The organism is Terribacillus aidingensis, assembly GCF_900215625.1.
Classification (GTDB): Bacteria; Bacillota; Bacilli; order Bacillales; family Amphibacillaceae; genus Terribacillus; species Terribacillus aidingensis.
Genome location: NZ_OBEK01000006.1, coordinates 1 through 57,370, shown reverse-complemented (window position 1 = coordinate 57,370; position 57,370 = coordinate 1). Strand labels below are relative to the sequence as shown.

Below are 57,370 nucleotides of genomic sequence, written 5' to 3'. Positions count from 1 at the left end.
GGCAGCTACGTACATTATGTTCATGATCATTCTTGTCTTTACGTTTATAAACTTAAAAGTATCGAAGATGAAGCTATGATAGAAGGGGGGAGAAACCATGTCCTATAAAAAGGCAGAAAAAATAGGGATGTACCTTAAATTCTTCATTCTGCTCGTCTTTGGAATACTGCTCATGGCGCCGTTTGTGTGGATGGTAAGTGTAGGATTTGATCGAAGTGCGAATATAGCCATGCCATTTCCGCCGCGTTTATTCCCTGACGATGCATCAGGATTTAACTTTACGATTGTTTTTGAGAATGGACGACTCATACAATCTTATCTTAACTCGGCTTTTGTCACTGTTACCTCGGTAATGTTAGCTGTTTCGTCTGCTCTTTTAGCAGGCTACGCATTTTCGAAAGGAAAATTCAAAGGGAAAAGATTATTGTTTGTCATTGTCCTTTGCACATTGATGATTCCAATGGAGCCTCGCTTAATTCCGTTATACAAACTATTTAACAGTGTAGATTTACTAAATACTTTCTGGCCATTAATTTTGCCTTCTATCATTAATGGGATGCTGATTTTCCTTTGTAAACAGTTTTTCGATCAGCTGCCTGACACGATAAGAGAAGCAGCACAAATTGATGGAGCCGGTGAATTTAAGATATTCTTTCAAGTTTATGCTCCGCTAGCTGGTCCTATTGCTGCAACGATGGTTATTTTATCTTTTATCGGAAGTTGGAATGACTTCTTATGGCCATTAGTCGTTTTGAGTAACCAAGAATTACACACAGTACCGCTGTATCTAGCTAGCTTCTCCTTAGAGAATGGTACCAGTTTAGGAGGCTTAACAATGGCGCTGGCAACAGTGAGCGTGCTTCCGATTATTGTCCTGTACTTGTTTCTGCAAAGATATATTATCCAAAGTATCGCGCTCAGCGGGGTGAAGGGAGAGTAAGCTATCTAGGCTCGGTTATGTTGAATCAATTTGAAGGAGGAACGAAACATGTTAAAAAGAATATCTAAAAAAGGCTTATTGTTAACTGCTTCATTTGTGCTGCTTTTCTTTGCTGTTCTCGCTGGCTGCAGTCCTGGCGGCAGTAAAAAAGACGGTGAATGGGCAGGGCAAACGGTTAATGTGCAGTTGATTGGCGACTTTTCTATGGAGGATTCTACAAATCCGATTACAGGCGAAAAGATTCGAGGATTAGATGTGTTAAAAGAAGAATTTGAGAAACAGCATCCAGGCGCAACGGTCAAATTTATAATCATGCCATGGGACGGATATACGGAAAAAACGCAGGCGATGTTAACCTCTGGTGAAGCTGATGTTTATCAGCTGCCCGGTATAGCTGACTTTGCGGCACAAGGGGTGTTAGAACCGCTGCAGCCTTATATAGAAAAAGATAGCGAATTTAGTACGGATATTTTTATTGATCAGCAAGTGGAGAGCTGGAAAGCATTAGGACCTGACAGCAAGGAGCTAGAGATGTATGGATTGCCGTTTTTAGGTGATGCTCGCTTCATTACGTATGACAAAAAGTTGTTTGATGATTGGGGAGTAGAATACCTCTCCGAGCATCCAACGATGGAAGAGATTAAAGAGAAATCAGCAAAAATGACCGGCAAGAACCCTGTAACTGGTGAGCAGAACTATGGCGTCTGGTTTCGTGGAGATTGGTCATCCGCATTTACACTGCTTAACGCAGCCGAAGGTATCGGCGGCAGATGGGGAGAAGGCTTTGCCTGGGAAGATGTGAAGTTTGAATTTAACTCACCTGAAATGGTAGAAGGCTTAAACTGGATGCTTGATATACAACAATACGCGCCCGAAGGTATTGTAAGTAACCAAGGTAATGAGAAGTGGATGACCAAGGACAATAATATTGCCATTATGCTGAACTCCGGTCCGGGCAATTTAGTGCAGCAGACACATACACAAGGATTAGAAGATCGGATTGCGATAGCGCAAGAATTTAAGAATGAAGATGGCATGGGCGGCCTATTTGCGGGAAGTCCAATTGCAATTGGGAAATCTAGTGAAAATAAAGAACTGGCGTGGGAATGGCTGAAATTTGCTACGAGTGATTTTGCTCAGAAATATTTTTACGAAACAGGTGTATTTCCATCGATAAAGTCCGCATTAGAGTGGGAAGAAGTAAAGCAATATGATGACTTGCTAGGCCCTGTCTTTGAAGCAATGAGCACACCGTACACGCCTCGCTATCATTGGGCAGCTGGGCAGCCAAGGTTTATTTTAACTTCCGAGATTGAGGCAGCTTTAACAGGAAAACGAGATGCACAAGAGGCTTTGGATAAGGCGCAGAAGGAAAGTACAGAATGGCTGGAGAGCAGATAAACAGGTAATTCTGAGGAGGGGGGTAACCTCCTTCTCAATCCAATTTTATTTATCCGCAGGTTATTAACATAACCAGTACAGCATCTCATTGAGATGATCCAGCAACGGGAGGGAAGGGCTTTGGAACCATTGGTTAGTGGGTTTTATACCATATGTGTGTGGGTTTTTCGCTTTGCCTATCTAAATATACTTTGGCTGCTTTTTACGTTATTAGGTGCCGTTGTGCTAGGCTTTTTTCCAGCTACTATCGCAATGTTTGCCGTCGAAAGAAAGTGGATTCTAGGAGACAGCGATTTTTCTATATTCCAACATTTCTGGTCCACTTATAAACAAGAATTCATAAAGATTAATTTGCTTGGCTATGCGGTAACGTTTATTGGTGCTTTACTAGTGATTAACTATTTTATATCCACTTCTTTAAATAACGCTATTGGAGATATGCTGGGCTGGCTGTTATTAGGGCTTCTGCTTCTCTGCACAGTTGCTGTTATCTACATCTTCCCTGTGTATGTCCACTATGATGTGAAATATCTGGATTATATCAAGCATGCATTTGTTATCGGTATCTCTTCCCCTTTGATGTCGCTGCTTATATTGCTAAGTTTTATGACTTACTTTTATATCGTTACAATATTTCCGGGAATTCTGCCGTTATATACCGGAAGTATGCTGAGCTTTGCTGTCATGTGGTTCGCCCATTGCGCTTTTATTAGAATCGAAAGCAAACAGATAAAAAGAACACAGCCTGATCTGCATTAAAGTAGAAGGAGTGAAAACATGGAATTCTCTCTGTATTCAGTAATGGCACCAGATATGACGCCGGAAGCTATTATTGGCTATTTAAAAGAAACCGGCTACTCCGCTGTAGAATGGCGGCTTAAAGACACACCAGCAGAGTTAAAACAGGAAGCACCTAGCTTTTGGAGGAATAACTTGTGCACCATATCACCAGACATAACGAATCAAGAGATTGAGAATTTAAAAAGTGCAGCGAAGCATAATGGCATTAACATATTAAGCGTTCTTCCGTATTTAACTGCCGGAGATTTAAAAGCTACCGAACATGCATTGCAGATCGCACAAAAGCTTGGTGCTGTAACGATACGATTAGGAGTACCGTCTTACGATCGGTCTCAACATTATAATGACCTGTTTCGCGCTGCAGCTGCTTACTTATATGAGGCGGAACAAATGTGCAAGCAATACAAAGTAAAAGGCTTAATTGAAACACATCACGGCACGATTGCACCTAGTGCGAGTTTGGCTCATCGGCTTGTATGTCCATTTGATTCAGCGAACATTGGTGTTTTATATGACCCTGGCAACATGGTGCATGAAGGATATGAGAATCATCGTATGGGACTGGAATTGTTAGGAGACTATCTTGCACATGTGCATGTAAAAAATGCACGCTGGCAAAAGGAACAGCAGTATGCGGATGGGACAGTGGATTGGTCTGTGGAGTGGACGTCTATTGAAAAAGGGGTTGTGAATTGGAAGCAAGTTCTCTCAGACCTGAAAGCTGTTGGTTATAACGGATATATTGGCATGGAGGACTTCAGTGCGTCTATGCCTGTAAAGGAATCTGTCAAACACAATATCGAGACAGTCAACCAGTTTCTTGCCGAGAATGAAGCACCAAGAGATTTCAGCTGAAAATGCTTGTCGTATTTCTGTGTTCATCTCCCTTCTGAGAGACTAAAAAGAGAGAGTGGTAGCGATGGTAAAAGGGTTATATATTATGAATCAAGCATCATTTGAGCTTGTTTATCCAAAAACGGTGAGGAAAGAAATAGAAACGCTGTCGGATATATATAAGCAGCCGCTGACCAATCATCAGCTCCAGCAAGACCTATCCGTTTTACATGAGGCAGAGGTGATTTTTTCAGGCTGGGGAGGACCAAAACTTGATCAAACATTGCTTGCTGCAGCACCGAATTTAAAAGCATTTTTTTATGCGGCAGGATCATTAAAGCATATTGTTACGAAAGCGGCTTGGGATCGTGACATCCTGCTGACGAACGCTGTGAAGGCAAATGCTGTTCCGGTAGCGGAATATACGTTATCGCAAATCTTATTTTGTCTGAAAAAAGGCTGGACCTTTACTAGAAGTATTAGAAGAAATAAGCAGTATCCCGTGAAAACGAATGATGTTTTAGGTGCTTTCGGAAGTACAATCGGAATCGTTTCATTAAGTACGGTAGGAAGAATGGTTTGTGAATTGCTCAAGTCCTTTGATGTTCATGTCATTGCATACGACCCGTATATAAAGGCAGAAGAAGCTGCAAAGTTAGGAGCCAAGCTATGTTCGTTGGAGGAAATTTTCAGCCAGTCAGATATAGTGTCTCTGCATACCCCTTTGCTTGAAGAAACGAAAGGTATGATTGGGAAGGAACTTATGTCACAAATGCGGCCATCCGCCAGTATGATCAATACCTCCCGGGGCGCTATCGTGAAGGAAGCAGAGATGTTGGAAGTGTTGCAAGAAAGGCCGGATATTACTGCTGTATTAGATGTTACATCCCCCGAGCCGCCACACACAGATTCGCCATTATATATTCTGGATAATGTCATTTTAACACCGCACTTAGCAGGAAGCGCGGGGAAAGAATGTGGAAGAATGGGATATTGCATGCTGGAAGAGTTTAAGCGGTATGTAAAGAAAGAGCCGTTGCAATGGCAGGTGAAAGAGACATACTTTGATATTTTGGCTTAGATGAAGATAGGTCACTTAGCCGATGGAGCTACATAACCTATCTAGTCTATTGATTCATAATCAGCTAGGGTGCATGTTCGTTTTAAGGTGTTAAAGGATAAACAAACCGAATCATATCCCGACATTGAATTCCATTTTCATAGATAGGCATCTCATAGTGCCGCAGGAAAAAATCAGGCTCAATGGCTGTCATTCGGAAGCCGCATTTCTGATAGAAAGCCAGTTGATCAATGCTGGAGTTTCCCGTTCCAACTTCCAGTGAGCTATAGCCGTCTTTGTTGGCTTGATGAATGGCATGGCGGATAAGTTGTTTTCCGATTCCTTTTCCTTGGCTTGAGGCCCGAACGGAAATGTTCATTATTTCTGCAGTACCTGGTTTAATCGGCAGCATGACATAGACGCCGAGAATAGCTTCCTCTTCTTCTGCAATGAAGCAACTTCCTTCATTTAGATAAGTCGCGACCTTCGTTTCAGATGGATCTGCTTCCAGCAGGAGCTCCATGGGAGGCGTTTCGGAAGGAAGTAGTTTTCTTATAATCATTGTATCTCTCCTTTTGCAGGTAAATAAAAAGGCTGCCGGTGTTTGCCGGCAGCCTTTGTTGCTGCTAGTTATTTTACGATCATAATGGGGCATTTTGCGCGTTTAGCCACACGGCCGCTGACGCTGCCCATAACGATTTCCTGAAGTGGGTTCAATCCGCGGCTGCCGATGATTATAAGATCTGCACTAGTATCGCGTGCATGCTCTAGAATCATTGGAGCAGGCTCACCGTGTTTCATGATTAGTTTGTATGGAACAGCAGCTTTCTCAAAAGCATCACGAAAACGCTTGAACTTCTCTTCGCGCTGCATTTGCAGCTGAATCGGATCACTGCTGTGAAGGACGTCTGATTTCGTCTTCTCATAATTAAGGACATGAATGCCTTCCACATGTGTTCCAGTCTGCAGCTTTGCTAACTCGATGGCATGCTCTGCGGCAAGGAAGCTATGATCGGAACCATCAATTGCCACTACGATTTTCTTATACATAGGTGCACCGCCTTTTAATGGTTTGATACATTCACATATGCTGAATCGATCGCTGTCAATCTGTTCATAAGGGCTTCGCTGTCTTTGTTTAAGCCCACTAAGGTAATGGAAGCGCCCTTCTCCTTAAATTTTAGCACGACTTTGTCAATCGCTGCCACTGCGGAGTCATCCCAAATATGTGTGTTTGAGAAATCAAGTATCACATGCTGTTGGGTAGCTTCATAAGTGAAACTATTGGTGAAGTCGGTAACGGAAGCGAAAAATAGCTGACCGGTAATAACATAACGCACGTTCTCTGCTTCTGCGTCAGTGTGTGCCTCCACTTTTACTTTAGATATCTTCGCAACGAAGAAAATAGAACTTAACAAGATACCGATAAATACGCCAATAGATAGGTTATGTGTCGCTACTACAGCAATAACCGTTACAATCATGACGGCGGAATCTGATATTGGAACACGCGTCAGTGTACGAAGGGAGTGCCAATCAAAGGTGCCGATGGAAACCATGACCATTACACCAACTAGCGCTGGCATTGGAATCATCACTACCCAGTCTCCCAGAACGAGAATTAGAAACATTAAGAAAATACCGGCAACAAACGTAGACAGCCGTCCGCGCCCGCCAGATTTCACATTAATAACAGACTGACCAATCATTGCACAGCCTGCCATACCGCCGAAAAAGCCTGTAACGATATTGGCGATACCCTGTCCGCGTGCTTCTTTGTTTTTGCTGCTGTCTGTGTCAGTCATATCATCAACGATGGATGCTGTCAGTAAGGATTCCAGCAATCCCACAATAGATAATGCCAAGGCAGTAGGGAAGATAATCTGCAATGTTTCCATGTTTAATGGAATGTTAGGAATTAAAAAGCTAGGAAGTGCTTGTTTTATTTGCCCCAGGTCTCCGACAGAACGGACATCAAGATGCAGGAACAAAGACAAGATTGTTACTGCAAGAATGGCCACTAGTGGAGCAGGTACCGCTTTTGTTATGAGTGGGAATAAATAAATGATACCGAGTGTAACTCCTACCACGATATACGTTGTCGTATTGATCCCAATGAAATGTGGAACTTGCGCCATGAAAATTAAGATTGCGAGCGAGTTTACGAAACCAATCATTACCGAACGCGGAATGAATTTCATAAATCGGGCAATACCTAAAACGCCGAATAAAAGCTGTAATATTCCCGTCAGGATGGTAGTGGCAAATAAATACTCGAGGCCGTGGTCCTTCACCAGCGTCACCATCAGCAATGCCATTGCACCAGTGGCGGCGGAAATCATGGCAGGTCTGCCTCCAACAATAGCAATGACAACAGCCATCGAGAAGGATGCGTATAAGCCAACCATTGGATCGACTCCTGCGATAATCGAAAAAGCGATGGCTTCTGGGATTAGGGCAAGTGCCACAACAATACCAGAGAGCAGGTCTCCGCGAATGTTGCCAAACCATTGTTTATTTAATTTTGTTTCAGTCAATCTGTATACACCCCTTTGTTTTAAATTTGTTGACTTCTAAGTCTCATAGAAGTCGTGTCCGATTTTTGATAAGCTTACTCTAACATGTTATAGATAATTTGTGAACCAAAACTACCCTTTTTGGTACTTGTGTTTGGAGTGAATAGAGAATGGAAATCGGTTATATTCGTGAATTTGTAAACAAAAAATGGGAGCAGCAGCCGGATAGAATAATGAGCTGTACTCGCATCATAGAAGAGAAAGAAGATGTGCAAGGGCAGCCTTTGCTGGAGGATCTTCTTGAACAGATACAGCCTGGGGATATGCTCGTTGTACGCAAGTTATACAGCTTAGCCAATTCGACAAAGGAACTAATCAACATTTGTCGAAACCTCCAGGAAAGACAGGCGGGCCTTCTGTCGTTAGAAGATGGAATCGACACTCGGGAAGATAACTTCTTTCAGCACTTGGAGCAGATTGCTGTCTTTCGAAGGGATGTAGTAGGAGAGCGAACAAAGGCTGGTCTTTCAGAAGCTAAAGGGCGCAACAAAGGCGGCGGCAGACCGCGTAAACCAGACCGAAATGTACAGAAAGCAATGGATATGTATCGCAGCAAGAAGTATACGATTGCAGATATAACAATTGAAACAGGCATTAGTAAGACAACATTGTATCGCTATCTTCAGGATTAGATTGTGTCGGATAATGGCTTGTGATCAAGCGTTTGTTTAAATAAAAATACAGAAGTGCGAAAGGAATCGGATTGGTCTGCTGGACGCAGAGAATTCGATTCCTCTTTGTGCTGAATTCACATTCTTGCGGAGCGAAGCCAAACGCCTAAGCTTAAAAATAGGCTCCCTGTCAGAAGCAGAATACCCAGTATGACTGGCAGTTGAACAGTTGATTCAAATAAGGTGATATGCACGCCGAAAGTATCTTTGAAAGTGTCTAATGCGGCAGCGGGTGCGTCGGCAAAAGTGTCAGTCATAGAAGGCGTCATTAAAACATCGCGAAGTGCAGCAACGCCATATGTTGGCGGGAAGAATTTCGTGATCTCCTGGACAAAACTAGGGAGCTGTCCGATAGGGATGTAAATTCCTAATAGAAATCCGGATAGTGTCCCGACGATGGTCCCCAACGAGGAGAAAGACTTTCTTGATTTTATTGGGGCAAGAAGGACAAATAGAAACGCTGCTGAACTAAAGGTAATGAGCATAATTAAACCAATAGCTATCAGCAAGCCATCCCAGGCTACGGTAGGTTTATCCGTGAGCCAAAAATAGCCTTGTGCAAGGAATAGGGAACCGACCGAGAAGAGCACCGCAATAAACCAAGCGGATAACAGATAGCCGACGACAAGCTGTGTACGGGTAATCGGAGTAATAAGCAAAGCATGCAGCTGGTTGCCGGCAGCGTCCTCGATCATCGTTCCTAGTACTGATAAGGTAACCGTTAGGGAAATAACGACAATGATTCCAGCTAAAAGCCAGCTTTGTATCAAGGCTTTCATACCGCTGGAGCCTGTTGCTGCTTCCTGTGCTGCCTCCGTTGTCACATCAGCTAAGAACAGCAAGTAAAGCACAATGATGATACCAATAGTAAATAAAGACATGAAAACAGCAGTTTTGTCGCGGAAAAAAAGTCGATTAGAGCGTTTTGTCAGCTGCCAGATTGTTTGCATCGTTATTCTCCTTTACTAATTGAATAAATACATCGTCGAGACTGCCTTTTATTAGTTCAAAGTCTTGTACATGTTCCTCTAGATTTTTGAGTATGTTGTACGCTTGCTGGCTATTTGTGACGGAAATATGAAAGTAATCGTGCTTTTTGTTATAGCTGTAAGATCGCTCTGTTAAATAGGAAGCCGTGGTTTCTGGTTTGTCTACGAGCAGGCGCAGTGTATCAGCAGCGTACTTATTTTTAAGGGCGGCCGGTGTTCCTTGTGCTTTAATCCTGCCTTTATCAATAACGACAATTTGATCGGCTTGAGCTGCTTCTTCCATATAATGCGTTGTCAGAAAGACTGTCATTTGCAGCTGCTGCTGCAAATGTGCGACTGTTTTCCATACATCCACTCTTGTTTGAGGGTCCAGTCCAGTCGTTGGTTCATCTAGGAAAAGAATAGAAGGGCGGTGAAGAAGTGCACGAGCAATTTCTGCACGCCGTTTTTGGCCGCCAGACAGGTGACGAAATTGCTTTTTTAGGATTGGTTCTAACTGTAAGGTATCGGTTACCCAAGTGATACTGGCTTTTGTTTCCGCCTTAGACAACCTGTAAAAACGCCCCCACATGTCCAGATTTTCTTCTACAGTCAGCGCATCATCTAACACATTATCCTGAAACACCAGTCCAATCTGCCGGCGTATTTTGGCATCATCTTTTCCTGCTGTATAACCGGCAACACAGATAGTGCCTGCTGTTTGCTGCAAGCGTGTTGCAATCATATGAATGGTTGTGGATTTGCCGGCACCGTTCACTCCGAGAAAAGCGAAGAGGTGTCCCTTTTCTACATTAAATGATAAATCATCAACAGCTTTGGATTTTCCGTAGGTTTTTGACAGATGTTTTATCTCAATGATTTTCACTTGGATCACGCTTCTTCCTTTTATAATTTGTCAGCTCTTCATTCAGATGTTTTGCTTCAAACGTATAGATAAGGTGATAGATGGACCATAGGATAATGTAAATAAATGAAACAAGTGCGAACAATAACCCGAGCAGTTTCCAATTGCCAGTATCAAACCAGCCAAACAAAACAGCTGCAGAAGTGAAGGCGACTAGAACAATGACAAGGAACAAAAAAGAGCGAACGAAAATGCTGGATATGCGGCTGCGGTTAAAAACAAAGTCCATCAGCAACGTTAGGATTAAGGTAATAAGTGCGTTTTGCGGAACAAGCGCAATTTCCATTTCCGTCAATCCGATGAAATAATAAATATATATACTGGTTGCAAAAAGCGAGAACATAAACATGATGCCCCATGCCTGGATGAAATTCACGAAAGTTTTCATGTCTTAATCCTTTCCGATGCCTAGTTTCTGCTTGAGAGCAGGTACATACTGCCGGGAAATCATCACTTTCTCCGCATTGTCGAGTGTGGCAACCAGCTTTCGGCCAAGTGCGGGTTTGAGTTTTTCTACTTTGGACAAGTTAACAATGACGGATTTAGATACACGGATAAAGTCACGACTAAAATTGGCTTCTTCGATTTGATAAAGCTTGAGGGTGCTGCGGTAGACAGCTTTTACATCATAAAAAAATACCGTGTTATCGACTGATTCGAAGTAATAAATATTCTCTGGATGAAGGAGATGCAGCTCGCCATTTTGCTCTCCTGTTAGTCTTTCCTGATTCGTAGCACTTAAAAGCTTAACGAGCTTTACTACATCATCATTTGCCCGACGGCAGGTTATTCGAACTTCTGTTTCCTGGCAATTGTCGTCCTCTTGAATTGTAATTTTCATAGCTCACCTCAGTTCTCATTTTACTGCCTGTAATTTACAGTGTAGCCTTTAGAACTAGAAAAACAAGACCATATGCGTTATCCTGCCAACAGATGCAGGTAAGCTGCCATTTAGCCTTTTAAAACAAACGTTTAATTAAGAGAGCGGGAAGGGAAAAATATCGATAAAGGAGGAGACGGTGATGAAAATAGTTACACTACCAGATGGAACTGAGTTGCCAGCAATTGGACAAGGCACCTGGTATATGGGTGATGAAGATGCCAAGCGGCATGACGAAATACAAGCATTGCGAACAGGCATTGACCAGGACCTCCAAGTAATAGATACAGCCGAAATGTACGGAGACGGGCGATCAGAGCGACTTGTACAAGAGGCGATAGCCAACCGCAGAGAAAAAGTGTTTCTCATCTCGAAAGTATTGCCAACGAATGCAGGTTTTGATGATGTGTTGGCTGCTTGCGATCGCTCTTTAGATAGACTAGGCACGGATTATTTAGACTTATATTTGCTGCATTGGCGCGGCAGAATACCGCTCCAAGAAACAGTAGATGCTTTCGAAAAGTTGAAGCAGCAAGGGAAGATAAAGCGCTGGGGTGTATCAAATTTTGATACAGATGATATGAAAGAGTTATGGGAAGCAGAGAACGGACGTAATTGTGCTGTGAATCAAGTACTTTACAATCTTACCGCCCGCGGTATTGAGTATGATTTGATTCCATGGCTGCGAGATAAAGGTGTTCCCGTTATGGCGTATTGTCCGTTAGCTCAAGGGGACAGGGAAGAGATTTTGCAGAACGAGGCGGTCCGTGAACTAGCTGGAACATATGATGTGTCTGTTTCCCAGATTGCGCTCGCTTGGACGATTCAGTCTGGTCAAGTACTGAGCATTCCGAAAGCCGGACAAGCAGCTCATGTGATGGAAAATGCGAAAGCAGCAGAGATAACCTTAACAAAGGACGATATGCAGAAATTAAACAAGGAATTCCCGCCGCCAACGTCGAAAGTACCGTTGGAGGTAGTGTGAGTGCAGAAGCATTTCACATGACAGTCCATTATGAGAACGATATACTAAAAGAAGAAAACGACTAAAGGAGTGCTTTAGATGAACCACGTAACTTTAAATAATGACTTGAAAATGCCACAGCTTGGTTTTGGAGTATGGCAAGTAGGAAATGAAGAAGCAACTGCCGCAGTAGAAAAAGCACTTGAAGTCGGTTATACAAGCATCGATACTGCTATGATTTACAAAAATGAAGAAGGCGTCGGCAAAGCAATTAAGGAAGCAAACGTGAATAGAGAAGACCTCTTTATCACTACAAAAGTATGGAACTCCGATCAAGGGTATGACAACACGATTGCTGCTTTTGAAGCAAGCCTTGAGCGCCTTGGCTTGGATTATGTTGACCTTTACCTTATCCACTGGCCAACACCAGAATATGATGAGTATGTGGATACGTTCAAAGCGATGGAGAAGCTGTATAAAGATGGCCGCGTGAAAGCAATTGGCGTATGTAACTTCGAAATTGAGCATCTTGAACGTCTAATGAAAGAAACGGAAATCAAACCAGTACTGAACCAAGTAGAATGCCATCCATACTTGGCGCAAAACGCACTAAAAGATTTCTGTAAAAAGCATGACATCTTTGTAGAGGCTTGGAGCCCGCTTGATCAAGGCGGCGACGTACTAAAAGATGAAGTTGTAACAAGCATTGCAGATAAGCTTGGCAAAACAGCAGCACAAGTTGTCTTGCGCTGGCACCTTCAAAATGACACAATTGTTATTCCGAAATCTGTTACACCATCCCGCATCAAAGAAAACTTCGAAGTATTCGACTTTGAACTTTCTGCTGAAGATATGGATGCCATTAACAAATTGGATGCAGGACGCCGTAAAGGTCCAAATCCAAATGAAATGAATGTAAGATAATATGTGAAGAGAAGAGCACCGATTCGGTGCTCTTTTTTTGTGTTGACAGCTATTTCTGGAAATGATTGTATAAGTTTAAGAAGAGGCATAGAATTTTGAGGAAGGAAGGGCGGTTGTGATCTTAAATATTATCTGTTTTTTTATTATCGTTATTATACTTATTGTCCTGCTAAAACTTAAAATGATTAATCTGGTCAAGAAAGACAACTATATCTTTACACGTTCTCGATATAAGTTGAAGTTTTCCTATAAGCTATTTAATGGAGTTGAATACCATTATTTTAAGTTTAGGAAGAATCAAATCCTTACGTTCACTTATGATGTAAAAGTGGACAGCGGAGAATTGATACTGGAATGGCGTGACCGAAAAAAGTTAATCTGGCGGAAGAATTTCTGTGAAAGCGCACAAGGTAACGCAACCTTCCATACAGACCGCCGATTTTACTCCATCGTGATAGAAGGTAACAACACAAAAGGTGGGTGCCAACTACATTTCACAGAATAAACGAAGCCGTGTCTCATGCCGACAGTAATCTACAGACTCTTAAACCGAGTATATTCATAATTTTAAAAGATAGCGCGGTGATATGCTAATGGAGAAGAAAGGTCACATCCTTAATTTCATTTCGATTTTCATGATGGCCATCGGGCCTTTATTGGCTAAGTTTGGCGTGCTGGAGATCAGTCCGGCTAAAGCTGCCATCATTAATGTGCTGGTTATCATTGCGGCGTGCTATCTGTTTGGGATAATACAGAGGAAAAAAGTGGCGTTTTACAAAGATAGAGAGATGATTTTTTTAGGTGTACTCAACTCGCTCGGTGTCATTCTTATGTATGTTAGTACGAGTTTGTTATCACCGGTAGAGATTGGTTTTATCGGCCGTTTTTATACGGTGTTTGCTATCCTGCTGTCTTTACTACTCCTGAGAGAGCGGATATTAAAGAATGAGACAATCTTTATTCTATTTGCGATGTTAGGCATTTTTCTTTTTAGATACGGCCAATGTATACGGTGCTAGTTTGATAGGAAGCGTGTGTGCTTTGGTTCAGACATTCTGTTTTGCTCTTTCAAATGTGTACATAAAAAAGGCGATAGGTACAGATAAAGATTCTAATTCCATTTTATTTACGAATAACTGCATGGCGCTCTATGCGATTAGCACAGGTCAGCTGTTCGAAGGGGGATACCCTGTCTCGGGTATTGGATTAATTGCTCTGTCGTCCTTATTGACGGGATTTATAGGAACGTTGTTTTTATATGAAGCCCTAAAATATTTGCGGTTCTCGATTGCGAATACAATTCGGGCTTTTAGTCCGATCCTGCTTGCAGCTATTTCCTACCCATTTTTCCCGATTGAGCTTACATGGCAAAAGATTACCGGAGCTCTCATTATGCTGGTTTCGATCTTACTTTTAACACGAAAGAAGCCATTACTATCAAAAAAATAGAAAAGTATTATGCACAGGGTACTAAGATTAACTTACGAGAACTTGTACGTTAATGGACCTGTTTCCTCACCCTTCCCATGTTTTAAATTCGAGCTGATCGAGACTTTATTATAGAACGTACTGCCAGAAGAGTATGATTTGCCAACTTATTAGGAACTTAAAAAGCAACCTATGCCTAATAAGGTTAAGGTTGCCATAGCAGCTTGCACCTAATTCGGACAGGAACAATACATTGTTCGATTACTCGTACACGATTTCAACTAATTACCCATATCGTGATCAATAGGCTCATTTTGCTTTAGATATTTATATTAACTTTTTTACATTAATATCCTTTACCGTCTCGCCTTCCATTAATACAGGCTGATAGAAGATTTCGTTTGGCATATCTTTCTTTCCTTGCAGCTTCTTAATGAGCCAGTTAGCTGCATCGCGCCCCATTTGTTCTTGCGGATGTGTTAAAGTAGTCAGTTTAATAGTAGCGTTTTTTGCAATATAGGAATTATCTTGCCCGATAATTGATAAGTTGTCTGGTATCGCAATATTAAGTTGTCTGCATACATTTACTACCTCTAAACCAACTTCATCGTTGTAGCAAATAATCGAAGTTAAAGCATCTTTATTTTCTGTTAGAAATTCTCTTAAGTTTTTATGCAAGTCTTGCTTTGTTTCTGTATTAAAAGAGAGCACATGCTCTGGACGGAAAGGTAATTTTGCTTCTCCGAGTGCTTTTAAATATCCTTTCATTCTGTACTTACCTTGTAAATCATCCATCTTGGAAATAAGTCCTATTTGTGTATGTCCATTACTTATCAATAAATTTGTGGCAAGATAGCTTGATTTCACGTCGTCCAAGCATAGGAAAGGAACATCTAATTCCTCATAGTGGGCATTAATCATAATGAATGGTATGCCTTTTTCCTTAAAGGAAAGGTAGTAAGCAATATTAGGGTTGTAAAGATTACTTTTTGTTGGTTCAACTATTAAACCATCTACACCGTATGACAGCATCATCTCTAAAGCTTTCTTTTCCTGTTCCACATCGTTATTTGTACTTGCTAACAGCAAAGAGTAATTTTCTTCATTTAATCGTCCTTCAATTCCTCTGATAATCGAAGGGAAAATATAATCAGAGATATATGTTGTGATTACACCGATTGTTTTGTTGTGCGGCTTTCCGCCATTATGGTAATCGTTAACATAAGTTCCTGATCCTTTTTCACTGCGTAAGTACCCTTCTGTGGCTAATTCTAAGATTGCCTTTCTAACTGTATGGCGGCTGACACCATATATCTCCTGCATAGCAGATTCGGTCTGTATCCGTTCTCCAATACTGTAATCTCCCGATAGAATTTTACTTTTCAAGTCTTCTATGATGACCTGATATTTCGCCTTCATCTTATCACTTCTTTTCTGGTTGCTGTATGCAATCATATACAGACAAGTTTAAATTTGTATGGACATATTTTAACATAAGCAAAAAAGACATAAAAGAGTGAAATCAAAATCTATGTTTTGTTAGGAAAGCTTATAACATAAAAAAAATAATCTATATTATTCTCTGCAAAACAAGGAAATGGAGAACGTTATCCGCGCTTAGTAAATCAGACAACCTAAATTGATAGTACCTATTTTAAAACTATTGACATTTGTACGTACAGAAAATAAACTAAAGGCATCATTATTTGAAAGCGCATTCTTTTAACTGGTATTTAAAAGAGATGGGAGGTATCGGAATAACATGAATCGAGCAGCTATTGCACAAGCCATTACAAATGGAGAAACGTCACTAGGAATAGAATTCGGGTCTACGCGCGTTAAAGCAGTTCTCATCGATAATAACTTTCAAACGATTGCTTCGGGAAGTTTTGAGTGGGAGAACCGTTTGGAAAATGGCTACTGGACGTACAATCTGGTGGATATTGTTACAGGTCTACAGACGGCATACAGTGAAATGAAACAAGAAGTTGAACGGATTTATGGTGTTACAATTCGTACAATCGGAGCCATTGGATTCTCAGCTATGATGCATGGATATATGGCATTTGATAAAACGGGGGAGCTGTTAGTTCCTTTCCGAACGTGGCGAAATGCCACAACCAGTGCTGCTGCAAAAGAGCTGACCGCGGCATTTCAATTTAATATTCCTGAAAGATGGAGCATTGCGCATCTTTACCAGGCAATTATGAATGATGAGGATCATCTGCCGCGCATAGATGTTATCACGACATTAGCGGGTTTCATTCATTGGCTGCTAACTGGTAAGAAAGCAATAGGTATTGGAGATGCATCGGGAATGTTCCCGATTGATGAGACAACACAAGATTATAACGAAGAAATGGTTAGGGAATTTGATGAAATTATAAAAGATAAAGGTTACCCATGGAAGCTATTAGACATCTTACCAAAGGTTTATCATGCAGGCGAACAAGCTGGTGTCTTAACTGATATTGGGGCGAAGGTTCTGGATAGGTCGAAGAATTTACAGGCGGGCATTCCTATTTGTCCCCCAGAGGGTGATGCAGGTACCGGAATGGTCGCCACAAATAGTGTCAGGAAGCGGACAGGGAATGTTTCTGTCGGAACTTCTGTTTTTGCCATGATTGTATTGGAGAAGGAGCTTAAGAAGGTTTATCCAGAAATCGATTTGGTCACAACTCCTACCGGAAGCCCAGTAGGAATGGTACATGCAAACAATTGTTCAAGTGATATGAACGCATGGATGGGATTATTCCGTGAGTTTACCGAAGCAATGGGTATAAAAACGGAGCCAAGTCTTATTTTTGAAGTAATGCTAAACAAGGCATTGCAAGCAGATCCGGATGGCGGCGGGTTGCTTAGCTACGGCTATTTATCGGGTGAGAATATTACCGGTTTCGAAGCAGGCCGACCATTGTTTGTTCGTTCCCCAGAAAGTAACTTCAATCTAGCAAACTTTATGCGAACGCATTTATTTACAGCATTTGGTGCACTGAAGATTGGTATGGATCTTTTACACAAGGAAGAAAAGGTCACCATAGACAGCATCGTTGCGCATGGCGGACTATTTAAGACCCCTATTGTCGGTCAAAAAATGGTAGCTGCTGCTATGAATGCACCTGTCTCTGTTATGACAACAGCAGGAGATGGCGGTGCGTGGGGAATGGCGTTGCTTGCTTCCTACATGATAAATAGCACGGAAAAAGAGAGTCTAGCTGATTACCTTGATCAAAAGGTGTTTGCATGCGTTGATGGGCAAGAGATATATCCAGATGCATTTGATGTGGAAGGGTTTGAACAATTCATTGAACGGTATAAAGCAGGCTTAGAAATTGAGAAGGCTGCGGTCAACTATCTCATATAAAATTTGGAGGAGCAGCAATGTTAGAACATTTGAAAGAGGAAGTACTTCAAGCGAATTTAGACTTACCGAAGCATGGACTTGTGAAATATACCTGGGGGAATGCAAGCGGCATTGATCGGGAGCGCGGTTTGTTTGTTATCAAACCTAGCGGCGTTGAATATGACAAGCTGAAACCGAACGATATGGTTGTCGTTGATCTTGATGGCAACGTAGTGGAGGGAGAACTTAATCCATCTTCTGACACAAAAACACATGCGGTTCTCTATAAGCACTACCGGGAAATTGGCGGAATTGTCCATACACATTCAACTTGGGCAACAATCTGGGCACAAGCTGGTCTTGATGTGCCAGCAATGGGTACGACTCATGCTGATACATTTTATGGTGCTGTTCCATGTGCACGTTTCTTGACACAAGAAGAAATTGACCGTGGATACGAGGCAGAAACAGGTCATGTCATTATTGAAACATTTAAAGAGCGCGGTTTGAATGTTTTGGAAGTCCCAGGTGTGCTGCTGCAAGGACATGCACCGTTTACGTGGGGCAAAGATGCGAAATCAGCTGTAATGAATAGTGTAGTGCTGGATGAAGTAGCGAAGATGAATTTGTTTGCTCGAGAATTAAATCATTTTGCGCCGGAATTACCACAGTCAATATTAGATAAGCATTATTTACGGAAGCATGGCAAAGGTGCCTATTACGGACAACAGTAGCAGCTAACATCAACGATAAAGGAGAAATTAAGATGCAAATAAAGAATAACGTATTTTGGTTTGTTGTCGGGTCTCAGGGTCTCTATGGGGAAGAATCATTAGCTGAGGTGAAAGCAAATGCACAAACGATGACAGATGCATTAAACGATAGTGGTGTATTACCTTACCCGATTGTACTTCAGGATTTAGCTGTAAGTGAAAATAAGATTACAACTATCATGAAGGAAGCCAATTATCGTGATGAGGTTGCTGGAATAATTACGTGGATGCATACCTTCTCACCTGCGAAAATGTGGATCCGCGGGACAAAACTATTGCAGAAACCGCTGCTCCATTTAGCCACACAATACAATGAAAGAATTCCATGGGAAACAATTGATATGGACTTTATGAACTTAAATCAGGCTGCTCACGGAGATCGAGAGTATGGATTCATTAACGCGCGCTTGAAGAAGCAAAATAAAGTGGTGGCGGGGCACTGGAAGAGACAAGAAGTGCAGCAAGAAATTGCAGATTGGATGGACGTAGCAGCTGCTTATCGAGAGAGCTTTGACATCAAGGTTGCTCGATTCGGAGATAACATGCGCAATGTGGCAGTAACAGAAGGTGATAAGATTGAAGCCCAAATTCAATTTGGCTGGACGGTTGATTATTACGGTATTGGAGATGTAGTACAGTATGTCGACGCAGTGACGGAGGAAGAAATTAATACACTATTCAATGAATATAAGGATCTGTACGACTTTGAGTATGGCGATTATACAAAAGAAGAATGGGAAGCTAGCGTAAAAGTACAAGCAAGCTATGAAATTGCTATTAAACGCTTTTTAGATGAAGGTGGATATTCAGCATTTACTACAAACTTTGAAGTTTTGTATGGAATGAAACAGCTGCCTGGACTTGCTGTTCAGCGTTTGATGGAGCAAGGATATGGCTTTGCTGGAGAAGGAGATTGGAAGACAGCAGCCCTTGATCGTTTACTCAAAGTGATGAGCCACAACCAAGCTACAGGCTTTATGGAAGATTACACGTATGAGATGGCTCCTGGCCGGGAATCTGTTCTGCAATCTCACATGCTTGAGGTAGACCCCAGCCTAGCGAGCAATAAACCGAAGTTAGTTGTTTCTCCTTTAGGTATCGGTGATCGTGAAGATCCGGCACGTCTAGTATTTGATGGTAAAGCTGGTGAAGGTGTTGTTGTATCGATGGCTGATTTTGGTACACATTTTAAGCTTTTAATCAATGAAGTGTCTGCATTTGAACCAATTGTTCCTGCACCTAAACTCCCGGTGGCTCGGGTGCTTTGGGAAATTAAGCCGAACTTCCATGATGGGATAAAATCCTGGATTGAAAATGGCGGCGGGCATCATACCGTCGTGTCGTTAAAGCTAACGACAGATCAAATTATCTCGTATGCAAAATTAGTCGGTTTGGAATATGTTGTGATTAAGTAAGTTTACTATCTCTAGGGGGCCATCGCTTCCTTGGAGATAATATCCGCACCTAAGAGGAGCATAGCAACGTTATCCTGATTATTTGAATCAAAATGAAAGCGTTTTAGATAAATAGAAATTACGTTACACAGAGGGTCAATACTTAAAGGAGAGTATGAACATGAGTAAAGTATCAAGTAAGTTTATCTTTTTCTTCGGTTCTTTTGCTGGTATCTTGTTTGGATATGATATAGGGATAATCGCTGGTGCGGAAGGCCCCATTCATGATGAGTTTAATTTAAGTCCATTGTGGCTGGGAATTGTTGTCTCATCTTTAATGGGCGGTGCGATAATTGGATCAATTTTAAGTGGCTTATTAGGAGATCGATTCGGACGCAGGAACATTATTCTTTTTTCTTCTGTTATTTTCTTAGTTGGTTCAATCGGATCAGCCGTAGCTCCAGAAGAAATTACTTTAACGATATCACGTATTATTTTAGGGGTTGCTGTCGGTACAGCTTCGTCTTTGGTTCCTGCATACATGTCGGAAATAGCTCCTGCAAAAGTACGTGGAAAACTTTCAGGTTTGAATCAATTGATGATTGTAAGCGGGATGCTATTAAGCTATATCGTATCTTTCATTTTTGAGCCAGTTCCAAACAGCTGGCGCTGGATGCTTGGCAGTGCAGGTGTTTTTGCGATTGTACTTTACTTTGGCGTATTAAAGCTCCCGGAATCACCGCGGTATTTAATTAAAAATGGGATGGCGGACAAGGCACGAGAAGTGTTATCTTCGTTGCGCGGATCAAAAGCTGAAGTGGATGCTGAAATTGCAGAAATTAATAGTATTACGAAATATGAGAAAAAAGGTGTTCGCCAATTATTTCAGAAACGATTTCGTATGGCATTAATAATCGGGATAGGAATAGCAACCTTTCAACAAGTTCAAGGTGCCAACTCTATTGTTTATTATGCAACAAGTATCGCACGTAATGTGGGGTTGGCACCGCAAGTCGCTGCTGGATTTACGGTTATTGTCGGCGTTATCTTCGTTGTAACAACGATTATTTTCTTGCAGTTTGTGGACAAGTTTAATCGCCGTGCTATCCTCACCGTAGGTGGTACGGGTATGGCACTTTCCTTCTTTGCTCCTGCAATTCTCGAGGTTATCGGATTAAATGAAAGCGCACTCAACTGGATTACTTTAATTTCCTTATGCAGCTTTATTTTATTCTATTCGTTTTCTTGGGCACCCTTGACTTGGATAATAGTCGGGGAAATCTTCCCGCTATCTGTACGCGGAATTGGTGCTGGAATTTCATCCGCCTTTAACTGGACAGGCTCCTTGGTCGTTGGTCTCGTATTCCCAATTCTTGCAGACCAATTTAGCTTTGGTGTTATCTTTTCCTCCTTTGGTGTCATATGCGTCTTGGGCTTACTCTTCGTACGATTTGTCGTTGTCGAAACAAAGGGGCGCAGCCTGGAGCAAATTGAAGCAGAGCTCACTGCACGTTCTGAGAAGTCGGCTGGTTAATTGATTTAAGCGTTTATCTGCAATCGTTTCCAGCCTATATAGTAGAAAATACTTTTATGAGAGCCGCATTTCAACATACTGCGGCTTTTAACACGATATTACATCGCTTTTAACGAAGAATCTTTTACACGGTGTGACAAGATAGATGGCTTGTATATGCTATAGTTGGGATAGAAAAAAGAGGAGGGATTAGGATGCAGACAGAACGTTTGGGAAAACAGGACCTGGAGGAAGCGGTACAAATGTCGGAGTATGCTTTTCGGTACCGTCTCCCCGATGAGAAAAGAAATGCTCGACTTGAACAGCTGGAACAGCACCAGCAGCTTTATGGAATCAAGGAGAATGGAAAGCTGGCCGCAAAGCTGCAGCTCCTGCCGCTTGCAATCAGACTCGGAGAGCAGACAGTTCCGATGGGCGGAATTGCCGGAGTTACAACATATCCGGAATACCGTCGAAATGGGTATATCAAGCAAATTTTAACGGATACACTTTACCACATTCGCGAGCAGGGGATGCCTGTTTCCATGCTGCATCCGTTCTATGTAGACTTCTATCGCCGCTTTGGATATGAATTATTCACAGATCGTACCATTTATACATTGAAGAAAAAAGACCTCGTAAGGCTGGCGCCAGTTGAGGGGACAATTGAGCGTGTGAAAAAGGAAGCGCATGGACAGGAAGTTGAGGAAGTTTATGCTGCTTATGCGTCTCTTTACAGCGGTATGCTTGAACGACAGAATTACTGGTGGAAGCAGCGTGTCTACCGAGAGCATGATTTTATTGCGATTTATCGTGATACAAAAGGAAAAGCACAGGGGTATATCATTTACGAGATTGCTACGCCAGATAAACTGGATATTTCGGAATTCGTAGCTCTCACTGCTGACGCAAGAGCAGGCTTGTGGAATTTCATCGCCCAGCATGATTCCATGTTTGAGGAAGTGAAACTGGATCTTTCACCGCATGATCCGCTCACTTTTCTGCTGCCCGACCCGCAGCTGGACGTAAAGCATTATCCATACTTCATGGCTAGAATTGTAGATATATCAGCTTTCTTTGCGAAATTTGATTGGCTAAAGGACCCTCAAAATTTTATATTGCATGTACAGGATCCAATAATCCGAGAAAATAACGCAACGTATACGTTCCAGGACGGAAAAGCTGTTGTTTCAGATGCAGATAATGGGATTGATCTATCTATTAATATGCTATCTGCAATTGTGTTTGGATATAAACGTCCGCTTGTACTTTGGCAGGCGGGCTTGCTGAAGGGGCCTGAAGAGATGATCCAAAACTTGGAGGACAGTATCCCGAAACGTGTTCCTTATATCTACGATTTCTTCTAAGGAGACAAATAGTTTATGAAAAAGAGAATTCCATCGCCTTTCCCGGGCAGTCATCCGTCAAGGAGACAGTATCTTACTTGCCAAGGCGGAAGGCTGGCAGAACAGCTTTTTGCCAGGCGGCCATGTGGAGATAGGTGAGGGGGCAGAAGCGGCTTTACTGCGTGAATTGCAGGAAGAGCTTGGTGTGAAGGGTAACATCACTAGCTTTATCGGTGATTTTGAGCATAGCTGGCAGCACGCAGACGCCGATCATTATGAGGTGACGCATGTGTTTGAAGTCATACTTGAACACAAGGAGATCAAGAGCCAAGAGCCGCATTTACATTTCTTTTGGGCAAGACCTGAGGAATTGGAACAGCTCGATTTGCAGCCTTATCCTTTAATAGAAGTGTTGCGTCACATACAGCCGCCTGTACCGGTGTGGCGAAGTACCTTGAAGACAAACTGATATTATCGGTTTGTCTTTTTCTTTGAGAAAAGTCTTGCGGCTGACGTTGCGTCAACGTTTATTGTAGAAACAGAAGGGAGGAAACAGGATGACATACACCGTGCAAAAACTTGCTGCGCTTGCTGGTGTAAGTAAGCGTACACTCCGTTATTACGACCAAATTGGCTTGCTCAAGCCGGCGGAAATCAATGCGAGCGGGTATCGGATTTATACGGAGAAAGAAGTGGATCTGCTGCAGCAAATTCTCTTTTATCGTGCATTGGAAGTAGATCTTAACACAATTCGGTCGATTGTCCATTCTCCGGCATTCGATAGGAAGCGAGCTTTAGAAGAACATCGAAAACAGTTAGCAGCAAAACAGCAGCAAATCAATTTACTCCTCGGTAATGTGGAGAAAAGTATTCAAATGATAGAAAGGAAGGGACACATGTCAGCTAAAGAAAAATTCGCGGGCTTTAAGGAAGAAAAGCTTGCGGAAAATGAAGCAATGTATGGTGAGGAAGTAAGAGAAGCATATGGCGAGGAAGTTGTAGACGCAGCTAACCAAAAATTCCGCGATATGACAGCTGTGCAGTACGAGGAGATGCAGAAAACCGAACAGCAGTTGTTCCTCAAGATAAAAGAAGCAATGCAGACGGGAAATCCGGCCGGAACAGAAGCATTGCAAGCAGCTGAGCTGCATCGGAAATGGCTTGCTTTCACTTGGCCGTCTTACTCAAAAGAAGCACATGCCGGACTAGCTGAGATGTATGTGCAGGATGAGCGGTTCACTGCTTATTACGAGAACTATATTCAAAAAGGTGCTGCCCAGTTTCTGCGAGACAGCATTCAACACTACACAAAAGGCTGAGCGATATGCTCAGCTTTTTGTATTCGTACATATAGTGGTGCTACACTTATTGAAAAAGGAGAGATATTATGAACCGAAAAGTGGTTGTAAACGGCATGGAACTGGATACGTTTGATTATGCGCGTGAAGTTGCTTCAAAGGATGGGAACATCCTGCAGGAAATACGGTTTAAGTTCCACGTGACAAGTGAAGCGTATCATGATGTTGCTGTGCTTTTGTACAAGAATGATTTCCACGTGGAAGTACCAGAAGATGGTGTTCGCTTTGAGGCGATAATTAAGCAATACAGTACAAGCATTACGAACTTATATGAAGCGGACCAAGTTGGGGAATATGTGTTAGTGCTGCAAGAGAAAGCAAGAGCTGGGCGATGAATATCGTTTAGCTCTGAATCTAAATTTTCCTGAACAGCAGACAGAGCGGCATCAACACATATGGATTGGCAGGCTTGAGAAAGCGAAAACAGAATGCAATAACAGCGCGTATTTTAAAAGATTTCTTACCTGCAAAGCTTTTGTTTGAAAGATACATTTCCTTTTGTATAAAACTTCACAAATTGGTCACACTGTCTAGTGTAAGCGGTTACTTTATGTTGTATACTAACAGTAGCAAGTGTGAGGTATACAGAAAGGAGATGGTGTAATTGATATTAAAAGCGTTAAAAGAAAATGGAGATATGACGATCTCCTATTATGAGAACGGCATGCTCCAAACGTTTACTGGAAGATATCATGATCTGAATCTCTTTGACCAAACGCTTTGTCTGGTAAATAAGGAGAAGAAACGAATGACAATTCATATCGCAGGTATCCAGCAAATACATTAATAGAAGCTGCCGAAAGCATCTTACGGTGTTTTTCGGCAATTTTTTATGTTTTTTTAAATTTTTGCGGTACAATAGATGGAACGAATAAGCTATCTGTTCTTTGGAAACGGATGCAGGAATACAGCTGTCAAAAGCACGGGCTGATTAGTGGAGGTTTCAAGCATGAGTTCGCAATATCCAGATGATGGACTGAGTTTACATACAGATCTGTATCAAATTAATATGGCGGAGACTTATTGGAATGATGGGATGCACGAAAAAAAGGCGGTTTTTGAGGTCTCGTTCCGGAAACTGCCGTTTGGCAATGGCTTTGCAGTATTTGCAGGGCTGGAGCGTGTGATAGAGTACTTGCAGCAGTTCCGGTTTACGGAAAGCGATTTACTTTATCTCAAGGAAGAGTTGGGATACGGGGGCGATTTCCTAGCTTATCTGAAAGATTTACGCTTTACTGGGACAGTATATTCTGTTGTAGAAGGTGAGCTGGTGTTCAGCAATGAACCGCTCATGCGCATTGAAGCACCATTAGCAGAAGCGCAGCTTGTTGAAACGGCAATTTTGAATATCGTTAATTACCAGACCCTGATTGCAACAAAAGCATCTCGAATCAAGCAGCTGCTTGGGGACGAGATTGCGCTTGAAATGGGAAGCCGCCGAGCGCATGAACTGGATGCAGCAGTGTGGGGAACAAGAGCTGCGTATATTGGGGGATTTGAGGCAACTTCGAATGTGCGTGCTGGCAAGAAGTTTGGTATACCGGTAGCGGGCACACTCGCACATTCTTTAATACAGGCATATCGCAATGAGTATATAGCTTTTACAAAGTATGCGGAACGGCATAAGAATTGTACATTCCTTGTCGACACATACGATACACTTCGCTCTGGTATTCCGAATGCAATTCGCGTTGCAAAAGAACAGGGTGACAACATTAACTTTACTGCCATCAGACTCGATAGTGGCGATCTTGCTTATTTGTCCAAGAAAGCAAGAAAAGCGCTGGATGAAGCTGGGTTTACTGATACAAAGATTTCCGCATCTAATGACTTGGACGAGGAAACGATTTTAAGTTTGAAAGCCCAAGGTGCAAAAATCGATATTTGGGGCATTGGCACAAAGCTGATTACAGCGTACGATCAGCCAGCATTAGGCGCGGTGTACAAGATGGTGAGCATCGAGGATGACGGTGTAATGCAGGATACTATCAAAATCAGCGGCAATCCGGAGAAAGTTTCAACTCCCGGCTTGAAAAAGGTCTATCGAATCATCAATCGGATCAACAAGAAATCCGAGGGCGATTATATTGCCATGGAGGATGAAAATCCGCAGGAGGAGGATCATCTTAAGATGTTCCACCCTGTCCATACGTACGTGAGCAAGTTCGTAACAGATTATGATGCAGTAAACTTGCAGCAAACGATTTTCCAGGATGGCCAGCTTGTGTATGAGCTGCCGAGAATTGAGGATATTCAGACATATGCGAAAGATAATCTGTCGCTTTTGTGGGATGAATACAAACGTCCAAAATCCCCAGAGGAATATCCAGTAGACCTCAGCCAGAAATGCTGGGACAACAAGATGGAGAACATCCAAAGAGTAAAAGAGCATGTAAAATCGTTAAATCAAACTATTTGATAGGGTTACAAATCAAGTTAATGGGAATAACTGTATCATCGGTTACTTGTCTTTTGCATAGGAAACCTGTTAAAATGCTGTTGCAGCAATGTTAAGAATGTAGTTTAATAGTTCCTCTGACAAGCAGACATGCTATAATAAGGAAATAAGGGAACTGTTCGCTTCCCTAAATAACAACTGAACATACAGCTTTTACATCATCGTGAAGGTTTTGTATAAATTTATAAAATGAGGTGTTTTTCATGAACAAAGCAGAATTAGTAGAAGCAGTAGCACAACAAGCAGAATTATCTAAAAAAGAAGCAAGCAAAGCAGTAGACGCACTACTGGAAACAATCTCTGAAACACTTGCTAACGATGAAAAAGTACAGCTAGTCGGCTTCGGAACATTCGAAGTGAGAGAGCGTGCTGCACGTACTGGCCGTAACCCGCAGACTGGTGAAGAAATTACAATCCCTGCATCTAAAGCGCCAGCTTTCAAAGCAGGTAAAGATTTCAAAGAAGCTGTAAAATAAGAATAGCTGTTAACAAAAACTGCCGACGCAATGCTGCGTCGGCAGTTTTTTTATAATTTACTAATATGTGTAATAGTTAGCTGACCGAGAGCGGTCTCCACTTTCCATAATGGCTCAAACATGGTGCGTAAGATGGCTGCTGTTGCCTCGTCTGTTTCCAGCCCCTGAACGGTCTTGTTATCTGTAACATAATCCTTCCCTTCTTCCTTACCGAAACGCAGCTGAAGCAGGTTGCGGACGCCGTTAAATGTAGGAAACGAAATGCTATAGCCTTCTGTCAGCGCAGCTGCTAGTTTATCCTTTTTTGACTCTAGTATTTCAGGGTTGGCATCTGGATAGCTCGCTTTAATTGCGGTAATGTTGCCTGCTTCAATAAGCGCTGCTGTATGTGCACGTTCTAATCCGCTGTGGACAATACGTTCAATTTGATATGCTTCTGCTTGTGAGATAGTAATGGTCATCATCAGTCTCCTTTACCGAATGGCTTTATTAGGCGGTGCTTGAACTGTGAAGGATTTTCGTTTCTTGTACAGATAGGCAATCAGTTCTAAGAGAATGCTAGGTATTTTCTTTGGAAATATTTTTTTCTTATATAGTTTTTCATACGCAATGTGCAGGTCCTTCCACTGGGTACATTGTTTCTGCTGTCGGAATCGTGCAGGATCAATCAGTCGGATGTCACCAGTTGGCGTGATTAAAATATTGCGCAGATGTATATCCGAAGGGTTCAATCCTTGTGCGGCAGCAAAGCGCAAGGCATGCTCAATTTCCACTATATGATGATCTTGAATCGGTATACCTTTACGCAGGCAATCATACAATGTGTAACCGGGAATATAGTCTATGACTAAATAGTTCTGACCAGCATCGTGCAAATCCGGGAAGTAGTGACTTGCGGCTAACGTTTGGTAGATTGCTGCTTCCTCAGCTGCAATATGCTGGAAGGCTGGAAAGAATACCTTTATTACAAGTGAAGATTCCAAGATTCGAAATGCAAATGCGCTCCGTCCGGTCCCGATTAGTTCAAGGGCGGTTGGATATGCTTTCAGATTTGGCATGGAATCAGGTCCTGTCATTTGAATCTGTTCTACAATCTGTTTGAAATCGGTCATTTTCAGCGCTCCTTTGCTGCGCAACAAGGGCTTGTACGGAGGAAGTGTATTTATTTATACGCACAAACAGGGAAGTCGGTGCATAAAAATAGTAAAAAGCTAGTCCGCCGCATGTTTAAAAAAACTGTAACGTCCTGATTTCTGCTATTTTCGCAGAAATCAGGCATGAATCCTTTACCTTCAGGGAAAATAGCATTATTGTCATCTATAAAGCACTAGCAGAAACTATATGAAGAAAAAGGTGATCCTATGGCAGAAAAACCTAGTAAAACGGAATACCCTGCTTATTATCAAGATTACATGAAACTAGTACCAGAGGGAAATATTGTTGCTTTATTTAAGGAACAAGAGCGCATGACAACAAACTTGCTGCAGGGCTTAACGGATCAGCAAGCATCCTTTGCATATGGAACAGATAAATGGACGATTAAGGAAGTCGTTGGACATCTGACCGATACAGAGCGCATCCTTGCTTATCGGCTGCTGACAATCGCCCGCGGAGATGTAACGCCGCTGCCTGGTTTCCGAGAAGATGCTTACGTGCAGCAGGCGGATTTCACAGGTATGACAGTTGCTAGCCTGCTGGCACAGTATAAGGCTGTACGTGCTTCCACTATTGCGTTAGTAGAATCGTTGAACGATCAAGATTGGACGAGGCAGGGAATGGCCAATAATTACATCACTTCTGTTCGAGCACTTGCCTATATCCTGCTTGGGCATGAGCGCCATCACCATAATATTCTGCATGAGCGGTACTTCGCTTCCGCAACCTACCCGGTAAATCGAATGTAATCTGGTGTATATTGACAGAGATACAGAACTGGTGTAGACTTTATCTCAGATTAGTAGAATACGATTGTGATTGCTCCAAAGGGGAGTAGCTTCCAGTTAAGTCGACAATACGTGATAGCTTGCTGTCGCCGGTTTAACTGACAACGTTAAGTTGTTTGCCAGACCTTTGCCAATTTGGTGAAGGCTGATTACGGACTGGACCTTCATGATGTGGAGGTCCTTTTCATTTAGTACAAATAAATGGAGGAACAAAGCCGTGTTAAAGAAGTGTTTAGAGATGATGCAGATGCGGGCGCCATCCATTACGCTCGTATTGGACCAGGCAAGCTATCAAGCAGGCGAAAAAATTGAAGGGCATTTTCAGCTCCATGGAGGCTGGAAAGACCAAAGTTTAAACAGATTAGATTGCGATTTGGTTATAAAAAACAGCGCAAACGATAAAATAGTGAATATAAAGAATGTACTTAGCATCTTTATGTCAAAGCAGCTGAAATCCAATGAACAGCTGAATAAGCCGTTCACCTTTCGATTGCCGGAAGAATTGGAACCAAGCTCCACTACCACTAGATATGAACTGAAGACCAAGCTTGTTTTTGCAAATGAAAAATGCGCAACCGATGATAGGCAAGTTCGGATTTTAGCGTAGACACATGATGAAGGGGGAGATTGCATTGGGAAGGCTTTGCTGAAGGTAACATCAATACAGGATAAAAGTTTTACTGGAGCTGCTCCTCGTCTAGGTGTCGCAGCTATTTTACTAATCTGCTTGTAAACTATCAAATAAATAAGTGAGGTGAATCCCTTCGTTTAAGAAGGGAGCTAATTGGACCCATCAATAGTCATAAATTTAAGTTTAGTTGTGTTATTCATCATTTTTACAGCCTTTTTCGTAGGTGCGGAATTTTCTGTCGTGAAAGTGCGTATGTCGCGCATCGATCAGCTTGTCGCTGAGGGTAACAAACGGGCCATTATTGTCCGCAAACTAGTGGATAACCTTGACTATTACTTGTCAGCGTGTCAGTTGGGAATTACGGTCACTGCCCTTGTATTGGGTGCATTAGGTGAGCCTACAGTCGAGAAAATACTGCATCCGCTTTTCCATGAGTTTGGTCTCTCTGAATCTCTGTCTACCATTCTCTCGTATGCAATTGCTTTTGCATCGGTTACATTTTTACATGTTGTAATTGGAGAGCTGGCACCAAAGACATTGGCGATTCAGTATACAGAGCAGCTGACATTAATCCTAGGGCCACCGTTGTATTGGTTTGGTAAATTGATGGCACCATTCATCTATTTGCTGAACGGATCTGCGCGTGTGTTTTTAAGAATGTTTGGTGTGAAGCCGGCAGCTCATGAATCAGCGCACTCGGAAGAGGAACTGCGTATTATCATGACGCAGAGCTATCAAAGTGGTGAGATTAACAAAACAGAACTTAGTTATATGGAGAATATCTTCACATTTGATGAACGTGTAGCAAAAGACATTATGGTACCGCGGACACAAGTGGTAACTTTGGAGAAATCCATGACAGCTGCTGAAGTTATTGAAGTGATAGATGAACATCAATTTACCCGTTACCTAGTGACAGATGATGGAGATAAAGACCATATTATCGGATTCGTTAATGTGAAAGAAATGCTGACAGATTTTGCTGCCGGCAGAAGACAGAACCTGCCTAACTTCATCCATGAACTGCCTACAATTCATGAAGGAACTTCACTGCAGAATGCCCTTTTGAAGATGCAGACAGAACGTGTACACATCGCGCTTGTAGTGGATGAGTATGGCGGTACAGCAGGTATTCTGACGATGGAAGACATCTTAGAAGAAATTGTTGGTGAAATTCACGATGAGTTTGATGACGATGAAGTACCGGATGTTCAAGAAGTCGATGGTCTTACTTATCATATCAATGGCCGTGTGCTGCTGGACGATCTTGAAGATCAATTTGACTTTGTATTCGACGATCGGGATGATGTGGATACAATCGGCGGCTGGATATTCGTTAAGAGTGATGAAGTGGATGATAAAACAACTGTTGTGGATGAAGCAGGAAATGAGTGGGAGGTTATCGAAATGGATAACCATCAGATCCTAATGATTGAACTGCGCATCCTGGAACAAAAACAGCTTCCTGTCATGGAAGCGTGAAAACAAGAGCGGAGAAAAAGGCCGGGATGCCTAATGTGCATCCCGGCCTTTTTATATGGAGGTAAAAACGGTGAGTGAGAAGCATACCATCAAACTTTATGAAAATAAGCATCAGGAAAAAAATGAGGTTGCCCGGCATCAGCATGATATCTCCCATCAACTGCTTTATGTTTTGGATGGAGAAGGCCGATGTGAACTGCATAATAGCAGCCAAGAGCTGCGGCCGGACAGTATTGTGCTCATTTCTCCTCATACGGAGCATGCTATTCACGCTCTTTCGAAGATGACGGTGCTTGTACTGGAGTTTAATAGCCATCATCTGGCAGAGGATGTTAACGCTTATTTAGTAGAACCGGTTTTTTCGGTGTCGCGCGTGTTGAATCTATCTTTGTTTGAAAGCAGTGAAATTCGGCAGCTGCTGCGGAAAATGCTGTTCGAGCAATCGCAAGTTCATCCTATTCATGCAATTGGGTTAAAGCTTTTGCTGGCACAGGTGTTATATCAGCTGACGATCATGCAGCAGGAGGATATGACGCAGGATATGAATGCAAGAAGAGCTAAATGGCTGAAGAACCATTTAGAGACTCGATATTTTGAGATTGCAAGTATGGAGGAATTGGCAGCGAAAGCCGGAGTGAGCAGTCGCTATATGAATCAAGTTTTCAAAGAAATGTATGATACAACGCCATATCAATTCCTCACAGAAGTACGACTGATAAAAGCGAAGAAAATGCTGCAAGAATCAGACCGTGAGATTGTCTCGATCTGCTTTGAAGTGGGATTTGAAGCAGTATCGACTTTTTATCGGGTGTTTAAAAAATATGTCGGCGTCACGCCGAATGTTTACCGGCGAACGACAGATGACTTCCGAAATTGAGAATTAAGGAAAAGATTGATAAGAAAAATGAAAACGCTTTATTTATACTGTTCTTAAAAGAATAGTGGGAGGGCGTTAGTATGGCAGCAAAGAAAATTGGGATAATCATGAACGGTGTAACAGGGAGAATGGGGACGAATCAGCATTTAATTCGCTCCATCGCAGCTATTCGTGCCGAAGGGGGCGTACTGCTCTCAAATGGAGAACGTCTCATACCGGATCCGATTTTGGTTGGAAGAAACGAAGAGAAGCTTTCCAAGCTTGCCAAAGAAAATAATGTAGAGCGTTATAGTACCGATCTGCAAGCGGCATTGGCAGATGATTATAACGTGATCTACTTTGACTCCCAGACGACAAATCGCAGAGAAGAGAGTATCAAACAAGCGATCAAATCAGGGAAACATATCTATTGTGAGAAGCCTACAGCAACTAGTCTGGAAGGGTCTTTAGAATTAGCGAGATTGGCGCGAGAGGCCGGAGTGAAGAACGGTGTGGTGCAAGATAAACTTTTCCTTCCGGGATTGCTAAAGCTGAAGCATTTAATCGATAGTGATTATTTTGGTGACATATTGTCTGTGAAGCTGGACTTTGGTTATTGGGTGTTTGAAGGTGACTGGCAGGAAGCGCAGCGTCCAAGCTGGAATTACCGGGCCGAAGATGGCGGCGGTATTATCGTCGATATGTTTGCGCATTGGCGCTATGTGATTGACCATCTATTCGGTGAGATTGACAGCATGACATGCATAGGAGCCACACACATTCCTTACCGAGTGGACGAAGCTGGTAATCGTTACAAAGCAACAGCGGATGATGCAGCGTATGCTATTTTCGCTTTGAAAAACGGTGTTGTCGTGCAAGCTAACTCTTCGTGGACAACGAGAGTGGATCGAGATGACCTTGTTACATTCCAAGTGGACGGCACGCTTGGCAGTGCGGTTGCTGGTTTGCGTGATTGTAAAGTCCAGCATCGTGCAGCAACACCAAAGCCAGTTTGGAATCCGGATATTCCGAATACAATCGACTTCCGCTCTCAGTGGGAATCACTGCCGGAAAACCGCACATATGACAATGGATTTAAAATTCAATGGGAACAGTTCTTGCGACATGTGGAAGAAGATGCTGCTTTCCCTTGGGACTTGCTTGAAGGTGCGAAAGGTACCCAGCTGTCTGATTTGGGATTAAAAGCGTGGCATGAAAAGAAGTGGGTCACTGTACCGAGCCTGGAAATCTAAAGGAGGAAGCGGCATGACAACAATTCTTTTACCAAAGCAAGGAGGTTCCTTGGAGCCGTATAAGCTGGTCGACGCAGCTTCTGCTTATCCGACAGAAGGGACTTTCCGAACGCGGACGGCTTACTCCGCTGCGCATGTTGTGGCGGACGCAAGGGCGTCAGCACATCCAATACTCGGCGGAGCAATTGATTGGGAAGCTACGCTTGCTTATCGAAAATCATTGTGGAAGCTCGGTTTTGGTGTGGCAGAAGCAATGGATACAGCGCAGCGAGGGATGGGTCTTACATGGGATATGGCAAAAGAACTGATTTCGATTAGTGCACAAGAAGCAAAGAAAGAGAATGCACTGCTCGCATCCGGCGCTGGCACAGACCATCTCGAGTCAGATAAGGAATATACGTTGGCGGAAATTAAGCGAGCGTATGAGGAACAAACAACCTTCGTGGAAGGAGCCGGCAGCCGTATCATCTTAATGGCAAGCCGTGCCTTAGCTGCGAGCGCTCGTTCTGCTGCGGACTATAAAGACGTTTACGGACATGTGCTAAAAGGTGTGAACAAACCTGTTATCCTCCACTGGCTTGGTCCGATGTTTGATCCAAAGCTTACAGGCTATTGGGGCACAGAAACAATTAACGCTGCGATGGATGCTTGTTTAGAACTGATACATCAAAATGAAACAAAGATAGATGGTATCAAAATTTCACTGCTGGATAAAGACAAAGAAATTGAGATGCGAGCGAAGCTGCCGGCATCTGTTCGTATGTATACCGGAGATGATTTTAATTATCCGGAGCTGATACAAGGAGATGGCGAGCGATACAGCCATGCACTGCTCGGAATCTTTGATGCAATTGCGCCAGCAGCATCCGAAGCGCTGCGTGCACTTGATGCTGATGATATAGAAGGGTATCGAGAGATCTTTGATAAGACCGTACCTCTCGCTCGGCATATTTTCGAGACACCAACTTATGCTTACAAAACAGGTGTTGTATTCTTGGCCTATCTTAATGGCTACCAATCACATTTCCGAATGATTGGCGGAGCTGAAGGAGCTCGGTCTGTTCTCCACTTGAGCGAACTCTTCCGGCTGGCAGATCAGGCTGGCGTACTGGTAGATCCAAATCTTGCTGTCCAGCGTATGCAGCTCGTGTTAAAGCTTGCAGGGATTGAACAGCAGGTGACAACATGACGAAAGCAAATCTGCAGCTGCTCAGTCTCAATCAGATTACGACAGAAAATTGGTCGCTTTCGGAAGCGATTCAAGGATGTGCACGACATGATATACACTGGATATCTATTTGGAGGCATAAGTTAGAGAAAATTGGCGTAAAAGAAGCGAGAAAGCTGCTGACGGAATACGGTGTGCAAGTATCCAGCCTTTGCCGCGGTGGTATGTTCCCAGCAGCGACAGAGCGGGAAAGGCAGCAGCGCATTGACGACAACAAGCGGGCAATTGAGGACGCGAAGACGTTGGGGACAGATGTGCTTGTGCTCGTATGCGGACCAGCGCCGGACAAAAATATTAAACAGGCACGTCATTGGGTAGAGGCAGGAATCGAAGCTATTCTTCCATATGCTGAAGAACTGGGTGTGAAGCTTGGAATTGAACCGCTGCATCCGATGTACGCTGCCGATCGCTCGGTTATTAATACATTGGGGCAGGCAAATGCACTGACAGAGTGTCTGCAATCCGATCATCTTGGTGTTGTGGCGGATGCCTTTCACATCTGGTGGGATCCCGAGCTGGAACAACAGATAGCTCGCGCAAAAGGGAAACTATTAGGGTTCCATGTATCTGATTGGAAAGTGCCCATGCGGGATATGTTTAAAGGCCGTGCGATGATGGGTGATGGTGTGATTGATTTGCGCGCGATGCGCGGCATGGTAGAGGAAGCAGGCTATCATGGTCCGATTGAAGTGGAGATTATTAACCAGGAAATTTGGGATCAGCCCGGTGATGATGTACTTCATCAAATGAAGCAATGCTACCAGGCACATGTGTAAAGGGGAGTTGTGAAATGGCACTGCTGCATCAGCTAGAAGAATTAGCCCAAAATATCGCTGCTTTTGGCAAAAGAGAACCGGTTCCTTTCGCTTTTTCGGTGGCAGGGCTCGACCACCCGCATATTTACAGTATGACGCAAGGGTTGCTGGATGCAGGCGCACAGCTTGTGCATATTTATGACAAGAACATAGACCAGTCGCAGGCATTTGCGGATAAATTTCGTACTGGAGAAGTTGTTTCGGAATTGTCCCATATCCTGCATAGTGAAGTGGAACTGGTAGCGACAAGTATTGTGCCATCTGAGCGATGCGATTTAGGTATTCAAGTGCTGGAGCATGATAAGCATTTTCTGTCGGCGAAAGCTCCTTTTACAACAATGGATCAGCTGCTAGCAGCAAAAGAAGCTGTACGCCGGACAGGAAAGAAATGGGCTGTCTTCTACAGTGAGCGCTTAGCGGTAGAAGCAGCATTGCTTGCAGATGAAATTGTACAGCAAGGCTTGATTGGTGAGCTCTTCCAGCTCACCGGATCGGGGCCGCATCGGCTGCAGGCAGACACACGGCCTGATTGGTTTTTCGATCTATCGAAAAATGGAGGGATACTCTGTGATATCGGCAGCCATCAAATTGAGCAGCTGCTGCACTATAGCAGAACTTCGGAAGCAAAAGTACTGCACAGCAAGGTAGCAAACTATGCACATCCTCAATACGGAGAATGGCAAGATTTTGGCGATGCAACACTAGTGACAGATACAGGTATCAGCCAATATTTCCGTGTTGACTGGTTCACACCTGCAGGCCTTCGGGTATGGGGAGACGGCCGAACGGTACTGCATGGAACGAATGGGTTTGTTGAGTTGCGCAAGTATACAGATGTCGCGCGTTCTGCTGAGGGAGAGCATCTGTATATCGTAACAGATCACGAAGAATTTTACTTTCCGGTAAAGGGGAAGGTTGGAATGCCTTATTTCAGCCAGTTGATGGATGATTGTGTGGATGGTACGGAAGTGGCGATGAGCCAGGAACATACCTTTCGGGCGGCGGCTTTGGCGATTCAAGCACAGGAAAGAGCCATCAGTCTGACGAAGGCAGGGGAAAAGCGGTGAAACAAAAAATTGTTTTAGTTGGGATGAACGGATATGGCGAGCATTACTTAGAAGCTCTATTGGATCGGGAAGATATCTTTTTCGCTGGTATTGTGGAAATTCATCCGGAGAAAAGCGCACTTTTAGAACAAGTGAAGCAGCAGGAGATTCCGATATTTACAACGATGGAAGCCTTCTATCAGCAGAACCAGGCTGATTTAGCAATCATCGCCACACCTATTCATTTGCATACAGAGCAGGCGATATGTGCGCTTCAGCATGAATCAAATGTGCTTTGTGAGAAACCAATATTTGCTGATATGCAGGATCGTGACCGATGGGAGCAGGCAATTGCCGCATCTGGCAAGTGGGCAGCTGTTGGATTTAACTGGTCGTTCACTGCACCTATTCTGGAGCTTAAAGAAGACATTCGCCATGGCGTCTATGGAAAACCGAAGCAGCTGAAGACGTTAGTTTTATGGCCGCGAGATGAAAACTACTTTGCTCGTTCAGCATGGTCAGGGAGGCTGGCAACCGCTAATGGAAAGCTGATTCGTGACAGCGTAGCGAATAATGCTGCTGCGCATTTTATTCATAATATGTTGTTTGTGCTAGGTGAAGAACTGCAGCGTACCGTGCAAATCAATCGTTTGGAGGCGGAGCTTTACCGAGCAAACGATATTGAAACATTTGATACTTGTGCTATCCGTCTAGAAACAGAGGATGGTTGCGAACTGCTCTTTCTGGGATCGCATGCGACAGCAAAAGAACAAGGGCCGCAATTTCTGTATACGTTTGAGAAAGGTCACATTGCATATGATTGCAATTTGGACCAAGGCGTTATTACGGCTTATACAGAAGATGGGCATGAGAAGGTCTATGGAAATCCGCAGGCAAATCATCTTGATAAATTAGATTATTGTATTGCTGCGCTGACAGACGGCAGAGACATCCCGTGTACCTTTGAAACAGCAATTGGTCATGCAGCAGTTATTGAAGCTGTGCATCAGGCGGTACCGCAGAGTCACCCGTTTCCGGCAGATGTACAGCAGGTGACTGGTAATAGGAGAACGGTCGCTGGATTAGAGGGAGCATTGCATGCTTGTTTTGAAAAAGGTAAGCTGCCAAACGAATTGCAGATTCCGTGGAGCAGATCTGCCAAGCAGGCAGATGTAGTCACAACCATGCAAAAAGGCAGCCCCTGATTTGGGTCTGTCGCATGCAGTATTTTGTAAGCGCTTTATACTATAGTGTGGAGGGTGGAGCATGAAACGAGCAAAAACGACGTGGTTGATTCTTGCTGTTTTACTGCTTGGAATCGGTGTGCTGATGATTGTTGGTCCATCAACAGATGCAGCTGAACAGGAGACAAAAAAACTTACAATGGGGCATATTCACAATCCAAATAGTCCGGTTTATGCCAGCTTAGAGGAATTCACAGGTGAACTAGAGGAGCGTACGGACGGGGTAATCTCGACAGACATTTACACAGAAGGCAGTCTTGGCGGAGAAAGAGTTATGCTGGAACTTGTCCAAAATGGTGTAGTGGATATGGCGAAAGTAAACGGTGGTGTGCTGGAGAGCTTTTATCCCGATTTTTCTATTTTTAGTTTGCCGTATGTGTTCGAGGATGAAGAGCACTTCAAAAAAGTCATGCAGTCAGAAATTGTGAAAAACCTTTATAAAGAGCTGGAAGAGGTTGGTTTGCATGGTATTGCTTATTATGATGCCGGAGCACGCAGTTTCTATACGGCTGATACACCAATTCAGACTCCTGAAGATTTGCATGGACTGAAGATCCGTACAATGACAAATACAACTTCTATTCGCACGATGGAGCTGCTCGGTGCCTCCCCGACGCCATTACCTGCTCCAGAAGTGTATACAGGGCTGCAGCAGGGTGTAATTGACGGAGCCGAGAGCAGTCCGATTGCTCTTACGGATGCGAACCATGGTGAGGTTGCTAAATTCTTTTCTTACGATGAACATACGCGTATCCCAGATTTCCTAATTATGAGTGAGAAGACTTGGGACAGCTTGACACCCGAGCAGCAGCAAGCAGTGGAGGAGTCAGCAGCAATTTCCTCTGAAAATCATAATGCGCGCTGGAATCAGTTAATCGAAGAAAGCATTAGAAAGGCAGAAGATGAAATGGGTGTCACGTTTAATGAACTGGACCAAGCTCCTTTCAAAGAACTTGTACAGCCGCTGATAGAAGAGAGGCGTGAAGATCCTAAGATTGCCAAGGTGCTTGATGACATCGCAGCATTGGAGTAACGGTCTTACAGAAAATGGATAGGAGCTGAATGAGGTGGAAAAAATACGATACTGGGTCGATAAATGTATCTTGCTTGTAACCTGTACATTGACTGTCTTCTTGGTTGCCGGTGCCATTTGGCAGGTTTTCACTCGCTTTGTCTTGCAAAATCCAAGTGTGTTCACAGAAGAAGTATTGCGATTCTCCTTTATCTGGGTAGGGTTGCTGGGTGCCAGTTATGCTTTTGGAGTGAAAGAGCATATCGCGCTGACATTTTTAATGTCGAAGTGGAAGCATAAAAAAGATAAACAAGCTGCTGAGATTATAATTGAAGTGACAGTTTTGCTGTTTATGATAATCGTTTTTATCATTGGCGGATCTCAGCTTATGCTGGAGACAATGTCGCAGACTTCACCAGTTCTTGGTTTGCCAATGGGGTATGTATATGCCGCGCTGCCGCTATCGGGGCTGTTGACGGTGTATTATACAGTTACCAATCGACTCATGGCACGTAAAGAAGCAGCTAGAAGGAGGCATGCCGCATGACCAGTGTTGCACTTGCAGGTATTGTGTTATTCGGGCTCTTCTTTCTCCTCATTTTCTTTGGTGTTCCGATTGCTGTCAGTATTGGGCTGTCGACATTAGTAGCCGGGCTTACGCTGCTGCCTTTTGATGAAGTGCTGATTGTCGTGGCACAGCAGTTTGTTACTGGGATAGACAGCTTTGTACTTCTGTCATTGATCTTCTTCACATTGGCAGGCAGTATTATGAATACAGGCGGAATTGCTCAGCGGCTAATCAACTTTGCAAAGCTGCTGGCAGGTCGTATGCCGGGATCGTTAGCTCACACAAATGTAATTGGGAACACATTGTTCGGCGCCTTATCAGGCTCGGCTATTGCCTCTGCGGCAACGATGGGGAAAATCATGTCTCCTTTACAGAAAAAAGAAGGCTATGATCCTACATACTCTGCTGCTGTTAATATTGCATCCGCACCGGCAGGACTAATTATTCCGCCAAGTGGGACGCCGATTATCTATTCGGTATTAAGTGGCGGTACTTCTATTGGTGCTTTGTTTATTGCAGGATACCTGCCAGGAATTCTCATGGCAGTCTTAATTATGATAATGGCGTTTATTGTGGCCAAACGAAGAGGGTATGCGGTCTCCAATCCGATTCGCTTTTCTCAGGCAATAAGCGTAACAATGCAAGCTATCCCTAGTCTTCTGCTGATCGTAGTGGTTATTGGCGGGATATCACTAGGTGTGTTTACCGCTACAGAAGGGGCTGCTGTCGCTATCCTTTATGCAGTAGTATTGTGTTTGATTTACCGGAGCCTGACTTGGAAAGATATCCCTGTAATTCTGCGGGATACAGTTATTTTCTCCGGTGTTATCTTACTGCTTATCGGCGCTTCCTCTGCTATGTCCTGGATTCTATCTTACTCCAAGTTACCGCAGTTCGTCAGCGAAGGGATTCTCCAGCTCAGCGATAATAAGATGATCCTAATCTTAATAATGGTCCTTTTGCTGCTGCTCGTCGGAACATTTATGGATATTGCACCAGCATTGCTCATCTTTACCCCGATACTCCTGCCAATTGCTTTGGAATTAGGTGTTCATCCAGTGCATTTTGGAATGATTATGTCCATGGGACTGGCCATTGGCACCATCACGCCGCCGGTGGGAACGGTGCTATTCATTGGATCGAAAGTTGGCGACGTATCGATTGAACAGGTGACCAAACCACTGCTGCTCTTCTATATTCCAGTCATAATTGCCTTCCTGGCTGTGGCTTATATTCCGGCTATTAGTTTGTGGCTTCCAGAGCTGATGGGAGTATTGGAATAAACAGAAAAGGCCTTCTGCTTATGAAGGCCTTTTTGCATGACATTAATAACAGCTAAATGCTTCGACGCGATTTAAATCAATGCCAAAATACTGCCAGCGGAACTGCTGCGGGCGCCAGCGGAAACCAGCGATAGAGGTGCGGCCGACGAATACTGGGTAGTACCAGAAGCGCTGGCCGTTTTCGAGCTGCATGTAAGTGTATCGGTATAGACAAAATCTGATTCCGCCAGGATCTACTGCAAATGCAGAGGGTCCGCCACTACTGCTAATGGATTGCAGCTGCGGAATCTGTGACGGAGGCGGTCCTGGTGGTCCGAAAGAAGACGGTCCTTGCTGCTGTCCGCCTTGTCCGCCGGAGCCGGAAGGAGGTCCGAACGGAAAGCCACCCTGTCCGCCGGTGCCAGGAGGAGGTCCGAATGGGAAGCCGCCCTGTCCGGCAGTTCCAGGGCCGCCGAAACCTGGCAATCCAGGAAATTGAATTTGTCGATGCTGCATTTGCTTATCATTTTTGTTGTACATTACTATTCTCCCTTCTTACTTCTTCTCCATCGTATGTAATGAATTGGATTTGGGTAGCTTGCCTAGTATATTTCCATGTGTTTCTTTACTGCAATTGGCGGGAATAGGCTTAAAATTGGAAAGGAAGACGCTCATATGACTCAGAAAAAAGAAGCAAGACAAAAAGCAAAGGAAGAGGTAAAGCCGTGGATACGCAGATTCGGGCGATTCGGTTATATGTCCCAGGGGATTGTTTATGCCCTTATCGGCATCCTGGCACTTTTGGCAGCACTCCATGTCGGGGGTAAGACAACAAATACAGGTGGTATGCTGCAGAGGGTAGCGACTTTCCCTTTTGGAAATATCATCTTATGGCTGATTGGAATTGGGCTGATCGGTTATGTATGCTGGGTTGCTATATTGGCTATTAAAGATCCCAACAGAGAAGGAAACGGAGCGAAAGGAATAATCATTCGGATAGGTTATGGTGTTAGTGCTATTATATATGGGAGCATTGCCTTCAACACATTCCGCTATGCAGCTACCGATCAGGGGAGCAGCGGAGGCAGCCAACAGTCCATTTCTGCTCAGCTTCTCTCTTATCCTCTCGGAAAGTGGCTGATAGCCGGAATTGGAGTAATTATTATTGGATATGGTATATATGAGATTTTCAGCGGTATAACAGGAAGGTTTATGAACAAATTCAACGTACATGAAATGAATAAACATGAACGACGTATCGGTCGTCAATCCGGGCTTGTCGGACTTGTTAGCAGAGGTGTCGTTTTTGGGCTGATTGGATTCTTTTTCATTCTTACTTCCATTGAATCTAATCCTGATAAAGCGAAAGGACTTGATGGGGCGCTGGCTGAACTGGCGCAGCAGCCATTCGGCCGGTGGTTGCTTGGTATCGTGGCTCTTGGTTTTATTCTGTTTGGGTTGTATAGTATAATCCGCGGCCGCTATCAGCAAATGAGTTTTGGTAAACATGCATAATCTGCTTGCTATCTTCTAAAGATAGAAGAAGCTGCACATTCTGAAATTGGAAGGGCTTTAATTTGTCTTGCTTTTTGAACATATAATAGGAAAACAAAAAAACGTTAACCTAGGTGAAATAACTTTTGACAAGTCCCAAAAGTAGGAGTAAAGTTGAAAGTGGATATTTTGAGCAATTTGTGAACGTACAGTTGTGAACAAATTCACAACAAAGTATAATGTTTACGTATAAATATATTGGATTGCCATAGCAAAGGAGAATACGTTATGTCTGAAACAAACGAAAGTGTTAGCCAGAGCCAGCAGGACCTAATTGGCCAATTGCTAAAGCCTGAAGTACAAGAATCATTGACTTCTTTGATCGATCAGCTGCCAAAAATCAATGAGCTTGTGAATGCGTTAACAGCATCTTACGATTTTGCACAAGCTGTTGCAACGGATGATGTTTTGAAATCTGATACTGTTAGTGCTATTACAGAGGTACTTCACCCAGTAACGGATTCTGTGAAAACAGTTGCCCAAACTGCAATTGAAGCGAAAGATCGTGCTGAAACAAGCAATGAAACAATCGGACTATTCGGTTTGCTTCGTCTTATGAAGGATCCGCAAGCACAGAAAATGTTCCGTTTTGTTCAAAGCTATTTAGAAGTAGCAAACGAAAAAGAAAAACAAAAACAAAAATAAGAGCTTAAAGGTAAGGACGGAGGATTAAGTATGGCAAAGAATATCGTTATTTTAGGCGCCGGTTATGGCGGAGTCTTAGCCGCTCAAACTGTACGTAAGTATTACAGCAAAGCAGAAGCAAATGTGACACTTATCAATAAAACATCGACACACCAAATCATCACTGAGCTTCACCGTCTTGCAGCGGGCAGCATTTCCGAGCAAGCAGTAGCAATGCCTGTAACGAAGCTTCTAAAAGGTTTGGATGTTGATTTTAAAGTAGCAACAGTAGAAAGCTTCAATGTTGACACGAAAGAAGTTGTCCTAGAAGGCGGCAATACACTTTCTTACGATGCATTGGTAGTTGGGCTTGGAAGCAGAACTGCTTACTTCGGTATCCCTGGATTGGAAGAAAACAGTCTTGTATTGAAATCCGTAGATGATGCTAACAAAGTATTCAACCAAATCCAAGATAAAATCAAAGCGTACGCAGCATCTAAAAATCCTGCAGACGCAACAATTCTTATCGGAGGCGGCGGTCTGACTGGTGTTGAGCTAGTCGGCGAAATCGCAGACAAGCTTCCTTCTTACTGCTTGCCTCATGGTGTAGATCCAAAAGAAATCAAGCTGCAGCTAGTTGAAGCAGGTCCTAAGGTCCTTCCAATGCTTCCGCAGCACCTTATCGATCGCGCGCAATCCAGCTTGGAAAAACGCGGCGTTGAATTCTTGCTTGGATTGCCTGTAACGAACGTAGAAGGCAACGTTGTAGAATTGAAAGACGGTCAGAAAATCGAAACGAATACATTTGTTTGGACAGGCGGCGTACAAGCCTTCCCAATGGTAGCGGAGTCTGGTTTAGAAACAGATCGCGGCCGTGCAACTGTAAACGCACACTTGCAGTCTAAGAGCCATCAGGATGTATTTGTTGTCGGCGACAGTGCAGTGTACTTCGGCGAAGATGGTCGTCCTTGGCCGCCAACAGCTCAGATTGCCTGGCAAATGGGTGAGCTAGTAGGATACAACCTATTCGCTTACCTTGAAGGAAAAACAATGGAAGAGTTCAGCCCGATTAACTCCGGTACACTTGCAAGCCTTGGCCGCAAGGATGCTGTAGCATTCATCGGTGCTAACCAAACACCATTGAAAGGTCTTCCGGCAACAATGATGAAAGAAGCAAGTAATATCCGCTACTTGACTCACGTAAAAGGCCTATTCAGCTTAGCTTACTAATAAGCAGTAAAAAGACACTTCCGCGAGAAGTGTCTTTTTTTATGTCTGGTTTATGTGGAAATAAACTGCAAATTTTGCTGTTCCTGTATTTATTTTGTATGGAATACCCAGTTATAATAGTGGCAAGGAGGAGTTGCGTTGACTATTTTTATTCGTCTGTGGAAGAGTATTACATCCATTAATTTTCTCTCGATAGCTATAGCTTCTGTTATTGTCGTAATGACAGGGACAGTAGGTATTCACTTTATAGAAAGAGAAAACTTTCCGTCATGGTTTGATGGTTTTTGGTGGACCATGACAACCGTCACAACAGTTGGGTATGGAGACTTTTACCCACAGACTGTACCTGGAAGGTTATTAGGAATCTTTCTGTTTCTATTTGGAATTGGGGTAATTGGTGTACTAATTGGCAAGATAGCAGACGGTGCTTCGGCATTTAAGCAAATGCAAAGGGAGGGAAAGCTGTTGATTAAAAGAAGTGGTCATTATATATATATCGGCTGGTCTAATAAAGTGAAAAAATCAATAGAAGAAGTACTGGCAAATGAAGCAGATGCCTATATCGTAGTAATTGATGATAGAGAGGAACACCCATTTGAACACGATCACATTGCTTTCGTGCAAGGTGATCCCACGGATGAAGCAACACTAAAGCAGGCGAATCTCCTAGAAGCTGCACGGGTTGCTGTGTTTGCTGACCCAACATTGGATTCTACACTTTTGGCAGATGCCAAGACACTTTTAATTGCTTCTGCAGTGGAAGGGATTTCTAAAGCTGAGAATGTAAATATACATACAGTTGTCGAAATCAATAATGAGTCACATATTCCTAAATTCGAGCATATTTCAATTGATGATTTTATCTTGTCGAACGACTCTGTGTCCTTACTGATGGCCAAAGCTGTGCTTACACCAGGCACTTCTAATCTATTCCGGCAGCTTTTAAGTAAACAGCATGGAAGCAATATTCATGAAGTGAAACCTAAGGCTGAGTGGAAAACATACGAAGACGCACAGCACGCCCTAGCTAAAGAAGGAATGAATCTTTTCTGCATTAATGAAAACATGAATTTCCTGCATGATAATGATGCCGCGTTAGAGCCGTCCGATCGCTTGTTTGTTATAGCTAGTGATGAAGTATATGAAAAGTTTAAACTCCATATTGTGTAAGTTTTTAAATGGTGGTACTATAGTAAAAAATTACAAGTGTTGAAGCGGAGCAGTATGGTAGGTAAGCTTCTTCTACAGAGAGCCCTGTAACGCTGAGAAGGGTGAAGGAGACCAGCCAGAACAAACCGTGGAGCTGTTTGCCGGATCAGAGTGATGGCAAACCGGGAGTGCCCGTTACAGCACAAGGTTTACGCAGTATATGCGTGTACTTTTTTGAGCCTGACTAGGTGACTTGTCAGGGAACTAGGGTGGCACCGCGATGGTATCTCGCCCCTAAGATGACAATCTTGGGGGTGGGATTTTTTATTGCTTCAACTTCAAACGGATAGAATGGAGGAAGAAGATGAATAAATACCGTTTACGTGCTATTGGCATACTAGTAGCTATTACGCTTGCATCTTGCGGAGAATGGATCTATCTGATTGCATTGAATTTAAAGGTGTACCAGCAAGCGGAGCAAGCAGCTGTCGCCGTTGCGGTGCTGTATATGATCAAGCCAGCTGCCGGTCTTTTGATGAACAGCTGGGCGGGCAGCTTCATTGATCGAATGGATAATCGCAAGCTGATGATTGGATTATATTTTATAAGGGTCATTGGTATAACGGGGATGATGCTGACAGATTCCCTTGGACAAATTTATCTGCTCGTCTTCCTTGTTGCAGCTGCAGGTTCCATATTTGAACCGGCCAGTCTGCCGTACATCACTGGGCTGATACAAAAGCGGCACTGGCAGCGGTTCAATTCATTCCGGGCAATAGCAGAGGGGAGCGGATTTGTGCTAGGTCCCGCAGTAGCTGGTATATTGGTAGGCTTAGGCTCCGTAGACATGGCACTGCTTGTCAATAGCTTCTTCTTGCTACTGGCAGCTGGGATTTGTCTGATGCTCCCCTCGATAAAGATACCAATAGAAAAAGCAAGCGGACAGCGCTGGCTGCAAATTTGGAGAGAGGACTGGGAGCTTGTTACTGCATTTAGCAAGAAGTTTGCCGCTCTGACACTGCTGCTCCTCTTATTTAGCTGCATTACTATTATGACAGCTGCTGTCGATTCGATGGAAGTAGCATTTGCTTCAGAAGCAATTGGCTTATCAGAAGCTGCTTATGGGGTGCTAGTGAGTATTGCGGGGTCTGGGTTCATCATCGGCTCCATCTTATTAAGTATGGTAACGCAATATTTTCAGGCTGTACAGCTGCTTTGTTATGGATCTGCGGCAGGGGCAATCGGTTATGTTGTGTTTTCATTTTCGAACAGCTTTTTATCCGCTGGTGTTGGTGTATTTATACTTTCGGCTGCGTTAGCATTTGCAAATGCTGGTTATCTAACGTATATGCAGGAACATATTCCGGAAAATCAGCTGGGCAGGATGATGAGTATGTACCAAACAATTGAATCGGTTCTTATCATCGGGATGACAGCCGTCCTCGCGGGCATTAATGCGATGACAGATGTAGCTGTAGCTGTACAGATCGGGTGCTTCATTATGCTGCTGCTGGCGGTGGTATTATTTTATTTCAGCAAAAGAAAAGGCTTAACAAGTTGAAAGGACATGCGCACGAGGCATGTCCTTTTACTTATAGTATAAATCCGCTTAGAGCCCCGAGTATAACAATAAACCACGCGGGCAGCTTCCAAAACGCGAGCAAGCTGTAAAAAACAGCCGCAAGTGCAATGTCTAAGGGTGATTGAATGGCTGATGACCAAATTGGAATAAAAAATGCGCTGATTAAAATGCCGACAACGGCAGCGTTAATTCCGGCAAATGCTTTTCGGAAGCTAGCGTTTTTCTGCAGAACTGTCCAAAAAGGCAAAGCACCTATCAACAGCAAAAAGGCAGGCAGAAAAATGGCTGCAGTAGCTAATAAACCGCCTTGCCATCCGTAAAGCACAGTTCCCAAATACGCAGCAAAAGTAAAGAGCGGACCAGGAACTGCCTGAGCGGCTCCGTATCCCGTAAGAAAATCTTGCTGACTAATCAATCCAGTTGGAACAAATTCACGCTCCAACAGAGGCAGGACGACATGACCGCCACCGAAAACGAGTGATCCAGCACGATAAAAACTATCTGCCATCGCAAGTACGGGATTATCTATAAGGGTGCGCAAAAGCGGAAGTCCTGCTAGCAGCAAGAAAAATAAGCTTAAACAGATGACACCAGTACGTCTCTTTATTGCGATGTTTACGTTAGCAGATTCTTTGGATGTCGCATTCGGGTGCATAAATAAGTACCCAGCGGCTGCTGCAAGTAAAATAGCGAGCAGCTGTGACAATTGATGCGGCCATAGAATTGTGAGCACGAGGGCGCCGAGCGCTAATGCCTTAGTCGGTAAGTTGGTTGTTAATTTCTGACTCATACCAATTACGGCATGCGCAACTACTGCTACCGCCACAAGCTTTAGTCCTTGAATCCAGCCAGCATCAGTCAAATTCGTTTGTCCGATAAAGAGTGCGAATAAAATTAGTGCCAGAACGGAGGGCAGCGTGAAACCCAGGAACGAAATAATGCCGCCGATTAAACCGCCTCTGACAATTCCGATGCCAATTCCTACCTGACTGCTGGCAGGGCCGGGCAGAAACTGACTCAGAGCTACTAAGTTAGCGTAAGCTTGTTCATTCAGCCAGCGTTTGTTTCTTACATAAGCTTCTTGGAAGTAGCCAAGATGCGCAATTGGGCCACCGAAAGATGTGCACCCCAGGCGAAAGGAAACAAGAAATATTTCTATTAGAGCTGATAATTTTGTTGTATTGTTCGTCATAATTTAGACTCCTTTCCATATATTAATCTTTGGCATAACGTAAATGCGCTTGAAAAGTCACATGTACTATAACATCAGCTTAACCTTCTTGTTTACTAATTTACAAAAAATTAATAAATTAAAAATCCAGAGCACATTCTTGACAGACAGACCAAAAGAAAATATTATTATCTAGACCGATTGTTATAATTTAAGGAGTGCAAGGTTGTATGAAGCCGTGAAAAAGAAGGAAACCACAAAAGAAATTATCTTACGAACTGCCTCAGAGCTGTTTCAGCGGCAAGGATTTCATGGTACGGGTTTGAATCAGATTATTGAAGAAAGCGGTGCGCCAAAAGGGTCATTGTATTATCATTTTCCGAATGGCAAGGAAGAAATCGCTTTGGAAGCAATTAAGCTGATGAAAACATTGGTCTTGGAAGGTGCTGCCAAGGATTTGGCGGCCAAAGATACCGCTGTGGAAGCTTTTCAGTATCATATTCATAATATAGCCGCAGACTTCGAAAAAAAACAACAAATGGAAGGTGTGCAGATTGGACTGATCGCATCAGAGACAGCAGCAACAAACGAAGTGCTGCGCAACAGCTGTCAGCATGCATACGCCGATTGGCAGGCTTTATATACCGACCATTTGATAGCCTTTGGTTATGAAAAAGAAATGGCGAAAGACTTGGCCGTTACAATAAATGCCTTAATAGAAGGAGCGGTAATACTTGCGGTGACAAACGCATCTGGAAATCCGCTGTATAGTGTAGCGAAACAGCTTCCGTCATTACTAAATCAAAATTCCTAAATTGGGGGAGAGAAAATTGCAAATGGATAATAACAAAACTGCTACAGCCGTAGCCAGTAGCGAAATTAAAGCTATGCCAATCATTATTTCATTCTTGATTGCTGGTTTTATCGGTTTGTTCAGTGAAACAGCGCTTAATATCGCGCTTCAGAATATCATTCAAAACTTCGGCATTACGCCATCTACAGCACAATGGCTGACGACAGGTTATTTGTTAACGCTAGGTGTACTTGTACCGGTTTCCGGTCTGATTATGCAGTGGTTTACAACTCGACAGTTATTCTTAACATCTTTAGTCTTCTCGATTATTGGAACACTTATTGCAGCGCTTGCGCCATCATTTGCCGTATTGCTCGTTGCACGAATTGTACAGGCAATCGGAACTGCACTTTTACTTCCGCTAATGTTTAATACGATTCTAAACATTATTCCGCCGCACCGCCGCGGTAAAGCGATGGGACTAATCGGATTGGTTATCATGTTTGCACCTGCAGTTGGTCCGACTGTTTCTGGTTTGATTATTGATAAGCTGACTTGGCACTGGATTTTCTGGTTCTCCTTGCCATTCCTTGTAATTGCACTTGTTTTTGGTGCTTTCTTCATGCAAAATGTAACAACATTAACAAAACCTAAGATAGATATATTATCTATCATTCTATCCACTCTCGGTTTTGGCGGAGTCGTATATGGCTTCAGTCATGCAGGTGAAGGAGGCGGCTGGAGTGATCCAATCGTGATCATAGCGCTTGCAGTTGGTGCCTTGAGCTTGATTCTTTTCTCTGTGCGTCAAGTTCGGATGCAACAGCCAATGATGAACTTAAATGCGTTCCGCTATCCGATGTTCGTAATCGGTTTAGTGTTAATTTTAGTTAGTATGATGGTAATGCTTTCTTCCATGATTTTGCTGCCATTGTACTTGCAAACAGCACTTGCAATGACGCCGCTAACGGCAGGACTAATCTTGCTTCCTGGTGGGGTTATCAACGGTTTGCTGTCACCTGTTATGGGCGGTCTGTTTGATAAATTCGGGCCAAGATTCCTAGTGACACCGGGCTTGATTCTTGTTACAGCTGCCATGTTCGGATTCTCTACTATTTCTTTAGAGACGTCTACTGGATTCATCGTCGGACTGCTTATTGTCTTGATGATTGGTATTTCCATGATTATGATGCCAGCCCAAACAAATGGTTTAAATCAGCTGCCGCCTAGCTTGTATCCAGATGGTACAGCTATTATGAATACGTTACAGCAGGTTGCTGGTGCAATCGGTACAGCTGTTGCGATTAGTATCATGACTGCCGGGCAGAATGGTTACTTGGAAGATGCAGCAAATCCAAAAGATCCACAAACAATGCTTCAAGCATTTACAGAAGGCGTTCAAAACTCCTTCATCTTTGGTATCATTATTGCCATTATCGGCGTGGTGGTCAGCTTCTTTATTAGAAGAGTGAAAGTAGAACATCAAGAAAATTAATGAAGCCTCCTGCCGCCTTTGCGGCAGGATTTTTTTTCTTTACTGTATAATGAAAGGAGAGCAGAATGGGGGAGAACATGTTGATAGAGTAGCATCTGACAGACATTAAGCTGCTGCAGCAAGCAGTGGAGCAGCATGACAATATTGATTTAAAACTGAATTGGGATATGCTTGTGTTCCGGGATAACAAAATTCAGGAAGATTTTCTATACTATCATGCAGATCAACTCATCGGTTTTCTAGGATTGTACCGCTTCGGCAGCAAGGTTGAAGTTTGCGGAATGGTTCATCCAGATTACCGCAGGAAGGGAATATTCACAGAACTTTTTAAAGCTTGCTTGCTGTCTCTCGAGGGAGCTCGCTGTGTATTGTTAAATACGCCGGGCGGCAGTGAAACAGGCGAAGCATGGCTGAAGACCGTTTCCAGTACCTATGAAGAATCGGAATACTTGATGCGGTGGAGCGGAGAAAAAGTTCCTGAATTAGAAGAGACAGTATGTCTGCGACGATCTCTTCCGGGTGATATTGAGTTGAAGAAACAGCTGGATATCGTTTGTTTTGGCTTTAAGCCCGAGGAAGCAAAAGAATATAATGATCGTCTGGAACAGGATGGCTACCAGGAGGAATTTTTCATGATAGAGGCAGACGGTAAAACGGTAGGTAAGATTCGTGTTCATCGCGATCAGCAAAGAAGCGAAATATACGGGTTTGCAATTCTGCCGGAATTTCAAGGAAAAGGATATGGAAGAAAAGCCTTGCAGCAAGCAGTACGGATGGAAGTAAGTCGAGGACAGTCAGTTTACTTGGATGTACAAATCGAAAACAAACATGCGTTATCTTTGTATACGGCAAGCGGCTTTTGCAAAGAGAATCGGCAGGATTATTACCGATACCCTATAAAAAGGCCGCTCGAGTGAGCGGCCTTTGTCTTATTTGTGTAATAGGTGATTAATGCTAACCATTTCTACACACAGGCACAGCACATCAATCGCTTTTTTCAAATCTTGAATTGGAGGCAGTGTTGGTGCAATCCGAATGTTAGCGTCATACGGGTCTTTGCCATAAGGGTACGTAGCACCGGCGCTTGTCAGTGTAACGCCTGCTTTTTTGGCAAGCTCTACAACTTGTTTGGCACAGCCTTCCATCGTATTCAGACTGATGAAATAACCGCCGTTCGGATTCGTCCAATCGGCTATGCCTTTACCGCCTAGTTTTTCATTAAGGATGCTCAAGACTGTCTGGAATTTTGGTGCAATGATGGCCGCATGCTTTTTCATATGATCGGCTAGGGTAGCTTTATCTTTTAAGAAAGCGACATGACGCAGCTGATTTAGTTTATCCGGTCCAATGGACTGGATGGAAAGATTCTTTTTATAAAACGCGATGTTACTTTCACTTGAAGCTAGTACAGAAACACCCGAACCAGGGAAAGTTACTTTAGAAGTAGAAGCAAACTGCAGCACGCGATCGGAATTTCCGGCTTTAGAAGCTGCTGTTATAATGTCCTTCAGTTCATCTGGTTCATCGGTAAGGTGATGAACAGTATAGGCATTATCCCAAAAGATACGGAAGTCATCCGCAGCAGTTTTCATAGTCGCAAGTCGATCAACAACATTATCTGTGTAAGTGATGCCATCTGGGTTACTGTATTTCGGTACACACCAGATACCTTTGATTTGTGGATCAGCGGCTGCTAACTTTTCCACTTCATCCATATTTGGTCCTTCTGGTGTCATTGCAACTGGAATCATCTCGATGCCCAATGCTTCGCAAATAGCGAAATGGCGATCATAGCCAGGACTTGGGCAGAGGAATTTTACATTTCCTTGCTTTACCCATGGTGCTGCGTCCTCTGATACCCCGTGAAGCAGGAACTGGACAATCGAGTCATGCATCATTGTTAAGCTGCTGTTTCCGCCAACAATAACTTGTTCTGGTGATACATCGAGTATGGAAGCAAAGAAAGCCTTTGCTTCCGGAATGCCGTCTAATATACCGTAATTGCGGGCATCTAAGCCATTCTCTGTCTTGACTGCACTTGCGGAAGTCAAGACATCCAGCATTGGCTGAGATAAATCAAGTTGTTCTGTGCAAGGTTTGCCGCGTGTCATGTCCAGCTGCAGTTGCTGACTTGCAATTTTCTCGTAGGCATCTTGCAGTGTATTATATTTTTCTTGTAATGCTTCATTTGAAAGATTATGATAATTAGCCATGATTGCCGCCTCCGCCTGATTATTTTTCACAGATTATCTTATCACGAAAAAAGTGGAATTCCTAACGAGTTCGAATTATTCTATTAATATTCTAAGCTATAGCCGGGGGTGCTGTGTATGGGGAATGTGTTTACTAGAATTGGGGAACAAACGGATGGCTACCCATTGTTTGCAGAGGAATGGGAAGAGAAAGCGAAAGAAATCTTACCAGCAGGTCCTTTTGGATTTCTGCAAAGCGGTGCCGGTGATGAAATGACGCTTGGACAAAATCGCGAAGCTTTCCGTGGGTATGATATCTTGCCGCGTGTTCTGCGAGATGTATCAGATGTTGAACTAAATGTCGAGTTGCTTGGGCAAACGTTATCTATGCCAGTTCTGCTGGCGCCTGTTGGCTATCAAGGTATTTTTCACCAAGAGATGGAGATTGGCAGTATGAAGGCCGCAGCGGAAGCTGGTATTCCATTTGCAGCAAGTACAGTTACGACAGCTTCCTTGGAAGAAATAGCGACAGCTGCACCGAAGGGGGTAAAGTGGTTCCAGCTTTACTGGTCAAATAACCATGCCTTGACGGCCAGTATGGTGACACGAGCAGAAAGGGCTGGCTATCAGGCGATTGTAGTAACTGTTGATACAGGACTTCTTGGCTGGCGGAAACGAGATTATCGGAATGGTTACTCACCACTGAAATTATTAGAAGGTGCCGCAAACTATGTGCAGGATCCGGTCTTTCGCGAAATGGTCCCTGACTATTCAGAGGTGCATATTAGAGAAGCCATCTTGGAAAGTATTCATCATCCAAATCTGACTTGGGATGACTTGCTGTTTCTTAGGGAGCAGACAAGCCTGCCAATTGTAGTTAAAGGAATCCTGCATCCTGCCGATGCAAAACAAGCCGTTGATCTAGGGTTTGATGCGATTGTTGTCTCCAACCATGGCGGCAGGCAGCTTGATGGTGCTGCTGCATCTCTTCGTGCCTTGCCAGCTGTTGTGGAGCAGGTGGATGGAGCGGTGCCGGTACTGATGGATGGCGGAATTCGATGCGGGGCTGATGTGTTCAAGGCAATTGCAATGGGAGCGGATAGTGTTCTGATTGGCCGTCCTTATGTATATGGATTAACTGTCGGCGGACAAGCAGGTGTGCGTCGTGTGATTGAGGATTTACGAACGGAATTGCAGCTGACTTATGCGTTAGCTGGCGTAACACAAACAAAGGAAATTAATAAGGCATACCTGCTGAAAAGGTAGGGTATAGGACTTTTAGAGGTGATGAAATGCGGACGCAGACCCATGTAAAGAAAAAAAGAACAAAAGCAACGATTGCGACAGTTTTGCAGTATATCTTAAATGTAGCTTTAATTCTCCTGGCTATCGCAATCACTATATTATTAGTAAAAGAACTGATTGATATTATAACTAATTCACTGTTCAATGTCGGAAATGCTTCCAGACTGACATTCTTGAACAATATCTTGGTATTCTTTCTGTATTTTGAGTTCATCGCCATGATTGTAAAGTATTTTCAAGAAGATTATCATTTTCCGATTCGGTATTTTCTGTACATAGGCATCACAGCTCTCATTCGCCTGATTGTTGTGTACCATGAGAGTGCGCTGTACACATTGTACTATTGCGGAGCCATTCTCGTACTTGTTCTTTGTTATTTTGTTATGAATTTGGCTAATGGAAGAACAAGGAAAGAAGACTTTTGAATAAGAAGCATACTCGCTCTAAGAGCTGGTATGCTTCTCTTTTTTTGGGAACAAGGTATAGCTGAAACTGATGAGAAAATCGATGCCGAGTACAATCGACCAAATGCGCAGTACATTTGTGAGCGCCTCTGTCCGATTTTGGTTATCAATCCAATAGACAACTCCGAGCAGCAAAACAGCTCCGATGATGTATGCCAGCAGATGCTGCAGCCAGCCCTTCACTTCTTTGCGTGCGTGTGCTTTGCCATAGAGTTTTTTTGGTCTTTCGCCTTGTTTTGCGATGTAGTAAGCAAAGCGCTGATCGGCCCAGCGGATCATGGATTTCCCGTACGCTAGACTGATACCAATGTAAATAGCAGCGATTGCGTGAGCGGTAGTTGCAGTTGCGCCGCTAGCTAGGTCATACGCAGTAGCAATAAGCAGAATCAAATCAATCAGCGGGGTAGTACTAAGCAGAATCATACCGAGTCTTGGCAGTTTAAACACATAGCGAGACAGCAGACCAGCGGCGATAAAGATCCAGAACCCAATTTCACACAAAATGATTAATACGATAATGGCATTCATCTATTCCTCTCCTTTTCAGTACAGTTGTATTATTATGCTAGCATGATTGTCTTTGTGATACAAGTGTATTAAATAAATTGATTTCCTATGCGACTTTTGCTAAAGTGAAGTTATGCCAAAGAAAATTGATCATGAAGCGAGAAAACAAGATATAGCCAAAGCAACTTGGCAGGTTATTATGGATGGCGGAATAGAGGCAGCATCGGTTCGAAATATTGCGAAGAAGGCCGATTTGTCACTCGGTGCATTGCGTCATTATTTTTCTACACAAGAGGAACTGCTGGACTATGCGATGGAACTTGTTAAATCCCGTTGCGAAGCACGGATTATGCAGGTTATCCAACAAAATTATCCGCCAAAACAGCTTGTCACAAAAGTATTGCTGGAACTGCTGCCCATTGACCGAGAATCAATGGCGGAAATGCAGGTATGGTTTGCATTTACGCTGCACTTAAAATACAAGCAAGGTGATGCTTTCCGGCAGACGGATGGGATACGGGAGGCAGTTCAGCGTGCACTTCATTTTCTGTTAGATAACGGACATCTGAAAAAGGATAAGGATTTAGAGAAGGAAACCGAAAAATTGTACGCCTTAATTGACGGACTAGCTATTCATCGATTTCTTAACCCTGAACATTTTTCTGGTGAATATACAGCCGAAATACTAACCGAATATATTGATGATCTGTGCAGGGAATGAGAAGAGGAGCAATTGATGCTCCTCTTTTTTTAATTAAAAAAGTGAGTGCGCTTAAGCTGATTCTAGCGAAGTGAACCCGTTTTGGGAATTAATTGGTTAATAAAAATGACATACTAATCTTATATGTTGTATACTCAGAAACCTTGATTTAAAGGAAAAAAATTAATAATTATTTTTGAGCAAAATGATTTCATTATAAAAATATTAGTAGTAGAATGGGTGTCAGTAACTTTTTTAAGTTTTTTAATTAAATAAACTAACTGTAACACAAGGAGGAGAAAGTAATGGAGTCAACATTAACAGCACAACGTTATTATGTGAACGGTGAATGGAAAGAAAGCAGCACAGGAAACGTGGTGGAAATACAGTCCCCGTACAAAGATGGTATTGTCGGTACTGTTCAGGCGTTATCTCAAGAAGAAGCAGAAGCGGCAATTCAGTCTGCTAAGCAAGCGCAAAAATCCTGGGCGAAGGTTAGCTTGCAGGAAAGAGCAAATCTGCTTTATAAATGGGCAGATGAGCTGCTTGCAATGCAAGATGAGATTGCAGATATAATGATGCAAGAAGTTGGAAAAAGCCTGAAGGACGCGAAAAGTGAAGTACAGCGGACATATGATTATATCCGTTATACTGCACAAGAAGCGCTGCATACCAACGGGGAAAGCATGAAAGGCGACCGTTTCCCAGGAGGTTCCAGCTCGAAGGTTGGGATTGTGGACCGTGTACCTTTAGGTGTAGTGCTAGCCATTTCACCGTTCAATTATCCAGTGAACTTATCAGCATCCAAGCTTGCTCCAGCACTTATTTCCGGTAATACAGTCATCTTTAAACCGGCGACCCAAGGCGCTTTGAGCGGAATTAAAATGATGGAAGCACTTGATCGCGCAGGACTCCCGGCGGGGGTTGTTAATATCGTTACTGGCCGCGGTTCCGTTATTGGTGACTTCCTTGTGGAACATAAAGATATAAGCATGGTTTCCTTTACAGGCGGTACGAAAACAGGAGAGAATTTGGCGAAAGTCGCAGGAATGAAACCAGTTGTACTTGAGCTGGGCGGTAAGGATCCTGGGATTGTCCGGGAAGATGCCGACTTGGATAAAGCTGTGAAAAATATTATTAGCGGTGCTTATTCTTATTCTGGTCAGCGCTGCACAGCTATTAAGCGCGTTCTCGTTCATGACAATGTGGCGGATGAGCTAGTAGCTAAATTGAAAGAACAAGTGGCAGAACTTGCGGTTGGTTCACCGGTAGAAAGCAATACGGTTGTACCTTTGATTGATAGTAAATCGGCTGATGGCGTGCAAGCACTTATCGACGATGCATTGGCAAAAGGTGCAACACTAGTGGCGGGCAACAAACGAGAAGGCAACTTAATTCACCCAACATTGCTTGATCACGTAACGGAAGATATGGATGTAGCATGGGTTGAGCCGTTCGGTCCAGTATTACCTGTTATTCGTGTTGGTTCTGATGAAGAAGCAATCGAAATTGCTAACAAATCACAATACGGTTTGCAAGCGAGCATTTTCACGCGCGATGTGGATAAAGCTTTTTATATCGCAAATGAATTAGAGGTCGGTGCTGTTCAAATCAACGGACGAACAGAGCGTGGTCCTGACCACTTCCCATTCCTGGGTGTAAAAGGTTCAGGTATGGGAACACAAGGAATTGCTAACAGCATTCTTTCCATGACTCGTGAGAAATTGACTGTTTTGAATTTAGGTAACTAAAAAAGAGGAACCCCATAAGGGACTCCTCCTCAGGCAGAGCTTCCATGCTCTGTCTTTTTTTTGTTTAGTCTTCGTCAATTAGTGTAAGCTGACGCGTTTTCTCTGCCACTTCTTCTGGATCAACCGTAATACGGTTTACACCAGTGTCCATTGCTGCTTTCGCTACGGCTTTGGCAACAGCTGGAGCAACGCGCGGATCGAATGGAGCTGGAATTACGTAGTCTTCGTCCAGATCGCTTTCGTCAATTAGCTCAGCAATCGCTTTGGCGGCGGCAATTTTCATTTCTTCGTTAATACCAGTTGCGCGTACATCTAATGCACCGCGGAAGATTCCAGGGAAGGCCAATACGTTATTCACCTGGTTCGGGAAGTCAGAACGGCCAGTACCAATAACACGAGCGCCTGCTTCTTTCGCATCGCTTGGCAAAATTTCCGGATCAGGATTTGCCATTGCAAAGATAATTGGATCTTTCGCCATTG

General features: G+C 43.3%; 60 protein-coding genes, 1 pseudogene and 1 other annotated feature (1 of these 62 cut by a window edge). Of the genes and pseudogenes, 46 read left to right on the top strand and 15 right to left on the bottom strand.

Going from position 1 to position 57,370, the window contains the following annotated elements; genetic code table 11:
• The 6 genes from CRO17_RS15780 to CRO17_RS15755 all read left to right on the top strand — a co-directional run.
• Positions 1-79 carry the 3' end of a carbohydrate ABC transporter permease gene (locus CRO17_RS15780; RefSeq protein ID WP_097043446.1) on the top strand. The gene continues 854 nt to the left of window position 1, outside the view, so only the last 79 of its 933 coding nucleotides appear in the window; its start codon lies off the left edge, out of view; it ends in the stop codon at positions 77-79.
• 18 nt (positions 80-97) lie between these two features.
• The gene (locus tag CRO17_RS15775) at positions 98-940 is read left to right on the top strand and encodes a carbohydrate ABC transporter permease (RefSeq protein WP_097043445.1); all 843 of its coding nucleotides are present in this window, start codon (positions 98-100) and stop codon (positions 938-940) included.
• A 48-nt stretch (positions 941-988) separates the two neighbouring features.
• The gene (locus CRO17_RS15770) at positions 989-2,341 is read left to right on the top strand and encodes an ABC transporter substrate-binding protein (protein WP_097043444.1); all 1,353 of its coding nucleotides are present in this window, start codon (positions 989-991) and stop codon (positions 2,339-2,341) included.
• 120 nt (positions 2,342-2,461) lie between these two features.
• A complete protein-coding gene (locus CRO17_RS15765; protein ID WP_179637141.1) occupies positions 2,462-3,100 on the top strand; it encodes a YesL family protein in 639 nt (212 codons plus the stop codon).
• A gap of 18 nt (positions 3,101-3,118) precedes the next feature.
• Positions 3,119-3,997, top strand: coding sequence for a sugar phosphate isomerase/epimerase family protein (locus tag CRO17_RS15760; RefSeq protein ID WP_097043442.1), 879 nt, complete (start codon positions 3,119-3,121; stop codon positions 3,995-3,997).
• A 64-nt stretch (positions 3,998-4,061) separates the two neighbouring features.
• A complete protein-coding gene (locus CRO17_RS15755; protein WP_097043441.1) occupies positions 4,062-5,057 on the top strand; it encodes a hydroxyacid dehydrogenase in 996 nt (331 codons plus the stop codon).
• Between the two features lie 82 nt (positions 5,058-5,139).
• Here the strand turns inward: CRO17_RS15755 and CRO17_RS15750 are convergent, their stop codons facing one another.
• The 3 genes from CRO17_RS15750 to CRO17_RS15740 all read right to left on the bottom strand — a co-directional run bounded on the left by CRO17_RS15750 (position 5,140) and on the right by CRO17_RS15740 (position 7,573).
• Positions 5,140-5,598: a GNAT family N-acetyltransferase gene (locus CRO17_RS15750; RefSeq protein WP_097043440.1), complete on the bottom strand. Its 459-nt coding sequence runs from the start codon at positions 5,596-5,598 to the stop codon at positions 5,140-5,142.
• Positions 5,599-5,666: 68 nt separating this feature from the next.
• Positions 5,667-6,086 (bottom strand): universal stress protein, encoded by a 420-nt coding sequence (locus CRO17_RS15745; RefSeq protein ID WP_097043439.1) that lies wholly within the window; start codon positions 6,084-6,086, stop codon positions 5,667-5,669.
• 14 nt (positions 6,087-6,100) lie between these two features.
• Positions 6,101-7,573 (bottom strand): SulP family inorganic anion transporter, encoded by a 1,473-nt coding sequence (locus CRO17_RS15740; protein WP_097043438.1) that lies wholly within the window; start codon positions 7,571-7,573, stop codon positions 6,101-6,103.
• A 149-nt stretch (positions 7,574-7,722) separates the two neighbouring features.
• On the opposite strand from CRO17_RS15740, the gene CRO17_RS15735 reads away from it, so the two are divergent.
• Positions 7,723-8,244: a recombinase family protein gene (locus CRO17_RS15735; protein WP_245864822.1), complete on the top strand. Its 522-nt coding sequence runs from the start codon at positions 7,723-7,725 to the stop codon at positions 8,242-8,244.
• Between the two features lie 116 nt (positions 8,245-8,360).
• On the opposite strand, the gene CRO17_RS15730 is transcribed toward CRO17_RS15735, so the two are convergent.
• From CRO17_RS15730 to CRO17_RS15715, 4 genes are read right to left on the bottom strand one after another with little or no spacing between them, the layout of a single operon-like run.
• The gene (locus CRO17_RS15730; protein WP_097043437.1) at positions 8,361-9,233 is read right to left on the bottom strand and encodes an ABC transporter permease; all 873 of its coding nucleotides are present in this window, start codon (positions 9,231-9,233) and stop codon (positions 8,361-8,363) included.
• Positions 9,199-10,146, bottom strand: a complete 948-nt coding sequence (locus CRO17_RS15725; RefSeq protein WP_245864821.1) for an ABC transporter ATP-binding protein — start codon at positions 10,144-10,146, stop codon at positions 9,199-9,201. Before CRO17_RS15725 ends, CRO17_RS15730 begins: the two co-directional genes overlap by 35 nt.
• Entirely contained in the window at positions 10,124-10,564 is a 441-nt protein-coding gene (locus tag CRO17_RS15720) for a DUF3021 family protein (protein WP_097043436.1), read from the bottom strand. Before CRO17_RS15720 ends, CRO17_RS15725 begins: the two co-directional genes overlap by 23 nt.
• 3 nt (positions 10,565-10,567) lie before the next feature.
• Positions 10,568-11,017: a LytTR family DNA-binding domain-containing protein gene (locus tag CRO17_RS15715; protein WP_097043435.1), complete on the bottom strand. Its 450-nt coding sequence runs from the start codon at positions 11,015-11,017 to the stop codon at positions 10,568-10,570.
• Between the two features lie 181 nt (positions 11,018-11,198).
• On the opposite strand from CRO17_RS15715, the gene CRO17_RS15710 reads away from it, so the two are divergent.
• The 4 genes from CRO17_RS15710 (at position 11,199) to CRO17_RS17800 (ending at position 14,393) form a co-directional block, all read left to right on the top strand.
• Complete coding sequence (locus CRO17_RS15710) at positions 11,199-12,041, top strand: aldo/keto reductase (RefSeq protein ID WP_097043434.1); 843 nt, start codon at positions 11,199-11,201, stop codon at positions 12,039-12,041.
• Positions 12,042-12,119: 78 nt separating this feature from the next.
• A complete protein-coding gene (locus CRO17_RS15705) occupies positions 12,120-12,944 on the top strand; it encodes an aldo/keto reductase (RefSeq protein WP_097043433.1) in 825 nt (274 codons plus the stop codon).
• Between the two features lie 593 nt (positions 12,945-13,537).
• A complete protein-coding gene (locus tag CRO17_RS17805; protein ID WP_245864820.1) occupies positions 13,538-13,963 on the top strand; it encodes an EamA family transporter in 426 nt (141 codons plus the stop codon).
• Positions 13,964-13,985: 22 nt separating this feature from the next.
• Positions 13,986-14,393 (top strand): DMT family transporter, encoded by a 408-nt coding sequence (locus CRO17_RS17800; RefSeq protein ID WP_245864819.1) that lies wholly within the window; start codon positions 13,986-13,988, stop codon positions 14,391-14,393.
• A gap of 306 nt (positions 14,394-14,699) precedes the next feature.
• Here the strand turns inward: CRO17_RS17800 and CRO17_RS15690 are convergent, their stop codons facing one another.
• The gene (locus CRO17_RS15690) at positions 14,700-15,791 is read right to left on the bottom strand and encodes a GntR family transcriptional regulator (protein WP_097043431.1); all 1,092 of its coding nucleotides are present in this window, start codon (positions 15,789-15,791) and stop codon (positions 14,700-14,702) included.
• 343 nt (positions 15,792-16,134) lie between these two features.
• Here CRO17_RS15690 and CRO17_RS15685 point away from each other — a divergent pair, with 343 nt between their 5' ends.
• From CRO17_RS15685 to CRO17_RS15635, 11 genes are all read left to right on the top strand, one after another.
• Positions 16,135-17,736, top strand: coding sequence for a xylulokinase (locus CRO17_RS15685; RefSeq protein WP_097043430.1), 1,602 nt, complete (start codon positions 16,135-16,137; stop codon positions 17,734-17,736).
• Between the two features lie 17 nt (positions 17,737-17,753).
• Positions 17,754-18,449, top strand: coding sequence for an L-ribulose-5-phosphate 4-epimerase (locus CRO17_RS15680; RefSeq protein WP_097043429.1), 696 nt, complete (start codon positions 17,754-17,756; stop codon positions 18,447-18,449).
• A gap of 32 nt (positions 18,450-18,481) precedes the next feature.
• On the top strand, positions 18,482-19,903 hold the full coding sequence (araA, locus tag CRO17_RS15675) for an L-arabinose isomerase (RefSeq protein ID WP_097043428.1): 1,422 nt from the start codon (positions 18,482-18,484) through the stop codon (positions 19,901-19,903).
• Between the two features lie 160 nt (positions 19,904-20,063).
• Positions 20,064-21,416, top strand: coding sequence for a sugar porter family MFS transporter (locus tag CRO17_RS15670; RefSeq protein WP_097043427.1), 1,353 nt, complete (start codon positions 20,064-20,066; stop codon positions 21,414-21,416).
• 194 nt (positions 21,417-21,610) lie between these two features.
• Complete coding sequence (locus CRO17_RS15665; protein ID WP_097043426.1) at positions 21,611-22,762, top strand: GNAT family N-acetyltransferase; 1,152 nt, start codon at positions 21,611-21,613, stop codon at positions 22,760-22,762.
• Positions 22,763-22,814: 52 nt separating this feature from the next.
• Positions 22,815-23,210, top strand: a complete 396-nt coding sequence (locus CRO17_RS15660) for an NUDIX domain-containing protein (protein WP_097043425.1) — start codon at positions 22,815-22,817, stop codon at positions 23,208-23,210.
• Between the two features lie 88 nt (positions 23,211-23,298).
• Positions 23,299-24,060, top strand: a complete 762-nt coding sequence (locus CRO17_RS15655; RefSeq protein WP_097043424.1) for a MerR family transcriptional regulator — start codon at positions 23,299-23,301, stop codon at positions 24,058-24,060.
• Between the two features lie 68 nt (positions 24,061-24,128).
• Entirely contained in the window at positions 24,129-24,434 is a 306-nt protein-coding gene (locus tag CRO17_RS15650) for a DUF3219 family protein (protein WP_097043423.1), read from the top strand.
• A 269-nt stretch (positions 24,435-24,703) separates the two neighbouring features.
• Positions 24,704-24,886, top strand: coding sequence for a YolD-like family protein (locus tag CRO17_RS15645; protein ID WP_097043422.1), 183 nt, complete (start codon positions 24,704-24,706; stop codon positions 24,884-24,886).
• Positions 24,887-25,048: 162 nt separating this feature from the next.
• A complete protein-coding gene (locus CRO17_RS15640; protein WP_097043421.1) occupies positions 25,049-26,518 on the top strand; it encodes a nicotinate phosphoribosyltransferase in 1,470 nt (489 codons plus the stop codon).
• A 242-nt stretch (positions 26,519-26,760) separates the two neighbouring features.
• Positions 26,761-27,033, top strand: a complete 273-nt coding sequence (locus CRO17_RS15635; protein ID WP_077305575.1) for an HU family DNA-binding protein — start codon at positions 26,761-26,763, stop codon at positions 27,031-27,033.
• Between the two features lie 50 nt (positions 27,034-27,083).
• On the opposite strand, the gene CRO17_RS15630 is transcribed toward CRO17_RS15635, so the two are convergent.
• Entirely contained in the window at positions 27,084-27,494 is a 411-nt protein-coding gene (locus CRO17_RS15630; protein WP_097043420.1) for a hypothetical protein, read from the bottom strand.
• Between the two features lie 12 nt (positions 27,495-27,506).
• On the bottom strand, positions 27,507-28,145 hold the full coding sequence (locus CRO17_RS15625) for a serine/threonine-protein kinase (protein WP_097043419.1): 639 nt from the start codon (positions 28,143-28,145) through the stop codon (positions 27,507-27,509).
• Positions 28,146-28,394: 249 nt separating this feature from the next.
• Here CRO17_RS15625 and CRO17_RS15620 point away from each other — a divergent pair, with 249 nt between their 5' ends.
• The 12 genes from CRO17_RS15620 (at position 28,395) to CRO17_RS15565 (ending at position 40,394) form a co-directional block, all read left to right on the top strand.
• On the top strand, positions 28,395-28,937 hold the full coding sequence (locus CRO17_RS15620; protein ID WP_097043418.1) for a DinB family protein: 543 nt from the start codon (positions 28,395-28,397) through the stop codon (positions 28,935-28,937).
• A 256-nt stretch (positions 28,938-29,193) separates the two neighbouring features.
• Complete coding sequence (locus CRO17_RS15615; RefSeq protein ID WP_179637139.1) at positions 29,194-29,583, top strand: sporulation protein; 390 nt, start codon at positions 29,194-29,196, stop codon at positions 29,581-29,583.
• Positions 29,584-29,760: 177 nt separating this feature from the next.
• Complete coding sequence (locus tag CRO17_RS15610) at positions 29,761-31,089, top strand: hemolysin family protein (RefSeq protein ID WP_097043416.1); 1,329 nt, start codon at positions 29,761-29,763, stop codon at positions 31,087-31,089.
• Between the two features lie 70 nt (positions 31,090-31,159).
• A complete protein-coding gene (locus tag CRO17_RS15605) occupies positions 31,160-31,966 on the top strand; it encodes a helix-turn-helix domain-containing protein (RefSeq protein WP_245864818.1) in 807 nt (268 codons plus the stop codon).
• A gap of 80 nt (positions 31,967-32,046) precedes the next feature.
• The gene (locus CRO17_RS15600; protein WP_097043414.1) at positions 32,047-33,198 is read left to right on the top strand and encodes a Gfo/Idh/MocA family protein; all 1,152 of its coding nucleotides are present in this window, start codon (positions 32,047-32,049) and stop codon (positions 33,196-33,198) included.
• Between the two features lie 13 nt (positions 33,199-33,211).
• Complete coding sequence (locus tag CRO17_RS15595; RefSeq protein ID WP_097043413.1) at positions 33,212-34,387, top strand: dihydrodipicolinate synthase family protein; 1,176 nt, start codon at positions 33,212-33,214, stop codon at positions 34,385-34,387.
• The gene (locus tag CRO17_RS15590) at positions 34,384-35,202 is read left to right on the top strand and encodes a sugar phosphate isomerase/epimerase family protein (RefSeq protein WP_097043412.1); all 819 of its coding nucleotides are present in this window, start codon (positions 34,384-34,386) and stop codon (positions 35,200-35,202) included. The genes CRO17_RS15595 and CRO17_RS15590 overlap by 4 nt, the downstream gene beginning before the upstream one ends.
• 14 nt (positions 35,203-35,216) lie before the next feature.
• Positions 35,217-36,308, top strand: coding sequence for a Gfo/Idh/MocA family protein (locus CRO17_RS15585; protein WP_179637137.1), 1,092 nt, complete (start codon positions 35,217-35,219; stop codon positions 36,306-36,308).
• On the top strand, positions 36,305-37,492 hold the full coding sequence (locus CRO17_RS15580) for a Gfo/Idh/MocA family protein (RefSeq protein WP_097043410.1): 1,188 nt from the start codon (positions 36,305-36,307) through the stop codon (positions 37,490-37,492). Before CRO17_RS15585 ends, CRO17_RS15580 begins: the two co-directional genes overlap by 4 nt.
• A 61-nt stretch (positions 37,493-37,553) precedes the next feature.
• Positions 37,554-38,564 (top strand): TRAP transporter substrate-binding protein, encoded by a 1,011-nt coding sequence (locus tag CRO17_RS15575; protein ID WP_097043409.1) that lies wholly within the window; start codon positions 37,554-37,556, stop codon positions 38,562-38,564.
• A 34-nt stretch (positions 38,565-38,598) separates the two neighbouring features.
• Positions 38,599-39,090, top strand: a complete 492-nt coding sequence (locus tag CRO17_RS15570; RefSeq protein WP_179637135.1) for a TRAP transporter small permease — start codon at positions 38,599-38,601, stop codon at positions 39,088-39,090.
• Positions 39,087-40,394 (top strand): TRAP transporter large permease, encoded by a 1,308-nt coding sequence (locus CRO17_RS15565; protein ID WP_097043407.1) that lies wholly within the window; start codon positions 39,087-39,089, stop codon positions 40,392-40,394. Before CRO17_RS15570 ends, CRO17_RS15565 begins: the two co-directional genes overlap by 4 nt.
• A gap of 42 nt (positions 40,395-40,436) precedes the next feature.
• Here CRO17_RS15565 and CRO17_RS15560 read toward each other — a convergent pair whose 3' ends face one another.
• Positions 40,437-40,913 carry a hypothetical protein gene (locus CRO17_RS15560; RefSeq protein ID WP_245864817.1) on the bottom strand — a complete coding sequence of 159 codons (477 nt, stop codon included), beginning with the start codon at positions 40,911-40,913 and terminating at the stop codon, positions 40,437-40,439.
• Positions 40,914-41,048: 135 nt separating this feature from the next.
• Between CRO17_RS15560 and CRO17_RS15555 the strand changes: the two genes are divergently transcribed.
• From CRO17_RS15555 to CRO17_RS15535, 5 genes are all read left to right on the top strand, one after another.
• Positions 41,049-41,888 (top strand): DUF1206 domain-containing protein, encoded by an 840-nt coding sequence (locus CRO17_RS15555; RefSeq protein ID WP_097043406.1) that lies wholly within the window; start codon positions 41,049-41,051, stop codon positions 41,886-41,888.
• A 267-nt stretch (positions 41,889-42,155) separates the two neighbouring features.
• Complete coding sequence (locus tag CRO17_RS15550; protein ID WP_097043405.1) at positions 42,156-42,572, top strand: helical membrane plugin domain-containing protein; 417 nt, start codon at positions 42,156-42,158, stop codon at positions 42,570-42,572.
• A gap of 30 nt (positions 42,573-42,602) precedes the next feature.
• Positions 42,603-43,781: an NAD(P)/FAD-dependent oxidoreductase gene (locus CRO17_RS15545; protein ID WP_097043404.1), complete on the top strand. Its 1,179-nt coding sequence runs from the start codon at positions 42,603-42,605 to the stop codon at positions 43,779-43,781.
• Positions 43,782-43,919: 138 nt separating this feature from the next.
• Positions 43,920-44,951, top strand: a complete 1,032-nt coding sequence (locus CRO17_RS15540) for an ion channel (protein WP_245864816.1) — start codon at positions 43,920-43,922, stop codon at positions 44,949-44,951.
• 30 nt (positions 44,952-44,981) lie between these two features.
• Positions 44,982-45,229: a binding site (T-box leader), on the top strand.
• Positions 45,230-45,294: 65 nt separating this feature from the next.
• A complete protein-coding gene (locus CRO17_RS15535) occupies positions 45,295-46,491 on the top strand; it encodes an MFS transporter (RefSeq protein ID WP_097043403.1) in 1,197 nt (398 codons plus the stop codon).
• Between the two features lie 31 nt (positions 46,492-46,522).
• Here CRO17_RS15535 and chrA read toward each other — a convergent pair whose 3' ends face one another.
• Complete coding sequence (gene chrA / locus CRO17_RS15530) at positions 46,523-47,704, bottom strand: chromate efflux transporter (RefSeq protein ID WP_097043402.1); 1,182 nt, start codon at positions 47,702-47,704, stop codon at positions 46,523-46,525.
• Between the two features lie 205 nt (positions 47,705-47,909).
• Between chrA and CRO17_RS15525 the strand changes: the two genes are divergently transcribed.
• The 3 genes from CRO17_RS15525 to CRO17_RS15515 all read left to right on the top strand — a co-directional run bounded on the left by CRO17_RS15525 (position 47,910) and on the right by CRO17_RS15515 (position 50,888).
• Positions 47,910-48,497, top strand: a complete 588-nt coding sequence (locus tag CRO17_RS15525) for a TetR/AcrR family transcriptional regulator (RefSeq protein ID WP_245864815.1) — start codon at positions 47,910-47,912, stop codon at positions 48,495-48,497.
• Positions 48,498-48,519: 22 nt separating this feature from the next.
• Entirely contained in the window at positions 48,520-49,971 is a 1,452-nt protein-coding gene (locus CRO17_RS15520; protein ID WP_097043509.1) for a DHA2 family efflux MFS transporter permease subunit, read from the top strand.
• 125 nt (positions 49,972-50,096) lie between these two features.
• Positions 50,097-50,888: a GNAT family N-acetyltransferase gene (locus CRO17_RS15515; RefSeq protein ID WP_097043401.1), complete on the top strand. Its 792-nt coding sequence runs from the start codon at positions 50,097-50,099 to the stop codon at positions 50,886-50,888.
• A gap of 12 nt (positions 50,889-50,900) precedes the next feature.
• Here CRO17_RS15515 and CRO17_RS15510 read toward each other — a convergent pair whose 3' ends face one another.
• Complete coding sequence (locus CRO17_RS15510; protein WP_097043400.1) at positions 50,901-52,184, bottom strand: aspartate aminotransferase type Ic; 1,284 nt, start codon at positions 52,182-52,184, stop codon at positions 50,901-50,903.
• Between the two features lie 117 nt (positions 52,185-52,301).
• On the opposite strand from CRO17_RS15510, the gene CRO17_RS15505 reads away from it, so the two are divergent.
• Complete coding sequence (locus CRO17_RS15505) at positions 52,302-53,429, top strand: alpha-hydroxy acid oxidase (RefSeq protein ID WP_097043399.1); 1,128 nt, start codon at positions 52,302-52,304, stop codon at positions 53,427-53,429.
• 26 nt (positions 53,430-53,455) lie between these two features.
• Positions 53,456-53,893 (top strand): phosphate-starvation-inducible protein PsiE, encoded by a 438-nt coding sequence (psiE, locus tag CRO17_RS15500; RefSeq protein ID WP_097043398.1) that lies wholly within the window; start codon positions 53,456-53,458, stop codon positions 53,891-53,893.
• An 18-nt stretch (positions 53,894-53,911) separates the two neighbouring features.
• Here psiE and CRO17_RS15495 read toward each other — a convergent pair whose 3' ends face one another.
• Entirely contained in the window at positions 53,912-54,460 is a 549-nt protein-coding gene (locus CRO17_RS15495; RefSeq protein ID WP_097043397.1) for a hypothetical protein, read from the bottom strand.
• Positions 54,461-54,572: 112 nt separating this feature from the next.
• Here CRO17_RS15495 and CRO17_RS15490 point away from each other — a divergent pair, with 112 nt between their 5' ends.
• Together CRO17_RS15490 and CRO17_RS15485 are read left to right on the top strand one after the other, a co-directional pair.
• The gene (locus CRO17_RS15490; RefSeq protein WP_097043396.1) at positions 54,573-55,160 is read left to right on the top strand and encodes a TetR/AcrR family transcriptional regulator; all 588 of its coding nucleotides are present in this window, start codon (positions 54,573-54,575) and stop codon (positions 55,158-55,160) included.
• A 284-nt stretch (positions 55,161-55,444) separates the two neighbouring features.
• Complete coding sequence (locus CRO17_RS15485; RefSeq protein ID WP_097043395.1) at positions 55,445-56,890, top strand: NADP-dependent glyceraldehyde-3-phosphate dehydrogenase; 1,446 nt, start codon at positions 55,445-55,447, stop codon at positions 56,888-56,890.
• Between the two features lie 64 nt (positions 56,891-56,954).
• On the opposite strand, the pseudogene ystJ reads toward CRO17_RS15485, so the two are convergent.
• Positions 56,955-57,370: pseudogene (gene ystJ, locus CRO17_RS15480) on the bottom strand (NADP-dependent malic enzyme); the annotation flags it as partial.

What these genes read in the sequence shown, in the direction of transcription:
- CRO17_RS15590 (WP_097043412.1), top strand. Translation starts at nt 34,384, where the DNA reads ATGACGAAAGCAAATCTGCAGCTGCTCAGTCTCAATCAGATTACGACA.
- CRO17_RS15595 (WP_097043413.1), top strand. Translation starts at nt 33,212, where the DNA reads ATGACAACAATTCTTTTACCAAAGCAAGGAGGTTCCTTGGAGCCGTAT.
- CRO17_RS15640 (WP_097043421.1), top strand. Translation starts at nt 25,049, where the DNA reads ATGAGTTCGCAATATCCAGATGATGGACTGAGTTTACATACAGATCTG.
- CRO17_RS15550 (WP_097043405.1), top strand. Translation starts at nt 42,156, where the DNA reads ATGTCTGAAACAAACGAAAGTGTTAGCCAGAGCCAGCAGGACCTAATT.
- CRO17_RS15730 (WP_097043437.1), bottom strand. Translation starts at nt 9,233, where the DNA reads ATGCAAACAATCTGGCAGCTGACAAAACGCTCTAATCGACTTTTTTTC.
- CRO17_RS15535 (WP_097043403.1), top strand. Translation starts at nt 45,295, where the DNA reads ATGAATAAATACCGTTTACGTGCTATTGGCATACTAGTAGCTATTACG.
- CRO17_RS15560 (WP_245864817.1), bottom strand. Translation starts at nt 40,913, where the DNA reads ATGTACAACAAAAATGATAAGCAAATGCAGCATCGACAAATTCAATTT.
- CRO17_RS15520 (WP_097043509.1), top strand. Translation starts at nt 48,520, where the DNA reads ATGGATAATAACAAAACTGCTACAGCCGTAGCCAGTAGCGAAATTAAA.
- CRO17_RS15585 (WP_179637137.1), top strand. Translation starts at nt 35,217, where the DNA reads ATGGCACTGCTGCATCAGCTAGAAGAATTAGCCCAAAATATCGCTGCT.
- CRO17_RS15555 (WP_097043406.1), top strand. Translation starts at nt 41,049, where the DNA reads ATGACTCAGAAAAAAGAAGCAAGACAAAAAGCAAAGGAAGAGGTAAAG.
- CRO17_RS15650 (WP_097043423.1), top strand. Translation starts at nt 24,129, where the DNA reads ATGAACCGAAAAGTGGTTGTAAACGGCATGGAACTGGATACGTTTGAT.
- CRO17_RS15505 (WP_097043399.1), top strand. Translation starts at nt 52,302, where the DNA reads ATGGGGAATGTGTTTACTAGAATTGGGGAACAAACGGATGGCTACCCA.
- CRO17_RS15630 (WP_097043420.1), bottom strand. Translation starts at nt 27,494, where the DNA reads ATGACCATTACTATCTCACAAGCAGAAGCATATCAAATTGAACGTATT.
- CRO17_RS15510 (WP_097043400.1), bottom strand. Translation starts at nt 52,184, where the DNA reads ATGGCTAATTATCATAATCTTTCAAATGAAGCATTACAAGAAAAATAT.
- CRO17_RS15665 (WP_097043426.1), top strand. Translation starts at nt 21,611, where the DNA reads ATGCAGACAGAACGTTTGGGAAAACAGGACCTGGAGGAAGCGGTACAA.
- CRO17_RS15775 (WP_097043445.1), top strand. Translation starts at nt 98, where the DNA reads ATGTCCTATAAAAAGGCAGAAAAAATAGGGATGTACCTTAAATTCTTC.
- CRO17_RS15690 (WP_097043431.1), bottom strand. Translation starts at nt 15,791, where the DNA reads ATGAAGGCGAAATATCAGGTCATCATAGAAGACTTGAAAAGTAAAATT.
- CRO17_RS15760 (WP_097043442.1), top strand. Translation starts at nt 3,119, where the DNA reads ATGGAATTCTCTCTGTATTCAGTAATGGCACCAGATATGACGCCGGAA.
- CRO17_RS15655 (WP_097043424.1), top strand. Translation starts at nt 23,299, where the DNA reads ATGACATACACCGTGCAAAAACTTGCTGCGCTTGCTGGTGTAAGTAAG.
- CRO17_RS15755 (WP_097043441.1), top strand. Translation starts at nt 4,062, where the DNA reads ATGGTAAAAGGGTTATATATTATGAATCAAGCATCATTTGAGCTTGTT.
- CRO17_RS15565 (WP_097043407.1), top strand. Translation starts at nt 39,087, where the DNA reads ATGACCAGTGTTGCACTTGCAGGTATTGTGTTATTCGGGCTCTTCTTT.
- CRO17_RS15485 (WP_097043395.1), top strand. Translation starts at nt 55,445, where the DNA reads ATGGAGTCAACATTAACAGCACAACGTTATTATGTGAACGGTGAATGG.
- CRO17_RS15495 (WP_097043397.1), bottom strand. Translation starts at nt 54,460, where the DNA reads ATGAATGCCATTATCGTATTAATCATTTTGTGTGAAATTGGGTTCTGG.
- CRO17_RS15685 (WP_097043430.1), top strand. Translation starts at nt 16,135, where the DNA reads ATGAATCGAGCAGCTATTGCACAAGCCATTACAAATGGAGAAACGTCA.
- araA (WP_097043428.1), top strand. Translation starts at nt 18,482, where the DNA reads ATGCAAATAAAGAATAACGTATTTTGGTTTGTTGTCGGGTCTCAGGGT.
- CRO17_RS15670 (WP_097043427.1), top strand. Translation starts at nt 20,064, where the DNA reads ATGAGTAAAGTATCAAGTAAGTTTATCTTTTTCTTCGGTTCTTTTGCT.
- CRO17_RS15635 (WP_077305575.1), top strand. Translation starts at nt 26,761, where the DNA reads ATGAACAAAGCAGAATTAGTAGAAGCAGTAGCACAACAAGCAGAATTA.
- CRO17_RS15715 (WP_097043435.1), bottom strand. Translation starts at nt 11,017, where the DNA reads ATGAAAATTACAATTCAAGAGGACGACAATTGCCAGGAAACAGAAGTT.
- psiE (WP_097043398.1), top strand. Translation starts at nt 53,456, where the DNA reads ATGCGGACGCAGACCCATGTAAAGAAAAAAAGAACAAAAGCAACGATT.
- CRO17_RS15710 (WP_097043434.1), top strand. Translation starts at nt 11,199, where the DNA reads ATGAAAATAGTTACACTACCAGATGGAACTGAGTTGCCAGCAATTGGA.
- CRO17_RS15545 (WP_097043404.1), top strand. Translation starts at nt 42,603, where the DNA reads ATGGCAAAGAATATCGTTATTTTAGGCGCCGGTTATGGCGGAGTCTTA.
- CRO17_RS15575 (WP_097043409.1), top strand. Translation starts at nt 37,554, where the DNA reads ATGAAACGAGCAAAAACGACGTGGTTGATTCTTGCTGTTTTACTGCTT.
- CRO17_RS15680 (WP_097043429.1), top strand. Translation starts at nt 17,754, where the DNA reads ATGTTAGAACATTTGAAAGAGGAAGTACTTCAAGCGAATTTAGACTTA.
- CRO17_RS15735 (WP_245864822.1), top strand. Translation starts at nt 7,723, where the DNA reads ATGGAAATCGGTTATATTCGTGAATTTGTAAACAAAAAATGGGAGCAG.
- CRO17_RS15720 (WP_097043436.1), bottom strand. Translation starts at nt 10,564, where the DNA reads ATGAAAACTTTCGTGAATTTCATCCAGGCATGGGGCATCATGTTTATG.
- CRO17_RS15600 (WP_097043414.1), top strand. Translation starts at nt 32,047, where the DNA reads ATGGCAGCAAAGAAAATTGGGATAATCATGAACGGTGTAACAGGGAGA.
- CRO17_RS15490 (WP_097043396.1), top strand. Translation starts at nt 54,573, where the DNA reads ATGCCAAAGAAAATTGATCATGAAGCGAGAAAACAAGATATAGCCAAA.
- CRO17_RS15620 (WP_097043418.1), top strand. Translation starts at nt 28,395, where the DNA reads ATGGCAGAAAAACCTAGTAAAACGGAATACCCTGCTTATTATCAAGAT.
- CRO17_RS15625 (WP_097043419.1), bottom strand. Translation starts at nt 28,145, where the DNA reads ATGACCGATTTCAAACAGATTGTAGAACAGATTCAAATGACAGGACCT.
- chrA (WP_097043402.1), bottom strand. Translation starts at nt 47,704, where the DNA reads ATGACGAACAATACAACAAAATTATCAGCTCTAATAGAAATATTTCTT.
- CRO17_RS15745 (WP_097043439.1), bottom strand. Translation starts at nt 6,086, where the DNA reads ATGTATAAGAAAATCGTAGTGGCAATTGATGGTTCCGATCATAGCTTC.
- CRO17_RS17805 (WP_245864820.1), top strand. Translation starts at nt 13,538, where the DNA reads ATGGAGAAGAAAGGTCACATCCTTAATTTCATTTCGATTTTCATGATG.
- CRO17_RS15770 (WP_097043444.1), top strand. Translation starts at nt 989, where the DNA reads ATGTTAAAAAGAATATCTAAAAAAGGCTTATTGTTAACTGCTTCATTT.
- CRO17_RS15705 (WP_097043433.1), top strand. Translation starts at nt 12,120, where the DNA reads ATGAACCACGTAACTTTAAATAATGACTTGAAAATGCCACAGCTTGGT.
- CRO17_RS15750 (WP_097043440.1), bottom strand. Translation starts at nt 5,598, where the DNA reads ATGATTATAAGAAAACTACTTCCTTCCGAAACGCCTCCCATGGAGCTC.